This window comes from Amycolatopsis sp. WQ 127309, assembly GCF_023023025.1.
Taxonomy (GTDB): Bacteria; Actinomycetota; Actinomycetes; order Mycobacteriales; family Pseudonocardiaceae; genus Amycolatopsis.
In genome coordinates this window covers 3553668-3609332 of sequence record NZ_CP095481.1, presented here as the reverse complement: position 1 = coordinate 3609332, position 55665 = coordinate 3553668, and the positions used below count along the sequence as shown (strand labels likewise).

The 55665-nt window shown below is 70.6% G+C and carries 57 protein-coding genes (2 of these 57 running past the window's edge); 28 read left to right on the top strand and 29 right to left on the bottom strand.

Features of this window, described 5'->3' with window-relative positions; translation table 11 throughout:
- Window positions 1-638, top strand: partial view of a purine-nucleoside phosphorylase gene (locus MUY22_RS16965; protein ID WP_247060815.1) — the 3' portion only. The gene continues 142 nt to the left of window position 1, outside the view; the window shows 638 of its 780 coding nt (coding positions 143-780); its start codon lies beyond the left edge, outside the window; its stop codon occupies window positions 636-638.
- A gap of 129 nt (window positions 639-767) precedes the next feature.
- Here MUY22_RS16965 and MUY22_RS16960 read toward each other — a convergent pair whose 3' ends face one another.
- Window positions 768-1928, bottom strand: a complete 1161-nt coding sequence (locus MUY22_RS16960) for a glycosyltransferase (protein WP_247060814.1) — start codon at window positions 1926-1928, stop codon at window positions 768-770.
- Between the two features lie 30 nt (window positions 1929-1958).
- Between MUY22_RS16960 and MUY22_RS16955 the strand changes: the two genes are divergently transcribed.
- From MUY22_RS16955 to MUY22_RS16915, 9 genes are all read left to right on the top strand, one after another.
- Window positions 1959-3593 carry a phospho-sugar mutase gene (locus MUY22_RS16955; protein ID WP_247060813.1) on the top strand — a complete coding sequence of 545 codons (1635 nt, stop codon included), beginning with the start codon at window positions 1959-1961 and terminating at the stop codon, window positions 3591-3593.
- Entirely contained in the window at window positions 3593-4045 is a 453-nt protein-coding gene (locus MUY22_RS16950; RefSeq protein WP_247060812.1) for a flavodoxin family protein, read from the top strand. The genes MUY22_RS16955 and MUY22_RS16950 overlap by 1 nt, the downstream gene beginning before the upstream one ends.
- A 334-nt stretch (window positions 4046-4379) precedes the next feature.
- The gene (locus MUY22_RS16945) at window positions 4380-4787 is read left to right on the top strand and encodes a helix-turn-helix domain-containing protein (RefSeq protein WP_247060811.1); all 408 of its coding nucleotides are present in this window, start codon (window positions 4380-4382) and stop codon (window positions 4785-4787) included.
- On the top strand, window positions 4784-5305 hold the full coding sequence (locus tag MUY22_RS16940; RefSeq protein ID WP_247060810.1) for a hypothetical protein: 522 nt from the start codon (window positions 4784-4786) through the stop codon (window positions 5303-5305). Before MUY22_RS16945 ends, MUY22_RS16940 begins: the two co-directional genes overlap by 4 nt.
- The gene (locus MUY22_RS16935) at window positions 5302-6417 is read left to right on the top strand and encodes an MAB_1171c family putative transporter (RefSeq protein WP_247060808.1); all 1116 of its coding nucleotides are present in this window, start codon (window positions 5302-5304) and stop codon (window positions 6415-6417) included. The genes MUY22_RS16940 and MUY22_RS16935 overlap by 4 nt, the downstream gene beginning before the upstream one ends.
- A gap of 1 nt (window position 6418) precedes the next feature.
- Window positions 6419-7585 (top strand): amidohydrolase family protein, encoded by a 1167-nt coding sequence (locus tag MUY22_RS16930; RefSeq protein ID WP_247060807.1) that lies wholly within the window; start codon window positions 6419-6421, stop codon window positions 7583-7585.
- Window positions 7586-8503: 918 nt separating this feature from the next.
- Window positions 8504-8893 carry a hypothetical protein gene (locus MUY22_RS16925; protein ID WP_247060806.1) on the top strand — a complete coding sequence of 130 codons (390 nt, stop codon included), beginning with the start codon at window positions 8504-8506 and terminating at the stop codon, window positions 8891-8893.
- 25 nt (window positions 8894-8918) lie between these two features.
- Entirely contained in the window at window positions 8919-10208 is a 1290-nt protein-coding gene (gene hisS, locus MUY22_RS16920) for a histidine--tRNA ligase (protein ID WP_247060805.1), read from the top strand.
- A 59-nt stretch (window positions 10209-10267) separates the two neighbouring features.
- Window positions 10268-11557, top strand: coding sequence for a hypothetical protein (locus MUY22_RS16915; protein WP_247060804.1), 1290 nt, complete (start codon window positions 10268-10270; stop codon window positions 11555-11557).
- A 155-nt stretch (window positions 11558-11712) separates the two neighbouring features.
- Here MUY22_RS16915 and MUY22_RS16910 read toward each other — a convergent pair whose 3' ends face one another.
- The 6 genes from MUY22_RS16910 to MUY22_RS16885 all read right to left on the bottom strand — a co-directional run bounded on the left by MUY22_RS16910 (window position 11713) and on the right by MUY22_RS16885 (window position 18855).
- Entirely contained in the window at window positions 11713-12921 is a 1209-nt protein-coding gene (locus MUY22_RS16910; RefSeq protein ID WP_247060803.1) for a sensor histidine kinase KdpD, read from the bottom strand.
- A complete protein-coding gene (locus tag MUY22_RS16905; RefSeq protein WP_247063938.1) occupies window positions 12918-13565 on the bottom strand; it encodes a response regulator transcription factor in 648 nt (215 codons plus the stop codon). The genes MUY22_RS16910 and MUY22_RS16905 overlap by 4 nt, the downstream gene beginning before the upstream one ends.
- 64 nt (window positions 13566-13629) lie before the next feature.
- Window positions 13630-14910 (bottom strand): cation:proton antiporter, encoded by a 1281-nt coding sequence (locus MUY22_RS16900; protein ID WP_247060802.1) that lies wholly within the window; start codon window positions 14908-14910, stop codon window positions 13630-13632.
- Entirely contained in the window at window positions 14907-16232 is a 1326-nt protein-coding gene (locus MUY22_RS16895; protein ID WP_247060801.1) for a cytochrome P450, read from the bottom strand. The genes MUY22_RS16900 and MUY22_RS16895 overlap by 4 nt, the downstream gene beginning before the upstream one ends.
- Entirely contained in the window at window positions 16229-17299 is a 1071-nt protein-coding gene (locus MUY22_RS16890) for an alpha-hydroxy acid oxidase (protein WP_247060799.1), read from the bottom strand. Before MUY22_RS16890 ends, MUY22_RS16895 begins: the two co-directional genes overlap by 4 nt.
- Window positions 17299-18855 (bottom strand): NAD(P)-binding domain-containing protein, encoded by a 1557-nt coding sequence (locus tag MUY22_RS16885; protein ID WP_371827625.1) that lies wholly within the window; start codon window positions 18853-18855, stop codon window positions 17299-17301. Before MUY22_RS16885 ends, MUY22_RS16890 begins: the two co-directional genes overlap by 1 nt.
- A 181-nt stretch (window positions 18856-19036) precedes the next feature.
- Here MUY22_RS16885 and MUY22_RS16880 point away from each other — a divergent pair, with 181 nt between their 5' ends.
- Window positions 19037-19750, top strand: a complete 714-nt coding sequence (locus MUY22_RS16880) for a DddA-like double-stranded DNA deaminase toxin (RefSeq protein ID WP_247060797.1) — start codon at window positions 19037-19039, stop codon at window positions 19748-19750.
- Window positions 19689-20099 carry an Imm1 family immunity protein gene (locus MUY22_RS16875; RefSeq protein WP_247060796.1) on the top strand — a complete coding sequence of 137 codons (411 nt, stop codon included), beginning with the start codon at window positions 19689-19691 and terminating at the stop codon, window positions 20097-20099. Before MUY22_RS16880 ends, MUY22_RS16875 begins: the two co-directional genes overlap by 62 nt.
- Before the next feature lie 54 nt (window positions 20100-20153).
- Here MUY22_RS16875 and MUY22_RS16870 read toward each other — a convergent pair whose 3' ends face one another.
- Together MUY22_RS16870 and MUY22_RS16865 are read right to left on the bottom strand one after the other, a co-directional pair.
- Window positions 20154-21077 carry an aldo/keto reductase gene (locus tag MUY22_RS16870; RefSeq protein ID WP_247063934.1) on the bottom strand — a complete coding sequence of 308 codons (924 nt, stop codon included), beginning with the start codon at window positions 21075-21077 and terminating at the stop codon, window positions 20154-20156.
- A 50-nt stretch (window positions 21078-21127) separates the two neighbouring features.
- Window positions 21128-21529: a MerR family transcriptional regulator gene (locus MUY22_RS16865; protein WP_247060795.1), complete on the bottom strand. Its 402-nt coding sequence runs from the start codon at window positions 21527-21529 to the stop codon at window positions 21128-21130.
- A gap of 84 nt (window positions 21530-21613) precedes the next feature.
- On the opposite strand from MUY22_RS16865, the gene MUY22_RS16860 reads away from it, so the two are divergent.
- On the top strand, window positions 21614-22228 hold the full coding sequence (locus MUY22_RS16860; RefSeq protein ID WP_247060794.1) for a TetR/AcrR family transcriptional regulator: 615 nt from the start codon (window positions 21614-21616) through the stop codon (window positions 22226-22228).
- Here MUY22_RS16860 and MUY22_RS16855 read toward each other — a convergent pair.
- Genes MUY22_RS16855 through MUY22_RS16835 form a run of 5 tightly spaced genes read right to left on the bottom strand, consistent with a single transcriptional unit; the run spans window position 22201 to window position 26054 of the window.
- Window positions 22201-23442 carry a hypothetical protein gene (locus MUY22_RS16855; protein WP_247060793.1) on the bottom strand — a complete coding sequence of 414 codons (1242 nt, stop codon included), beginning with the start codon at window positions 23440-23442 and terminating at the stop codon, window positions 22201-22203. The genes MUY22_RS16860 and MUY22_RS16855 overlap by 28 nt on opposite strands.
- Window positions 23439-24014, bottom strand: coding sequence for an RNA polymerase sigma factor (locus MUY22_RS16850; RefSeq protein ID WP_247060792.1), 576 nt, complete (start codon window positions 24012-24014; stop codon window positions 23439-23441). The genes MUY22_RS16855 and MUY22_RS16850 overlap by 4 nt, the downstream gene beginning before the upstream one ends.
- On the bottom strand, window positions 24011-24985 hold the full coding sequence (locus MUY22_RS16845) for a pentapeptide repeat-containing protein (protein WP_247060791.1): 975 nt from the start codon (window positions 24983-24985) through the stop codon (window positions 24011-24013). Before MUY22_RS16845 ends, MUY22_RS16850 begins: the two co-directional genes overlap by 4 nt.
- A 2-nt stretch (window positions 24986-24987) precedes the next feature.
- Window positions 24988-25611, bottom strand: coding sequence for a uracil phosphoribosyltransferase (gene upp, locus MUY22_RS16840; protein WP_247060790.1), 624 nt, complete (start codon window positions 25609-25611; stop codon window positions 24988-24990).
- Between the two features lie 5 nt (window positions 25612-25616).
- Entirely contained in the window at window positions 25617-26054 is a 438-nt protein-coding gene (locus MUY22_RS16835) for a protein-tyrosine phosphatase family protein (RefSeq protein ID WP_247060789.1), read from the bottom strand.
- Between the two features lie 93 nt (window positions 26055-26147).
- Between MUY22_RS16835 and MUY22_RS16830 the strand changes: the two genes are divergently transcribed.
- From MUY22_RS16830 to MUY22_RS49745, 6 genes are all read left to right on the top strand, one after another.
- Window positions 26148-26762 carry a DUF1707 domain-containing protein gene (locus MUY22_RS16830; RefSeq protein WP_247063932.1) on the top strand — a complete coding sequence of 205 codons (615 nt, stop codon included), beginning with the start codon at window positions 26148-26150 and terminating at the stop codon, window positions 26760-26762.
- Window positions 26763-26846: 84 nt separating this feature from the next.
- Window positions 26847-27821, top strand: a complete 975-nt coding sequence (gene deoC, locus MUY22_RS16825; protein ID WP_247060788.1) for a deoxyribose-phosphate aldolase — start codon at window positions 26847-26849, stop codon at window positions 27819-27821.
- A gap of 92 nt (window positions 27822-27913) precedes the next feature.
- Window positions 27914-29347, top strand: coding sequence for an aldehyde dehydrogenase family protein (locus MUY22_RS16820; protein WP_247060787.1), 1434 nt, complete (start codon window positions 27914-27916; stop codon window positions 29345-29347).
- Entirely contained in the window at window positions 29340-30206 is an 867-nt protein-coding gene (locus MUY22_RS16815; RefSeq protein ID WP_247060785.1) for an aldehyde dehydrogenase family protein, read from the top strand. The genes MUY22_RS16820 and MUY22_RS16815 overlap by 8 nt, the downstream gene beginning before the upstream one ends.
- Before the next feature lie 132 nt (window positions 30207-30338).
- Window positions 30339-30758 carry a hypothetical protein gene (locus MUY22_RS16810; RefSeq protein ID WP_247060783.1) on the top strand — a complete coding sequence of 140 codons (420 nt, stop codon included), beginning with the start codon at window positions 30339-30341 and terminating at the stop codon, window positions 30756-30758.
- A complete protein-coding gene (locus tag MUY22_RS49745) occupies window positions 30731-31150 on the top strand; it encodes a hypothetical protein (RefSeq protein WP_371827624.1) in 420 nt (139 codons plus the stop codon). The genes MUY22_RS16810 and MUY22_RS49745 overlap by 28 nt, the downstream gene beginning before the upstream one ends.
- Here MUY22_RS49745 and MUY22_RS16805 read toward each other — a convergent pair.
- Window positions 31116-31856, bottom strand: a complete 741-nt coding sequence (locus tag MUY22_RS16805) for a hypothetical protein (RefSeq protein WP_256475995.1) — start codon at window positions 31854-31856, stop codon at window positions 31116-31118. The genes MUY22_RS49745 and MUY22_RS16805 overlap by 35 nt on opposite strands.
- Here MUY22_RS16805 and MUY22_RS16800 point away from each other — a divergent pair.
- The gene (locus tag MUY22_RS16800) at window positions 31840-32043 is read left to right on the top strand and encodes a hypothetical protein (RefSeq protein ID WP_247064525.1); all 204 of its coding nucleotides are present in this window, start codon (window positions 31840-31842) and stop codon (window positions 32041-32043) included. The two genes, MUY22_RS16805 and MUY22_RS16800, sit on opposite strands and share 17 nt — an antisense overlap.
- Window positions 32044-32059: 16 nt before the next feature.
- Here the strand turns inward: MUY22_RS16800 and MUY22_RS16795 are convergent, their stop codons facing one another.
- Window positions 32060-32704 (bottom strand): TetR/AcrR family transcriptional regulator, encoded by a 645-nt coding sequence (locus tag MUY22_RS16795; RefSeq protein WP_247060782.1) that lies wholly within the window; start codon window positions 32702-32704, stop codon window positions 32060-32062.
- Window positions 32705-32884: 180 nt separating this feature from the next.
- On the opposite strand from MUY22_RS16795, the gene MUY22_RS16790 reads away from it, so the two are divergent.
- Genes MUY22_RS16790 through MUY22_RS16780 form a run of 3 tightly spaced genes read left to right on the top strand, consistent with a single transcriptional unit; the run spans window position 32885 to window position 35570 of the window.
- The gene (locus MUY22_RS16790; RefSeq protein WP_247060781.1) at window positions 32885-34117 is read left to right on the top strand and encodes a cytochrome P450; all 1233 of its coding nucleotides are present in this window, start codon (window positions 32885-32887) and stop codon (window positions 34115-34117) included.
- Window positions 34118-34130: 13 nt separating this feature from the next.
- Complete coding sequence (locus tag MUY22_RS16785; protein ID WP_247060780.1) at window positions 34131-35336, top strand: cytochrome P450; 1206 nt, start codon at window positions 34131-34133, stop codon at window positions 35334-35336.
- Between the two features lie 39 nt (window positions 35337-35375).
- Window positions 35376-35570 (top strand): ferredoxin, encoded by a 195-nt coding sequence (locus MUY22_RS16780; RefSeq protein WP_247060779.1) that lies wholly within the window; start codon window positions 35376-35378, stop codon window positions 35568-35570.
- Between the two features lie 90 nt (window positions 35571-35660).
- On the opposite strand, the gene MUY22_RS16775 is transcribed toward MUY22_RS16780, so the two are convergent.
- The 4 genes from MUY22_RS16775 to MUY22_RS16760 all read right to left on the bottom strand — a co-directional run bounded on the left by MUY22_RS16775 (window position 35661) and on the right by MUY22_RS16760 (window position 39808).
- Window positions 35661-36431: a carbohydrate ABC transporter permease gene (locus tag MUY22_RS16775; protein ID WP_247063929.1), complete on the bottom strand. Its 771-nt coding sequence runs from the start codon at window positions 36429-36431 to the stop codon at window positions 35661-35663.
- A gap of 113 nt (window positions 36432-36544) precedes the next feature.
- Window positions 36545-37477, bottom strand: a complete 933-nt coding sequence (locus MUY22_RS16770; protein ID WP_247060778.1) for a carbohydrate ABC transporter permease — start codon at window positions 37475-37477, stop codon at window positions 36545-36547.
- Window positions 37477-38817 carry a sugar ABC transporter substrate-binding protein gene (locus tag MUY22_RS16765; protein WP_247060777.1) on the bottom strand — a complete coding sequence of 447 codons (1341 nt, stop codon included), beginning with the start codon at window positions 38815-38817 and terminating at the stop codon, window positions 37477-37479. The genes MUY22_RS16770 and MUY22_RS16765 overlap by 1 nt, the downstream gene beginning before the upstream one ends.
- Entirely contained in the window at window positions 38804-39808 is a 1005-nt protein-coding gene (locus MUY22_RS16760) for a zinc-dependent alcohol dehydrogenase family protein (protein ID WP_247060776.1), read from the bottom strand. The genes MUY22_RS16765 and MUY22_RS16760 overlap by 14 nt, the downstream gene beginning before the upstream one ends.
- Before the next feature lie 128 nt (window positions 39809-39936).
- On the opposite strand from MUY22_RS16760, the gene MUY22_RS16755 reads away from it, so the two are divergent.
- Window positions 39937-40929, top strand: a complete 993-nt coding sequence (locus MUY22_RS16755) for a sugar-binding transcriptional regulator (protein ID WP_247060774.1) — start codon at window positions 39937-39939, stop codon at window positions 40927-40929.
- A gap of 100 nt (window positions 40930-41029) precedes the next feature.
- On the top strand, window positions 41030-41716 hold the full coding sequence (locus tag MUY22_RS16750; RefSeq protein WP_247060773.1) for a hypothetical protein: 687 nt from the start codon (window positions 41030-41032) through the stop codon (window positions 41714-41716).
- On the opposite strand, the gene MUY22_RS16745 is transcribed toward MUY22_RS16750, so the two are convergent.
- Window positions 41607-41930, bottom strand: a complete 324-nt coding sequence (locus MUY22_RS16745) for a helix-turn-helix domain-containing protein (protein WP_247060771.1) — start codon at window positions 41928-41930, stop codon at window positions 41607-41609. The two genes, MUY22_RS16750 and MUY22_RS16745, sit on opposite strands and share 110 nt — an antisense overlap.
- 67 nt (window positions 41931-41997) lie before the next feature.
- Between MUY22_RS16745 and MUY22_RS16740 the strand changes: the two genes are divergently transcribed.
- Window positions 41998-42558, top strand: coding sequence for an NADPH-dependent F420 reductase (locus MUY22_RS16740; protein ID WP_247060769.1), 561 nt, complete (start codon window positions 41998-42000; stop codon window positions 42556-42558).
- Here MUY22_RS16740 and MUY22_RS16735 read toward each other — a convergent pair.
- Window positions 42544-43587 carry a C45 family peptidase gene (locus tag MUY22_RS16735; protein ID WP_247060767.1) on the bottom strand — a complete coding sequence of 348 codons (1044 nt, stop codon included), beginning with the start codon at window positions 43585-43587 and terminating at the stop codon, window positions 42544-42546. The genes MUY22_RS16740 and MUY22_RS16735 overlap by 15 nt on opposite strands.
- Window positions 43588-43625: 38 nt before the next feature.
- Window positions 43626-46130, bottom strand: coding sequence for an RNA helicase (locus tag MUY22_RS16730; RefSeq protein ID WP_247060766.1), 2505 nt, complete (start codon window positions 46128-46130; stop codon window positions 43626-43628).
- 151 nt (window positions 46131-46281) lie between these two features.
- Between MUY22_RS16730 and MUY22_RS16725 the strand changes: the two genes are divergently transcribed.
- Window positions 46282-47550 carry a primosomal protein gene (locus MUY22_RS16725; protein ID WP_247060765.1) on the top strand — a complete coding sequence of 423 codons (1269 nt, stop codon included), beginning with the start codon at window positions 46282-46284 and terminating at the stop codon, window positions 47548-47550.
- Between the two features lie 577 nt (window positions 47551-48127).
- On the opposite strand, the gene MUY22_RS16720 is transcribed toward MUY22_RS16725, so the two are convergent.
- Both MUY22_RS16720 and MUY22_RS16715 read right to left on the bottom strand, forming a co-directional pair.
- Window positions 48128-49333, bottom strand: a complete 1206-nt coding sequence (locus MUY22_RS16720) for an MFS transporter (RefSeq protein WP_247063926.1) — start codon at window positions 49331-49333, stop codon at window positions 48128-48130.
- 110 nt (window positions 49334-49443) lie between these two features.
- Window positions 49444-50538 (bottom strand): adenosine deaminase, encoded by a 1095-nt coding sequence (locus MUY22_RS16715; RefSeq protein ID WP_247060764.1) that lies wholly within the window; start codon window positions 50536-50538, stop codon window positions 49444-49446.
- A 211-nt stretch (window positions 50539-50749) separates the two neighbouring features.
- Between MUY22_RS16715 and MUY22_RS16710 the strand changes: the two genes are divergently transcribed.
- Window positions 50750-51874, top strand: a complete 1125-nt coding sequence (locus tag MUY22_RS16710; RefSeq protein WP_247060763.1) for a PA containing protein — start codon at window positions 50750-50752, stop codon at window positions 51872-51874.
- 225 nt (window positions 51875-52099) lie between these two features.
- Here the strand turns inward: MUY22_RS16710 and MUY22_RS16705 are convergent, their stop codons facing one another.
- The 4 genes in view from MUY22_RS16705 to MUY22_RS16690 are tightly spaced (at most 26 nt apart) and all read right to left on the bottom strand, a layout consistent with a single transcriptional unit that may run on beyond the window.
- Complete coding sequence (locus MUY22_RS16705; RefSeq protein WP_247063924.1) at window positions 52100-53383, bottom strand: thymidine phosphorylase; 1284 nt, start codon at window positions 53381-53383, stop codon at window positions 52100-52102.
- A gap of 26 nt (window positions 53384-53409) precedes the next feature.
- Complete coding sequence (locus tag MUY22_RS16700; RefSeq protein ID WP_247060762.1) at window positions 53410-53799, bottom strand: cytidine deaminase; 390 nt, start codon at window positions 53797-53799, stop codon at window positions 53410-53412.
- The gene (locus MUY22_RS16695) at window positions 53799-55076 is read right to left on the bottom strand and encodes an ABC transporter permease (protein WP_371827623.1); all 1278 of its coding nucleotides are present in this window, start codon (window positions 55074-55076) and stop codon (window positions 53799-53801) included. The genes MUY22_RS16700 and MUY22_RS16695 overlap by 1 nt, the downstream gene beginning before the upstream one ends.
- Window positions 55076-55665, bottom strand: partial view of an ABC transporter permease gene (locus tag MUY22_RS16690; RefSeq protein WP_247060761.1) — the 3' portion only. It continues 499 nt past the right edge of the window; the window shows 590 of its 1089 coding nt (coding positions 500-1089); its start codon lies off the right edge, out of view — the gene reads right to left on this strand; its stop codon occupies window positions 55076-55078. The genes MUY22_RS16695 and MUY22_RS16690 overlap by 1 nt, the downstream gene beginning before the upstream one ends.

Genomic DNA, 55665 nt, shown 5'->3' with positions numbered 1-55665 from the left:
TGCCCGGGTTCGAGCCGCCGAAGGTGCCCGGGCAGGGCGGGACGGTGCGCTCGGTGCGCGTCGGCGACCGCCGGGCGCTGGTCCTGCTGGGCCGCACGCACTTCTACGAGGGCAAGGGCATCGACCCGGTGGTGCACAACGTGCGCACCGCCGCGGCCGCCGGCGCCCGGACGGTGCTGCTGACCAACGCGGCGGGCGGGCTGCGCCAGGGGTTCCAGGTCGGCCAGCCGGTGCTGATCGCCGACCACCTCAACCTGACGGCCCGCTCCCCGATCGTCGGCGCGAACTTCGTCGACCTGACGGACCTCTACTCGGCGCGGCTGCGTTCCCTGGCCCGCGAGATCGACCCGTCGCTCGAGGAAGGCGTCTACGCGGGCCTCACCGGGCCGCACTTCGAGACGCCGGCGGAGATCCGCATGCTGCGCACGCTGGGCGCGGACCTGGTCGGCATGTCGACGGTCCTGGAGGCCATCGCGGCCCGCGCCGCCGGCGTCGAGGTCTTCGGCCTCTCGCTGGTGACGAACCTGGCCGCGGGCATGACGGGCGAGCCGCTCAACCACGAAGAGGTGCTGGAAGCCGGCCGCGCGGCCGCGACCCGCATGGGCTCCCTCCTGCGCGACCTGGTCGCCCGCGCCTGACCCGCAAGCCGTCACTTTCTCCAGGAAAGATGCGTCGGAGGGCCCTTCAGACGCATCTTTCCCAGAGAAAGCTCGGCTTTGAAACGTTCTAGGCGGCACTTTCCCGATGAAAGTAACCTTTGGTGGGGGTTAGGCGAACGTGGGGAGTTCGGCGGCCACTTCGGCCGGGGACGGCATCGCCGCGACCTCCGCGGCCAGCACGCGGGCCGCGTCGCGGACGGCCGAGTCCGTGAGCAGGTGGCGGGCCTGCTCCGCGACGGCGTCCGGGCTGACCTCGGCGGCGAGCAGGCGGGCGCCGACGCCCGCCGCGAGCACCGCGTCGGCGTTGCTGAACTGGTCGGCGCCCTGCGGGAGCAGCAGCTGCCCGACACCCGCGCCGAACGCGCCGAGCGTCGTGCCGCTGCCGCCGTGGTGCACCACCAGGTCGACGTGCGGCAGCAGCGCCGACTGCGGCACCCACGCCGCGAGCCGCACGTTGGACGGCACTTCGCCCAGCGCCGCCGGGTCGACGGTCGGGCCGGTGGCGACCAGCACGTCGACGTCCAGCCCGGACAGCCCGGCGATCGCCGCGCCGAGGACACCGGCGTGGCCCATCGCGGTGCCGAGCGTCAGGTAGACGAGCGGGCGCCGCTTGTCCAGCACGCCCGCGGGCAGCTCCCCGGGCTCGCTCCAGCCGACCGGCCGCAGCGGCACGCGCCGCGCCCGCGCCCGGAAACCCGGTTCCTGCACCGATTCCGGGCAGATGTCGATGTACGGTCCGCCGAACGAAAGGTCGTCGCCGACGGTGATGCCCAGGCCGGCGGCGTGCGCCCGGATCGCGTCGCGGATGTGCGTGACCATCGGGTCGTCGCTCGACACCCGGCCGAAACCGTGCGCCACCACGGGAATCCCGGCCTGCATCGCGGCGAACGCACCGCCGGAGTTGCCGGCCTCGCTCACGACCAGGTCGGGCCGCGCGTGCTCGAACAGCGGCAGCAGGTCGGCGACGAACCGCTTCGGCATGAGGTCGCCGAAGACCTTCGCGACGATCGGGCCGAGGACCTCCGGCGGGATCTCACCCGGCTGCCGCCGCGGGCCGGGCGGGCCGGACGTGGCGAACGCCTGGCCGAAGGCGTCCTTCATGGCGAGCCCGGCGGCGGCCGTCTCGAGCCCGGCTTTCCGCAGCTGGGGCAGGAAGTCTTCCGAGGTGGCGAACACGACGTCGTGGCCCGCGTCCCGCGCGGCCAGCGCCAGCGGGACGAGCGGGAACGTGTGACCGAAGGACCCCAGTGAGGTGAACAGCAAGCGCACCCGCCCGACCCTAGCCCGTAGGCTGACGCGGTGACTTTGACCTCCACGCTGCGGGACGCCGCGTTCCGCTGGATCGCCGACGATCCGGACGCCGCCTCCCGCGCCGAACTGCAGGAGGTCGTCGCCCGCGCGCTGGGCGGCGACGCCGCGGCCGCCGACGAGGTGGCCGACCGGCTGGCCGGGCCGCTGGAGTTCGGCACGGCCGGGCTGCGCGGGCCGGTGCGCGCCGGGCCCAACGGGATGAACGTGGCCGTCGTCACGCGCACCACCGCGGGAGTCGCGGCCTGGCTGACCGCGCAGGGGCACGCGGGCGCGCTGGTCGTCGTCGGCCGGGACGCCCGCCACGGCTCGGAGGACTTCGCCACGGCCGCCGCGGAGGTGCTGACCGCCGCCGGGTTCACCGTCCAGGCGCTGCCCCGCCCGCTGCCGACGCCGTTGCTCGCCTACGCCGTGAAGCACCTCGGCGCGGTGGCCGGGATCCAGATCACGGCGTCGCACAACCCCCCGGCGGACAACGGGTACAAGCTCTACGACGCCACCGGCGGGCAGATCGTGCCGCCGTCCGACGGCGAGATCGAGCGGGCCATCCAGGCCGCGCCGGGTGCGGTCGACGTGCCGCGCGAGCCGGGCGCCGGGGTCGTCGACCTGCTCGGCGGCTACCTCGACGAGATCGCCGCGCTCCCGCTCGGCGCCGAGCGCGTCGTGCGGGTGGCCGCGACGGCGTTGCACGGCGTCGGTGCCGAGACGCTGCGCGCGGCCTTCGAGCGGGCCGGGTTCACCGACCTGCACCTGGTCGAGGCGCAGTCCGCGCCCGACCCGGACTTCCCGACGGTGTCGTTCCCGAACCCGGAGGAGCCGGGCGCGACCGACCTGCTGCTGGCGCTGGCGGCCGAGGTGGACGCCGACCTGGCCATCGCGCTCGACCCGGACGCCGACCGCTGCGCGCTGGGCGTGCGCGAGCGGGACGGCTCGTGGCGGATGCTGCGCGGCGACGAGACGGGCGTGCTGCTCGGCTCGGCCATCCTGTCCACTGTGGACCGCACGATGATGCCGGATCCCTTGGTGGCCACGACGATCGTCTCGTCGTCGCTGCTGGGCGAGATCGCGAAGGCCGAGGGCGCCCGTTACGCGGAGACGCTCACCGGGTTCAAGTGGCTGGTCCGCGCGGGCGACGACCTCGTCTTCGCCTACGAAGAGGCGCTCGGCCTCTGCGTGAACCCGGGGTTCGTGCGGGACAAGGACGGCATCGCCGCCGCGACGCTGGCGGCCGGGCTGACCGCGCGGCTGCGCGCCGAGGGCCGCACGCCCCTGGACGTGCTGGACGAGCTGGCGCAGCGGCACGGCGTGTACGTCACCGACCAGGTCTCGCTGCGCGTCACGGACCTGTCGGTGCGCGGCCGCCTGATGGGCAAGCTGCGCGAGGCGCCCCCGGCCGAGGTCGGCGGCGTCGCGGTGACGCTGGAGGACCTGCTCCCCGACGCGGACGTCCTGCGCCTCACCGGCGACGGCGTCCGGATCGTGGTGCGCCCGTCCGGCACCGAACCGAAGCTGAAGGCGTACCTGCAGGTCGTCGAGCCGGTGCGCGACTCGCTGGCGGACGCGCGCGCGGCGGCGGGCACCCGGCTGACGGCGTTGCGGACCGACGTGGCGGCGCTGCTGTCCTGATGCCGAAGCTGCTGGTCGTGCACCACACGCCGTCGCCGTCGACCCAGGCGATGTTCGAGGCCGTGCTGGCGGGCGCGGCCCACCCGGACGTCGAGGGGGTCGAGGTGGTCCGCCGCGCGGCGCTGGCGGCCACGGTCTCCGACGTCCTCGACGCGGACGGCTACCTGCTGGGGACGCCGGCGAACCTGGGCAGCATGAGCGGCGCGCTGAAGCACTTCTTCGACACGGTCTACTACCCGTGCCTCGACGAGACGCGGGGCCGGCCGTTCGGGTACTGGATCCACGGGAACAGCGACACGTCGGGGACGGAACGCCAGCTGCTGGCCATCACGACGGGGCTGGCCTGGGCGAAGGCGGCGGACCCGGTGATCGCGACGGGCGAGCCGGACAAGACGGTGCTGGCGGCGTGCGCCGAGCTGGGCGGCACGCTGGCCGCGACGCTCATGCCCTGAGACGTCGCTGCTCTGACTGCCGCTGCTGATTGTCCCGGAGAAAGTAAGAGGCCTGTCACCGGAAGCCCTGGGGGTCGACCTCCGGCAACAGGCCGTGCCAAGGGTTCGCCGTGAGGCGATCGACCTTGGTGCTATGAAGCGTACTACAGACGGCCGATCATGACGAGTCGGAGGCGCGCTTGCCTCTCGCCTTGTGGTTCTGTACACCCCCAGGGTACGGAAGAGCAAGGCGAGAGGCGAAGCAACTGTAAACCACTGCATACGATAGCTGTCAACATGTGCGTACAGTGGTTTCCCGGCTAGAATTTTCACGGTGGAAACTTAGGGGGCGGGGATGGCACAGGAACGCACCTTCGCGGAACGCCTTGCTGCCCTGATCGAGGCGGCCCGCCTCGACGGCCAGGCGCCGCACAGCTACCGCGAGATCTCGGCGGCCGTCGAGCGCGCCGGCGGGCCGGCGATGTCGCCCGCTTACCTCCAGCAGCTCGCGACCGGCAAGCGCGTGAACCCGAAGATCCACTACGTCGAGGCACTGGCCAGACTGTTCGGCGTGCCCGTCACCTACTTCTTCGACGCCGAAGCCACCGGCCCGGCCCCGACCGGCGAGGCCCAGCTGATGGCGATGCGCGCGCAGGAGCTGTCGCCGCAGGGCCGCCGGCAGGTGATGGACCTGCTGGACCTGGTCGAACGCTACGAGCGGGCCGAACGCGACGGCCGAAATCCGGAGGACGCGCCGCGATGAAGGAACGCGAGCTGCGCCGCCGGTGCCGGAAGCTGCTGAAGGACCTCGACATCGGGCCGCCGCTGGACGTCGAGCAGCTGTGCGCGCGGCTGGGTGAGCAGCGGGGCAAGCCGATCCGGCTGATGCCCTACCCGCTGGAGGTCCCCGGGCCGTTCGGCTGCTGGATCGCGACGTCGGCGGCCGACTACATCTTCTACCAGGCCGAAACGACGAAGCCCCACCAAGATCACATCATCCTGCACGAGCTCGGCCACATGCTCGCCGACCACCACCCGCAGGGCGACGCCGAGCCGGCGGACTTCCTGCGCGGCCCGGCTCCGGATCTTGACCCGGATGCAGTACACCGCGCCCTGCGCCGGACGTCCTACGATGACGCCCACGAGTGGGAAGCCGAGACCGTCGCGACCATCATCCTCGAGTGGGCGTCGGTCCTGAACTACACGATCCCGCGGCGCGCTGCGGACCGGGATCTTCGCCGGATCCAGGGGGCGCTCGGCGATCACCAAGGGTGGTTGTGAGCACACTTTTCAGCCCCGTGAACGTTCTCGCGATGGTGCTGTTCGCCGCGGCTTTGGCGTGGCGGATCTACCAGCTGGTCCGGGCGCCGACCCTGCCCAACTGGTCCGTCACCGCGTGCATCGCCGGGTTCGCCGCCGCGTTCCTCCTCCAGCAACAGGTGATCTCGGACGACTTCGACGCCGTCTTCGGCCTCGGCGGCGCGCGGGTGGCGAACAACGCGCTGCTCGCCTGCGCCGTCTGCGCGCTGGTCCTGTTCTTCCTCGGCTCGGCGCTGGGGCCGGTCCGCCGCTACGGGCGCGTGGTCGTCGAGCTGGTGCCGCTGGCCGCGGCGATCGCGCTGATGATCGTCGCGATGGACCTGACGCCGCCGGAACTGCGCGGCGCCGCGCTCGGGCCGGCGACGATCCACGACAGCGGCGTCGCGCTGTTCTACCTGGGCGCCGGGCTGTACCTGATCTACGGCCTGATCGCCTGCACGGCGTGGATCGTGCGCTACCTGCGCGTCGCCGACCGGAACCTGCGGATCGGGCTGCGGATGAGCGCGGTCGGCCTCGCGAGCGCGGCCGTCGGCAGCATCTTTCGTGCGCTGTACATCGTGGTGGCGTGGGCGTTCGGGCCGGTCGTCCGGATCCTGCTGCTGCTCGGGGTGCCGTTCGTGATCATCGGCGGCGCGTTGTTCCTGGCCGGCGTCACCTACCCCGGCGTCCGGGCGCGGCTGTCCGCGATGCGGCGGCGCCGGCGGCACCGGCACGAACACCAGGCCCTCGATCCACTGTGGACGGTCCTGGTCGGCGCGTTCCCCAGCATCGTGCTGCGGACGCCGCCGCGCGAACGGTTCTCGCCGCGCACCGTGCACCGCGTCTACTACCGCCGGGTGATCGAGATCCGCGACGGCCTGGTGCAGCTCTCCCCGTACCTGGACGCGGACTTCGGCGAGGTCGTCGCCACCGACCCGGGCGCCGCGGCGGCCGCGTTGAAGACGGCGTTGCGGCGGCACGCGGCGGGCGAGGAGAGCGACGGCCGCGCCAAGCAGGTGCTGCCCGCGGGAGCCGACGACATCGAATCCGACGTCCGGCCGCTGCTCGCGCTCTCGGCCGCGATGGGCGCGTGACGTGGACACCCTGATCACGGCCGGCCGGGTGCTGCCACGGCCGTCGACGCCGGTTCCGGACGGCGCGATCCTGGTGCGCGACGGCGTCCTCGTGGCGGTGGGTCCGCGAGCGGAGGTCCTGCCGCAGGCCGCGCCCGGCGCTGTTCGGCACGACTTCCCGACCGGCACGGCGCTGGCGGGGTTGTTCAACGCCCACGTGCACCTGGCCTTCGACGCCTCACGCGAGATGCTGGCCCACTTCCTCGCGGGCTCCCCCCTGGAGGACGCTCGCGCGCGGCTGGCGTCGATGCTGCGCAGCGGCGTGACGACGGTCCGGGACCTGGGCGACCGCGGCCACCTGGGCGCGGCGGTGCGGACGTCGCTGGAGGGCGTGGCCGCCCCGCGGCTGCTGGTGTCCGGCCCGCCGATCACGGTGCCGGACGGCCACTGCCACTTCTTCGGCGGCGCCACGACGTCCGACGCGTCGATCCGGTCCCTGATCGACGAGAACGCCGCGGCGGGCGCGGACGTCATCAAGGTGATGGCCACCGGCGGCCAGATCACCGAGGGCGGCGCGGACATGTGGGAGCCGCAGTTCGACGCCCGGCAGCTGGCACTGATCGTCACGCACGCGGCTTCACACGGCTTGCCGGTGGCCGCGCACGCCCACGGCGCCGACACGATCGAGGCGGCGGTCGAGGCCGGCGTGTCGACGATCGAGCACTGCAGTTTCATGACGGGCCCCCGCACGTTCGACCGCCGGGACCCCGTGGCGGCGTCGATGGCCGCTCAGGGGATTTCGGCGTGCTCGACGAGCAGCCGCAACTGGCGGACGATCGTCGAGAAGCTGGGTCCCGAGGTGGCACAAGCGATGTACGGCCGGTTGCCGTGGCTGGAGGAGCACGGGGTCAGGTTGCTGGCCGGTACGGACGCGGGCTTGCCGGGCTCGGTGTTCGACGACCCGGTCGGCGCACTGGAGCTGTACGAGTGGCTCGGCTTCGGCCGCCGCCGGATCCTGGAGATAGCGACGGAGGACAGCGCGGCGGGGCTGGGATTGTCGTCCGTGACCGGACGGCTTGAGGCCGGATTGGCGGCGGACGTGCTGGTGGTCGAGGGCGACCCGCTGGCTTCACTCGCGGCGCTGCGGAACCCGTTGCTGGTACTGGCCCGGGGCCGCGCGGCCGCATAGGTAGGCCGGTCGGTCGGTCGGTCGGTCGGTCGCGAACGGGCCACTCGCGCCCTTATCGGCACGAACGGGCCACTCGCACCAGTTCACCGAGGGCGCGAACGGGCCATTCGCGCCTGTGTTCGCGGCGCGAACGGACTTTTCGCGCCGACGTGCCGGACGCGAACGGACCACTCGCACCCTTATCGGCATCAACGGCCCGCTCGCGCCGGTTCGCCAAACGCGCGAACGGACCCCTTGCGCCCTCCGCGGCACGAACGGGCCACTCGCGCTCCACACGACACGAACAGACCGCTCGCTGGGCACGAAAAGGGCCACTCGCGCCCGTTCCAGCACGAACGGGCCACTCGCGCCGCAGCGCTGAGCGCGCGAACGGACCACCCGCGCCCTCTACGTCACGAACTGGCCGCCCGTACCTCTGCAACACGAGTGGTCCACTCGTGCCGTTCACGGCACTACGGGGTCAACTCGCGCCCCTACGCCACGAACGGGCCACTCACACCGTCTCCGCCGCGAACGGGCCACTCGCGCTCCGCGCGACACGAACAGGCTGCTCCCGCCGCGCTGGGCGCGAACGGACCACTCGCGCGCCTTACGGCGCGAACGGGCCACTCGCGCCGCCCTCATCGCGAACGGGCCACTCGGCCCAGCCTCGACGCCAGCGGGCCACTCGCGCTGTCGCACTGGCGCGCGAACGGACCACTCACGCCCTTACGGCGCGAACGGGCCACTCGCGCAGCCCCCCAACATCACCCACCCGGCTGGAACCGCCCCCAGCCCACGCGCCACCACCGCCACCCACCTCTCCCCTACGGCAAGGTCACCCCCAGCCACTTCCCAATCAGGGACCCCAAGTTCCGTGACACCGTTTTAAAACAGTGTTACCGTAACCCTCACCACCCCACCCCGAATGGAGTCCCGATGCACGGCCCCACCCAGCTCTTCACCGTGATCGCCCTGGTTTCACTGCCCACCGTGATGTACGGCGGCTACGCGCTGATGGGCGTCATGCGCGACCGGAAGCTCACCGAGCACCAGCGGGCGATGTTCCGCGCCGGGCACGCGCACGCCGGCGTTCTGCTGATCCTCGCCCTGGTCGCGTTGCAGATCCTGAGCCGCACCACCTTCTCCGACACCACCCTGTGGATCGGCAGTTTCCTGCTGCTGTTCGGGATCCTGGCGCAGTCCGGCGGGTTCTTCCTGCACCTCCTCCCGAACCGGGGGAAGCTCGGCGGGCGGGTGACGTCCGTCGGTGCTCTGCTGCTCGGTGCGGCGACGCTGCTCACCGCGTACGGGGTCGCATTCCCCTGACAAAACCGGTCGTTAAGCTGGTCACGTGCCTGAATACCTGCCGACCGCGCCCTACAAGGGGACCCGGGACTTCCTGCCCGCCGAGATGTCCGTGCGCACGCAGGTGTTCGGACATCTCTACGACGTCCTCGAGCGCCGCGGCTTCCTCCGCTACGACGGCCCGATCCTCGAATCCGCCGAGATCTACGAACGCAAGTCCGGCCAGGAGCTCGCGGACAAGCAGCTGTACACCCTCACCGACAAGGGCGGCCGACGTCTCGCGCTGCGGCCGGAGATGACGCCGTCGGTGGCGCGGATGATCGCCGGGAGCGCGAAGTCGCTGTCGTTCCCCGTGCGCTGGTACAGCCACCCGAACTGCCACCGGTACGAGGCGCCGCAGCGGGGCCGGGTGCGGGAGCACTGGCAGATCAACGCGGACATCTTCGGCTCGGACAGCGCCAACTGCGAGATCGAGATCTTCGAGCTGGTGCACGACATGATGGCCGCGCTGGGCGCGACGCCGGACATGTTCGTGCTGCGCGTCAACGACCGGAACCTGCTGACGTCGGCGCTGACCGACGTCGCCGGTGTCTCCGAGGACCACCTCTCCCAGGTGTTCGCGCTGGTCGACCGCTGGGAGAAGTACCCCCGCGAGAAGCTGGCGGAGGGCGCCGGCGAGATCGGCCTGTCGGACAAGCAGTTCGACAAGCTGGCCGAGACGCTCGACAAGGGCGAGGCGCTCCTGGAGGAGCTGCCGGCGGCGGTGCGGGAGCAGTCGAACCTGGTGAAGGTGCTCAACAGCAGCGCCGGTTCGCTGGTCAAGTACGAGCCGATCATCGTGCGCGGGCTGGCGTACTACACGTCGACCGTGTTCGAGGTCTTCGACACCGCGCCGGAGAACCGCCGCGCCCTGTTCGGCGGCGGCCGCTACAGCGACCTCGCGTCGATGTTCACCGCGCAGCAGATCCCGGGCATCGGCTTCGGCATGGGTGACGTCACGCTGATCGACTTCCTCGAGACGCACGGCCTCACCCCGGCCCCGCGCAGCGAGGTCGACGTCATGGTCATCCCGGTCACCGAAGACCTCTCGGACGCCGCCCGCACGGTCGCGCAGTCGCTGCGCCAGGCCGGGCTGCGCACGTCGACGCCGATCGAGCACCGCAAGCTGGGCAAGGAACTCACCCGCGCGGACAAGGCGGGTGCGGTCGCGGTGGTGATCGTCGGCCAGGAGGACTGGGCGGCCGGCAACGTGACGGTCCGCAGCCTCGCCACGCGCGAGCAGAACCCGGTCGCCATCGCGGACGCGCCGGCGGCCGTCACCGCGCTGCTGGCCTGAAATCGGTTCCACTCCCCCTCGGCGCCCGGGCATCCTGGGCGCCGAGGAGGGAATGCCGGATGCTGGAAACAGAACTGACCGTCGAGGATCTCGACGAGTTGGCGGCCGGTGACGTCCGGCGCTGGGCGGAGTTCGACCTGGCGTTCCGGGGGTCGTGGTGGACCGGTCACGACGCCCAGCTGAGCCGCCGTCCTTCGCGGGCCGAACTGGCCGAGGCCGCGTGCCACGGGAATGGGCGCCTGCGCGAAGCCGCCGTCGAACGGCTCGCGGTCCGCACCGATCCCGAGGTACTGCCCCTGCTGCTGATCCGCTGCGTCGACTGGGTGCGGCCGATCCGGGATCTCGCGCGGCCGCTGACACTGTCCAAACTGGACGAACCGGCGTTCCGCGCGATGCTGCCGCTGATCGGCGTGCTGCGACGGCGGCAGGTCGACGACTGGATGACCACACTGTTCCGCCAGGCGCTGACCCCTCGGCTGCTCGACGACGCGCTGGCGTTGCAGGACACCGAAAGCCGCCGCTTCGCCCACCACGAGGCGATCGGGCTGCTCCCGGCCGGGCGGCTGCTCGACATCGCCGCCGGGGACCGGGACGTCCGGATCCGGACGTTGTGCGGTTCCGCGTTGCTCGACCGCGGTGACGCCGTCGAGGAGCTGCTCGCCGCCGGGACGCCGAAGATCCGGATGCGGGCACTGACCCTTCTCGGCGAAGACACCGCGGTGGCTCACCTCGCCGACCGGGCGTCGGCCGTGCGCTCCATGGCCCAGGCGCTGGTGCTGAAGGCGGGCGGCGACCCGGCCGCGCACTACCGCACCCTGCCGGTCACGCCCGGGGTGCTCGCGGGACTCGGCGAGACCGGCACCGCGGCCGACGCCGAACGGCTGGAGCGGCACCTCGTCGACGAGCGGCCGCGGCTGCGGGCCCTGGCCGTCCGCGGCCTGCGCCGCGTGGCGCCGGAGTCGGCGGCGGTGTCACCGCTGCTGACCGACCCGTCCCCCGCGGTGACCCGGCAGGTGGTCGAGTTCCTGCGCGGCAAGCCCGCGCTGGTCGACGTGCCCGCGCTCCGGGTCCTGCTGAGCCCGGAGCACCCGGTCCACACGCGACGGGCGGCCGCGGCCCTGCTCCGCGACCGGGACACCTGGCTGCGGCTGCACACCGACCTCGGCCTGCTGCACGACCCGGACCTGGGCGCCGACGCGCACCAGGACCTGCGGGCCTGCCGGCAGCACCTGACGAGCGTCTTCACGAAACCGTCGGCGCAAGTGCGCGCGGACCTCGAGGCCGCCTGTGCCGACCTCGACCCCGCGCTGGCCCGCGAGATCCGCCTCGTACTGGGATTCAGCACGTAACTCGCGTGATCAGACCCGGATCCCACGTGATTGGGACCGGATCCCGCGTGATTGGAGCCGTAACTCGCGAGTTCCGGCCTCAATCACGCGAGTTCCGGCTTTGATCACGCGAGTTCCGGCCTTGATCACGCGGGATCCGGCCTTGATCGCGTGGGTTACGCGAGGTCGGCGCGTAGCAGGCGGAGGGTGAACGTCGCTCCGGCGCCGGGGCGGGCGACGGCGGCGATCGTGCCGCCGTGGCCCGTCACCACCTCACGGACCAGCGCCAGGCCCAGGCCGAAGCGGCGGCCGTCGCCCTCGGTGCCGCGGGCGAAGCGCTCGAAGATGCGGTCCGACTCCGCCGCCGGGAAGCCGACGCCCGTGTCGCGGACCCGCAGCTCGACGTACCGGTCGTCCGGCTGCCCGAGCCACACCTCGATCGAGCCGCCCGGCGGGGTGTGGCCCAGTGCGTTGTCCAGCAACGCCGAAAGCACGCGCCGCAACGCCGTCGGGACGCCCTGGACGACGTACGGCCCGCGCTCGCGCGTCACCGCGATCCGGACCTGGCCCGCCCCCGCGCGCACCGCCTCGGCCGCGACCGCTTCCTCGGCCAGCACGCCCAGCTCCACCGGCACCAGCTCCGGCCGGCCGCCGCACGCCTGCGCGGACAGCAGCAGGTCTTCGACGACTTCGCCGAGCTCCCGCGTCCCGCGCACCAGCTGCTCCAGCCCGTCGCGGTCCCGCTCCGACGACCGCCGGGCCAGCAGCTGCGCCCGGGTGTGCAGCCGGGTCAGCGGGGCGCGCAGCTCGTGCGAGGCGTCCGAGACGAACGTGCGCTGCCGCCGCAGCGCGTCGGCCAGCGGCCGGATCGCGCGGCACGCCAGCACCCGGCCGCACACCACCGCCGCCAGCAGCGCCAGCAGCTCGGCGATCCCGAGCCCGAACAGCAGCGACGAGCGGTCCTGGATCTGGTACCGCTCCTCGAAGTACGCCTGCGAGACGACGCCGCCGTGGTTCTCCACGCGGATCGTGTACGTCATGCCGCCGAGCGAGCGGCGTTCCGTGTGGACGTCGCCCGGCGACGGCGTGAGCGCGGCCAGCCCGGCGACCGGCACCCCGGCCGGCGAGGGCCCGGCGGGCGCGTGCAACGCGGGCGTGAACAGCCAGACGCAGCCGGGCGGGGTCGCGGTGGGGCCGAGCTCGATCGTGCGGGCCAGCGTCCGGTCGGCGTCGGCGTGCTGACCGGACAGCAGCATCCCGTAGGCGATTCCGCCCGCGACGGCCACCAGCAGCGACACCACCACGGCGATCTGCGTGGTGATCACCCACCGCGCCCGGTGCAGGGCGCGGGCTTCGGGGTCGCCGAGGTCGCCGCGGGGTCTCACACCGCGCCGATCTGGTAGCCGAGCCCGTGCACGGTGCGCACGACGTCCCGGCCGAGCTTGCGCCGCAGGTAGTAGACGTAGGTGTCCACAATGGACTCTCCGGTCGAGTCGGCGAACACGCGGGTGCGCAGCGCCGCCCGCGGGTGGATCGCCTTCGGCCGCTGGGCCAGCGCCCGCAGCAGCTCGAACTCACGCCCGGACAGCGTGATCCGCTCGCCGCGCGGCAGCACGACCTCGTGGCGCTGCAGGTCGAGGGCGGCGGTGCCGAGCGGGATGCACTCGGCGCCGTCGAGGTCACGGCGGCCCAGCGCGCGCAGCCGGGCCAGCAGCTCCTCGGTCTCGAACGGCTTGACGAGGTAGTCGTCGGCGCCGGCGTCGAGCCCGCCGACGCGGTCGGCGAGCGTGCTCAGCGCCGACAGCACCAGGACGCGCGTGGTCACCGCCCGGGCCCGGAGCCGGGCGAGCAGCTCCAGGCCGTCGAGCACCGGCAACCGGCGGTCGATGATCATCACGTCGTACCGCCCGGTGAGGCCGAGGTGCAGGCCCCGCTGACCGTCGTACGCCGCGTCCGTCTCGTAGCCTTCGTCCGCGAGCAGCTCGGCGAGCAGGCCCGCGAGTTCGCGGTCGTCCTCGACGAGGAGCACTCTCGGTTTCTCCGCCGCATCGTGCACGACCTCATACTGGCAGTTATTTTCTGGTATTGAACCCTCAACTTTTCCCGGTTAGCGGTACCGGTTCCGCCATCAGGACCACTTCGGTGGTCCCTCTGCGGGCATCGCGGCGGTCGAGCCAGCTGAGCACCGGCGCGGTCATGACGGTCGTCACCAGAGCGACCAGCACCAGCACGGTGAACAAAGCGGGCGAAACGATCCCCGCCGCGAGCCCGACGTTGAGCGCGATCAGCTGCATGAGCCCGCGGGCGTTGATCAACGCGCCGACGCGCAGCGCGACCGGCTGCGACTCCCCCACCAGCCGGGCCGCGCCCCAGCAGGCGCCGAACTTGCCGATGATCGCCACCACGACGCAGAGCACCGCGAACAGCAGCAGCTTCGGGTCGGCGAGCAGGGCGAACCGGGTGTTCAGGCCGGAATAGGTGAAGAACAGCGGGAGGAACACGATCCGCCCGATCGGCATGATCTTCGCGAGCACGGCGTCCGCGGCGGGCACCCGGGGGAACACGATCCCGACGCAGAACGCGCCGAACACCGCGTACAGCCCGACGATGTCGGTGAACCAGGCGGCCGCGAACAACGTCAACGCCGTGATCAGCATCTTCTGGTCGGCGGAGATCCGGTCGCTGCCCATCGCCTTCGCGAGCACCCGGCGCCCGACGAGCACCAGCAGCAGCGCGAACAGCAGCCCGCCGCCGACGGCGATGGCCACCGGCCCGGCCGAGTCGGCGTGCATGCCGAGCACGACGGCCAGCAGGACCCACGCCAGGACGTCGTCGAGGGCGCCGCAGGCCAGTGCGAGCGAGCCGAACCGCGTACCGCCGAGCCCGCGTTCGGTGATGATCCGCGCGAGCATCGGGAACGCCGTGATGGCCAGCGCGACGCCGACGAAGGCCGCCGACGTCACCAGCGAAACGCCGTCCTTGCCGATGCCGGCCCAGCTCGACCCGAACACCGCGACCCCGACGCCGAGCGCCAGCGGGACGACCGTGCCGGCCGCCGAAATCGCGCCGACCGACTTCACCGAGCCGCGGATGCTGCGCAGGCTGAACTCGTAACCCGCGCCGAACATGTAGATGACCAGGCCGATCTGGCCGCCGACGTAGAGCAGCGGGCGGACGCCGTCCGGGAACAACCCCGTCTGCACGGCCGGCAGGACCAGCCCGAGCAGCGACGGGCCGAGCAGCACACCGGCGATCATCTCGCCGACGACCGGCGGCTGGCCCAGCCGCACCGCGGCCATGCAGACGACCCGGCAGACCACGAGGATGACCGCGACGGCGAGGAAGAACGCCGGCGCCGCTTCGGTGGGAGTCATGAGTTTCCTCCGGCGAAGTAGGTGCTGCAGAGGGCCTGGCGACGGGCGTCGATGACCATGTACGTGCCGAACACGAGCTGGGCGAGGCTGCGCCAGACGTCTTCCCAGCGGTCGCGCACCGCGAGCCACACCAGCGGCGCGCGCCGGCGGCGGGCGCCGACGGGCGTGAGCAGTGCGGGGCCGCGGTTGGGGATCGAGCGCGTGTGCCCGGCGGTCGAGGCGAGGCTGAACCGGCGCAGCACCTCCCGCGCCACGACGCGCATGGTCAGCGGCGCCAGCCCGCGCGCCGGGCAGGCGCGGTTCTGGGCGATGCCGAACGGGACGAAGTTGACGTCCTTCTTGGCCTGGACGGCGTGCGAGCACCAGCGTTCCGGGTCGAACTCCTCCGGGTGCTCGAAGCCGGCGTGGTGGAAGTCGGGGTAGCTGAAGCAGAGCACGGTGCCGGCCGGGATGGTCAGGTTCGCCAGCTCGATGTCGGCCGTCGAGATCCGGTGCGCGATGCCGAAGAGCGGGTAGGTCCGCAGGCCTTCGTCGATGACACGGTCGAAGTAGGCGTCGTCGTCCGGGTTTTCGGCGAGGCGCCGCTGCACGTCCGGGTGCTGCGCGACGATCATCAGCAGGTGCGCCATCGCCTCGGACATCTGCACGACGGCGGTGTTGAAGAACGTGCCCTGCAGGTAGTAGACCTGCTCCTGCGGCGTCAGCGACTCCGGCAGCGGGTGCGGGACGTCGTCGAGGCGCCGCCGCAGGTACTTCGTCAGCCGGGCCCGGCGGCGCATGTTCCGCGGCCGCACGCACTTCAGGGCCGAGACGACGTCGTCGGCGTTCGCCACGATGAGGTCACGCGCCTCCGGTGGGCAGGGTTCTTCGAAGACCAGCTCGTAGTACAGCTCGGCCCAGATCGGCATCATCTCGTCGCGCAGCCGGATCAGGCCGCCGTCCAGCCGGTCCAGCACGTGCGTCGCGACGCGGCGGGTCAGCTCCTCGGAGTCCTTTTTGGACTTCACCAGGATGTGCCGGGTGCACTTGGCGACCTCGTCGTAGCGCGGCCCCGGTTCGAGGTGCTCCTGGTGCACCTCCGGGCCCGGCGCGAGCCAGTACCAGAACAGGTCCGACAGCGCCGCGCCGCGGCTGCGGCCGTTCGCCGCCGGGTCGGCGTAGACGCGCCGGAAGTCCTCGGCGCCGACCTGCTCACCCGGGATCGTCACCGTGTCCTCGCCGTTGACCAGCGAGAAGATCTTCACCCGCAGCGCGACGACGCGGCCGGGCAGCCACGCGGGCGCGGTGGCCAAGGCCGCCGCGGCAAGCGCTTTCCCGATCACCGGCGCACCTGGTCCGGAGTGAGATCCGCCGGCCGCGCCCCGCCGCACTGGGCGAGCGCCTGGTCGAAGTCGTCGCGGAGCAGTTCGAGCACCTTCGAGACGCCCTCGCGGCCGCCCGCGGCCAGGCCCCACACCACGGGACGGCCGACGCCGACCGCGTCCGCGCCCAGGGCGAGCGCCTTGACGACGTCGGTGCCGCGGCGGATCCCGCCGTCGAGCAGCACCGGCATCGCCCCGCCGACGGCCGCCGCGATCTCCGGGAGGACGTCGATGGTGGCCGGGACGGTGTCGAGCTGGCGGCCGCCGTGGTTGGACACGACGATCCCGGCGGCGCCGTGGTGCACCGCGAGGCGCGCGTCCTCGGGGTGCAGGACGCCCTTGATCAGCACCGGGAGCTTCGTCTTCGAGCGCAGCCAGGCGATGTGCTCCCAGTTCAGCCCGGCCGACATGACGATGTCGCGGACGTGGCTGGCGTTGCCGCCGCTGCGGTTCTCGCCGATGTCGCGCAGGTTCTCGACGGCGAATCCCGACGGCAGGTCGTGGAAGCCGTTGCGGTCGTCGCGCTCGCGACGGCCCAGCACCGGCGAGTCCACGGTGACGACGAACGCCTTGACACCGGCGGCTTCGGCGCGGCGCACGATCGCCTCGGTGAACTCGAGGTCCGGTTGCAGGTAGAGCTGGAACCACAGGGCCGGGTCGGGCGCGACCTCCCGCGCCGCCGCGGCGATGTCCTCGATGGCCGTGGTCGAGGCCATGCTGACGATCATGATCGTGCCCGCGAGCGCCGCGGCCCGGGCCGTCGCCAGCTCGCCGTCGGCGTGGGCGAGCCGGTGGAACGCCGTCGGCGCGATCAGGATCGGCATGGACGCCTGGGAGCCGAGCAGCTCGATGCTCAGGTCCCGCTTGTCGCTGCCACGCAGGACGCGGGGCAGGAGCCGCAGCTTCCGGAACGCGGTTTCGTTCTCGGCGAGGGTGATCTCGTCCTGCGCGCCGCCCGCGTAGTAGTCGTAGTGCGCCGGTTCGAGCCGTTGCCGCGCCACCGCCTCGAACTCCGCGATCGTGCGCATCACAACTCCTTGGTGAAGAACGCGGTCAGCGGTCCGATGTGGACTTCCCGGTCCCACTCGTTCTCGAGGTTCTCGGTCACGTGGTGGGTGGCGACCAGCTCGCCGCGGCGGTAGTGCCGGACGATCGGGTGCAGGTAGTGGCCTTCGCCGTGGTCGTTGGCCTGGTCCTGGCCGGCGCGCGCGACGAAGTCGAACGGGTCGATCTTGTCGTGGTCCGGCCCGTAGTCGAGGGTGACGACGAAAGCGTTGTCCGGCGGGTCGTCCAGCACCCGCGCCACCGGCACCTCTTCGAGGTAGCGCGCGGTGTCGCCGTCGATCGTGAGGACGTCACCGAGGAAGCCGAACTGCTGGTACAGCGCGGAAGTCCGGTTGATCCGGGTGATCACGGCCTCGGTCAGCGCGTCCGGTTTCGCGGGCAGCTCGGTGCTCGGCCACGGCGTCTCGTGGTAGCGCTCGCCGAGGACCTTGGACAGGGCACGGACGCCGTAGCGGAAGCCGTGGATGAACGCGCTGGTGGCCTTCTTGAAGTCGCGGACCTGCGTGATCGTGCCGGCGAAGTAGAGGCCGGGCACGTTGACCGACTCCCAGCTGGACGTCTGCGCCGGGAAGCGGTCGTTGATGGTGAGCTGCGGGCGGGTGTCGTCGTCGAAGACGTCGGCGTCGAAGCGGAAGCCGGTGCAGATGATCACCCGGTCGTAGCGGATCTCCTTGACGACCTCGTCGACGCGGGCGAAGGCGTACTTGACGTGGTAGCCGTCGGCGTCCTTGCGGATCTCGCGGACGTCGCCGTCGAGGATCGCGTGCTGCAGCTTGAGCTGGTACATGTCGAGGATGCCCGCGTTGTACGCGCGCAGGTGGCCGACGAAGTGCGTGCGCCAGGCCAGTTTCACCGGCCGCGGGCCGCCGACGTGCACGACCGCGGCCGTCTCGATCAGGTTGTCCGCCGTCTCGAAGGCGGAGTTCCCCTTGCCCAGCACCAGGACCCGCTGGTTCTTGAACTCCTGCGGGTCGACGGAGACGTCGGAGTACTGGTCGGCCAGCTCGATGCCGGGGATGTCCGGGGTGTACGACTTGCTGACGCCGGTGGCCATGACCAGCCGTCGCGCGCGGAACTCGGCGTCACCGGCAGTGATCACGAAGATCTCGCCGTCCCGCCCGATGCGCGTCACGCGCGTGTCGTACCGGACGTTGATCTTGTGCTTCGCCGTGTAGTCGGCGAGGTAGCGGAGCAGATCCTCGGCGACCGGGAAGAGCTTCTCGCTGTAGTCGGTGAAGAGCACCGGCTCGTCGTCGCCGTCGGCGAGGATCGAGTTCCAGTCCATCCGGAGGTTCAGCTCCGGGTCGGTCCAGCCGGTGTACTTCTTGTTGATCGAGATGAGCGTCCGGTGCCGCGGGTAGGTGCCGAAGAACGTGCCGGGCGCGGACCCCGCCTCCAGCACGAGGTACCGGCGGCCGGCGTGGCCGAGGAACTGCCCCAGCTGCAACCCGGCCGGCCCCGCGCCGACGACCAGATAGTCGAGAACTTCCTCGGACACGAAGACCTCCAGGCTCGGCACCGACCGCATGATCGGGACCGAGCCTTCCCCGGAGATCTCAGAAAACCTTCAGAGGCAACTCGCAGCGTGCTACTTGCCGGCTTCACCGGTCGCGGTCGCGCTGGGTGAGAATGCCGGTCAACGGAGTGGTCGAGTGGCCTGATCGTTCCCACTCCTTGCAACCATCCTCGATGATCGATCCGTGAGTGATCTCGACGACCTCGCCGACGCGGTCTCCCAGGGGATTTCCGCGATCGAAGCCGCACAGCGAGCGGCCGCTGATGCTGCAAAAAGCCGCAACGCAGCGTCCACCACATTGGCTGCTCTGACGACCGGAAGCGCCATCGCGGACCTTCCGGCGATGTTCGATCAAGCTCGGCAAGCCCTGGAGACGCAAACTGAACAGATCGGCCGGATAGCCGACGGGCTCCGCACCTACCTGGTCGGTCTCGGGCGCGTCTTGAGCGCCCCACACCCGGGACCGAGCAGCCCCGATCGTGGCCGTCCTCGAGTAGGCGCCACAAGACTCCAGGACGGTCCGCCGAAAGATGAGCGAGCAGAGGCCCTGCGGGACGAGCTACCGCCGCCGATACAGAAGAACGGCTCGGGACAGAAAACACACGGCCGCTGGCTGACACCCACACCCGACGCCGAGGCAAAGACGATCGTGAGTGGCAAGGACGAGATGTCCGAGGCGGTGGAGCGGTACCTCCGTGAACACGACTTGGTGAAACGCGGGATGCCGTCGGCTGTGTACGACGTCGAAATGAAGCTGGCCGTCCACATGGCTACGAACGGGATCACGCACGCGGCCGTTACGATCAACAACACCCCGTGCAAAGGAACGGCGAAACGTGATCGAAGCCTGGTACGACGAAGAAGCCGAGGAGCCGGTTGTGATCGAGACAGCCGCTGAGCTTGATCCCATCTTGGACGACATCGCCGCCGTGGGCGGCCCCACGCTGGTGAACCTCCATGTCGACGGCGAGTACCCATGGCTGGAGGTCGGCCTGAACGACAACCGAGGCACTCTTCGCTACGTCGGCGACGACGCTCCGGAGGGCGCGTTCAGCCGGAACATCGAAGCTCCGTTTCCGCTCCCCGAGACAGGCGAAGTCACCTATTACTACATGCGCAACGAACGGCCCTACCCTGACGACGCGGAGATCCCCGCGGAGGTCGTGAGGAGGGCCGCGCACGAATTCGTGGCCAGTGGCGGATCTCGACCTTCCGGCGTGTCCTGGACGGAACAGCCGGCCTCGTGAGTGGTCAGGGCGGTTAGAACCGCCCTGACCACTCACGACGGGCCGGGGCGTGCGCTACTTGCCGGCCGCGCGGGCCAGGCGTTCCGGGTAACGCTCCCCGGCGACCGCGTCGGCCGGGGCCGCCGCTTCGATGGCTTCGAGGTCCGCCGCCGTCAGCTCCAGTGATGCCGCCGCGACGTTCTCCTCCAGGTACTTGCGCCGCTTCGTGCCCGGGATCGGGACGACGTCCTCGCCGTGGGACTGGACCCACGCCAGCGCGAGCTGGCCGGCCGTGACGCCCTTCTCCTCGGCGAGCTTGCGCAGCGCGTCGACGATCGCCATGTTGCGCTCGAAGTTGCCCTCGGCGAAGCGCGGCAGGCCGCGGCGCATGTCGCCCTCCGGCAGGTCCTTCACCGACGTCACCGCGCCGGTCAGGAACCCCCGGCCCAGCGGCGAGAACGGCACGACGCCGATGCCCAGCTCGCGGCACGTGCCGAGGATTTCGCCCTCGATGCCGCGCGTCCACAGGGACCACTCGCTCTGCAGCGCGGTCACCGGGTGCACGGCGTGCGCGGCGCGGATCGTCGCGGCGCTCGCCTCGGAGATGCCCGCGTAGCGGATCTTGCCCGCCTCCACCAGCGAAGCCAGCGCGCCCCAGGTCTCCTCGATCGGCGTGTCCGGGTCGACGCGGTGCTGGTAGTAGAGGTCGATGTGGTCGACTCCGAGGCGCCGCAGCGACTCGTCGCACGACTGCTTGACGTACTCGGCGTCGCCGCGGGCGCTCATCGCGCCGTCGGTCCAGACGATGCCGAACTTCGTGGCGAGCACGACCTCGTCGCGGCGGCCGGCGATCGCGCGGCCAACGAGCTCTTCGTTGACGCCGCCGCCGTAGACGTTCGCCGTGTCCAGCAGCGTGACGCCGAGGTCGAGGGCCCGGTGGACCGTCGCGATCGACTCGTCTTCGTTGTCGAAGACGCCGTACGCCTGGCTCATGCCCATGCAGCCCAGCCCCTGGGCACCGACTTCCAGTCCGCCGAGCTTCCTGGTCTTCACGCGGAAATTCCCTCCATGTCGGGTTCGACGCCGAACGCCTTGCGCTCGATCTGCGCGTAGTTGTCGATCTTGTAGTCGAGGACGTCGAGGCAGCCCTGCAGCTCGGCGATCCGCTCGGCGACCGACCGGCGCTGTTCCACCAGGAGCGCCTTGCGGCGGCCCGCGCTGGCGACGCCGTGGCGGCGCAGCGACGCGTACTCGCGCATGCTCTTGATGGGCATCCCGGTCGTGCGGAGCTTGGTCAGGAACCCCAGCCAGCTGAGGTCGTCGTCGGAGTACGCCCGGCGGCCCGCGGTGTCGCGGGCGGGCGGGTCGAGCAGTTTGATGCGCTCGTAGTACCGGAGGGTGTCGATGGACAGCCCGCTACGTCGAGCGGCTTCCGCTATCGAGTAGCTCATGACCTCGACACTACGACCTGGAGTGCACTCCAGGTCAACTCCGAGCTCTGGCCATTCATAACAGCGTTCCGATACGCTGCGTGCATGGCTCGACCACGTACGCACGACGAAGCGCTCCGGCTGAAGCTCCTCGACCGCGCCGGTGAGCTGATCGCCGCCGACGGGCCGAAGGCGCTTTCCCTGCGGAAGCTGGCCGCCGACGCCGGGACGTCGACCACCGCCGTGTACTCCCTGTTCGGCAGCAAACCCGATCTGGTGAACGCGCTCTACACGGAGGGGTTCCGCCGGTTCGGCGCGCGGATGGCCGGGACCCCGCTGTCCGGTGACGCCATCGAGGACCTCGTGACGCTGGGAAGCGCTTACCGCGCGAGCGCGCTGGCCGACCCGAACCTCTACGGGATCATGTTCACCAGGTCCGTCCCCGGGTTCGAGCCCAACGAGGACGCCGAAGAACTCGCCCGCGAGACGCTCAAGCCGCTGGAGCTCATCATCCGCCAGGCCATCGCCGACGGCGTCTTCGTCGACGTCCCGCCGGAGACGGTCGCGGTCGCCTGCTGGGCGTTCGTGCACGGGCTCGTCTCGCTGGAGCTGACCGGCAACCTGCCGGAGGAGTTCGACGTCACGAGCACGTACGAGACGGCCCTGCGCGCGAACGCCTCCGGCTGGCTGGCTCACACCAGCGGCAGCGTCCCGTCGTAGACGACCTCGCCGTGCGCGTCGAACGCCCGGACGCGCACCTTCGCGTCGGCCTTCCCGGCGTAGCCGCGCGGCACCCAGCCGAGAGCCATCCCGTCGGTGACCACCAGGTCGCCGCCGCTGCCGGTGCCGAACTCGAAGCCCGCCGCGGTCGCCGAGGCGGGCAGCACCAGGGCGAGCGGCATGCGAGCCTGATCCGGCGCCGCTCCCGCTTCGGGGCTGCCGAGCGTGTCCACCGCCAGGACCCGGGCCGGGACCTGGCGGTTGCCGGCCAGATCCGGGTAAGCGCGGGCGTGCGTCCCGGGCCGCCAGTAGTCCGGCTCCCGGGTGCAGACGATCACCCGGTCGCCCCGGCGCCCCAGGACGACCTGGTCGCCGCCTTCCGCCAGCAGTGGTCCCGGCCGGTAGGCCGCAGCGTCCGGGATCACCTCGCCGGCGTCGGCGAGGCAGTCGCCCAGGGCCCGGCCCGCGGCCGAGGTGCGGTCGGCCGGTTCCGGGCGGTCGGTCACCGCGAGCAGGGGTGACGGCGCGTCCGGCAGCGCGCTCGCCCGCCGGTCCCCGACGGCCAGTTCCGACTTCGCCGGCAGCGCGCCGGTGAACGCCACGAACTGGCGGCTGACCGGCGAGAAGCCGAGCCGCCACGAACTCACGGAGCCCCCGCCCGTCTTCACGAAGAAGTCCGCCCGCGGCACGGCCGGATCGAGCACCCCGGCCGCCAGCCCGGTCGCGCTGCGCAGCAGCAGCCCGGTCCGCGTGCCGGGCGCGTACGCGGGCGTGGCTCCCGGGTCCGACAGCGTCACGGTCGTGCCGGTCGTCTCGCAGAACATCGGCTTGCCCGCGGCGGTGACCGCGACCACCGCGTCCCCGTCCTGCTCGTCGGTGAACAGCGGGACCCACTCCGCGCGCGAAGGCACCCGATCGGTCTTGCCCGCCGCTCGGACCGCGGCCCAGCAGCGGTCCAGCGACGCGGTCGCCAGCGCGGCGTCGAGCGTCAGGCCACCACCGCCGGTGACCGCCGGCGCGGTGTCGGCGGGCGGCCGCACCTCGCGCGTCACGATCACGGCGCCGGCGGCCAGGACGAGCACCGCGGCCGCCGCGGCGTACCAGACGTGGGGCTTCCGGCGTGGTGTCGCGATGCCTTCGCGGACTTCGGTGCGCAGCCGGTCGCGGACGTCGTCCGGCAGCGCACGCCGTGCCGGGAGGTTTTCGATGCTCATTTCTCCTCCAGCAGGGCGCGCAACCGAGCGCGGGCCCGGGACAGGTGGGAGCGGACGGTGCCCTCGGCGACGGCCAGCAACGCGGCCGCGTCCCCGGTGCTCAGGTCCCCGAGCAGGCACAGTTCGACGACTTCGCGCTGCGCCTTCGGCAGCGTCCGGACGGCCTCGACGACCCGCAGCAGCCGCTGTTCGCCGTCGAGTTGCTCGGCCACGGCGTCGGCGTGGTCGGACACCACCGGCGGGTCCGGGATCCGCCGCAGCAATCGCAACCGCCGTTTCGCGCCGCGGTACTCGTCGCGGGCGGCGTTGCCCGCGACGGTGTAGAGCCACGGCAACGCGCTGTCGCGCACCAGGGTGACGTCGGCGCGGCGGCGCCACGCGGTCAGGAACGTCGTGGACGTCAGGTCTTCGGCGCCGGACCACGACCCGGTCAGCCGGTACGCGTGGTTCCAGACGGCCTCGGCGTGCCGCTCGAACAGCTCGCCGAACGCGCCTTCGTCACCGCCGGCCGCCCGGTCCCACAGTTCGCGGTCACCGGCCTGGTCCACCGGCACCCCCAGATGGCTGCTCACACCTCGTCTGTGGCCGGCACCGCCGCGGGTGTTGCGCCGAACCGCGCGTCGCCGAGGTCGATGTCCGCGTGCTCGCCGCCGTCGAAGAGGACTTCGGCGTCGAAAGCCGTGTGGGAGAACTGGAACCGGCCACCTGAGCGCGTCCGGGTGAAGCGGACCTCCTTGGCGAAGTGCGCCCAGGAGAAGAACGCGCCCTCCGCGAAGGCCGTCCGGTCGAAGTTCGCCGTCGAGGTGAACTCCGTGCCGTAAAACCCGGCCTGGCGCGTGAAGGTCGTGCCGCGGATGTGGACCGCGCCGAGGAACGTCGCGCGGCTGAAGTCCGCGGCCGCGACCGTGCAGCCGCTCAGCCGGAAGTCGACGAGGACGGCCCGCTGCAGGTCGATCGCCAGCCCCGGCCAGTAACCCGGTTCGTCGTGACCCAGGTGCGTCTTGAGCAGTTCCTGGGCGGCCAGCCGGACCTGCAGCTCGGCGTCGTCGTATTCGGGCGTCTTGCTGAGTTCCGCCGCGGACCGGCCACGCAGTCCGTCGGGCGGGCCGGCGAACGGCATCCGCAGGTAGGCGCACAGCACGTTGACGATCGTCTGACGCTGCTTCGGGTTGTCCTGGCCGAGCCGCTCCAGCGCGTACAGCCCGCCGAGCCGGACCGGCGCCTTGTCGTTGCCGAGCTGCTCCACGGCCTTCGTGTACAGCTCGGTGACGCGCCGCTCTTCGAGGTCCCGCTCGGTCACGCCCGCGACGCGGGTCGTCTCGGCCAGCTGCAGCTCCATCGTGCGCTGGCGGCGCGTCGCCAGCCACAGCGCGAACACCCCGCCGGCCCCCGCGCCGACGCCGAACGCCGTCTTGACCGCGTCGATCCGCACCGGCGCGTCGGGCCGTCCGGACCAGGTCAGGAACAGCCAGAGCAACGCGCCGGTGACGACCGCGACGGCGGCCGCGACCACCGCGATCCACCGCCACCGCAGGACCGGCAAGGCTAGACGGCGCCGTACTGGCGGTCGCCGGCGTCGCCGAGGCCCGGGACGATGAAGCCCGAGTCGTTGAGGCGCTCGTCGATGCTGGCCGTGACCACCCGGACCGGCAGGCCGGTCCGCTCCAGGTGGGCGAGGCCCTCGGGCGCGGCCAGCGCGCAGATCGCCGTGACGTCGTCGGCGCCGCGGTCGGTCAGCAGCCGGATCGTGTACTCCATCGAGCCGCCGGTGGCGAGCATCGGGTCGAGCACCAGCACCGGCCGGTTCGCGAGCGACTCGGGCAGCGACTCGAGGTACGGCGTCGGCTTCAGCGTCTCCTCGTCGCGCGCGAGGCCGACGAAGCCCATCTGCGCGTCCGGGATCAGCTTGTGCGCCTGGTCGGCCATGCCCAGCCCGGCGCGCAGCACCGGGACGAGCAACGGCGGGCTGGCCAGCTTGTAGCCCTCGGTGCGCGCGACCGGCGTGTGGATCCGCTCGGTCTTGACCGGCACGTCGCGCGTGGCTTCGTAGACCAGCATGACGGTCAGCTCGTGCAGCGCGGCCCGGAACGCGGCGCTGTCGGTGCGCGCGTCGCGCATCGTGGAGAGCCGGGCCTTCGCGAGGGGGTGGTCGACGACGTGCACATCCATGCGGGTCAACTTAGCCGGTCGGCGAACCGTTTCACCCAGCCGCGCTGCCAGGGGGTTTCGACGGCGCGTTCGTCGTAGTTCGCGCGCACCCACGCCACGGCGTCTCCGGCCGGGACGCCGGAGAGCGTCGCGAGGCACGCCATGACCGTCCCGGTCCGGCCCGCACCGCCGTAACACGCGACTTCGACGTTTTCGCCCGCCTTCGCCCGCTCGTGCAGCGCGATGATCGACGCCTGCGCGGCCTTCGGGTGCAGTGGCAGCAGGAAGTCCGGCCAGGTGACCCACTCCTGCGGCCAGGTGACGCCGCCGCCGTGCTTGCGCCGCAACCGGCGCGTCCCCAGGTACAGCCCGAAATCCGGGTCCGGGCCGCCCGGCGCGGGGCGGGCGAGACCGCGCCCGCGGACCTTGGTGCCGTCCGGGAATTCGACCGTCGGTGCTCCCATCGGCCCATCGTGCCCGTGTCCGCCGGAAGATGGACACGCAGTGTCGCGTTCGCCGCTAGGCTCCCCCGGGTGAGCGAACTGACGCCCGACCAGATGCGGGCCTCCGACGCCGACCGTGAGCGCGTCGCCCAGGTGCTGCACAACGCCCTCTCGGAAGGGCGAATCACGGTGAACGAACTCGAAGAGCGGCTCACCACGGTCTACGCGGCGAAGACGCTGGGGGAACTGAAACCGGTGACGGCGGACCTGCCGTCGACCGGCGCGGCGGTGGAGCAGGCGACAACGCGCGCGCTGGGCTTCCCGGACCAGCGGATCGGCGGCCACCCGGGCTCCCCGGTGTCGATCGGCGTCATGTCCGGCGCGATCCGCAAGGGCAGCTGGGTCCTGCCCACGCAGCACAACAGCTTCGCCTTCTGGGGCGGCGCGGAGATCGACCTCCGCCAAGCGCGGTTCGCCGAGAAGCACTGCACGATCACGGCGGTCGCCATCATGGGCGGCATCCAGATCACGGTCCCGGACGACATCAACGTGGACGTCACGGGCATCGGCTTCATGGGCGGCTTCATCCTGGAGGACAAGTCGGGAGCACCACCCGCGCCGCCGACGGCCCCGACGGTGAAGATCAACGGCCTGGGCTTCTGGGGCGGCGTGGTCGTCTACCGGAAACCGGCTCAGCGCAGCGAACCGCCACGCATTGAAGGCGCCTGACCTCGACGATGTGACGCGGTATGCACCCAGCGTCACACCCAACGGGGGCTCGCGCTGTCGGACCCGCCGCCTAGACTCAGGCCCATGACAGCCACGACCAGCACGTCAGCGGCGCCGGCCACCCCGGCACCGCCGGCGGACGCGACTCGCGACGAAGCGAGCCTGCGCCGGTTCCTGCTCGGGCTGCCCGGTGTCGACCAGGTCGGCGTCGAGCAGCGCGCGGCGGGCCTCGGCACGCGCAGCATCAAGAAAGACGCCAAGCGGTGGGCCATCGACACCGCCATCTCCATGGTCGACCTGACCACGCTGGAGGGCGCCGACACCCGCGGCAAGGTCCGGGCGCTCGCCGCGAAGGCGGTCCGCCCCGACCCCGAACGCCAGGACACCCCGCGCGTCGCCGCCGTCTGCGTGTACCCGGACATGGTCGAGACGGCCGTCGAGGCGCTGAAGGGTAGCGGTGTGCACGTCGCGAGCGTCGCGACCGGCTTCCCCGCGGGCCGCACCAGCCGCGAGATCAAGCTGGCCGACACGAAGATCGCCGTCGACGCGGGCGCGCACGAGGTCGACATGGTGATCGACCGCGGCGCCTTCCTCGAAGGCCGCTACATGGACGTCTTCGAGGAGATCCAGGCCATCAAGGCCGCCTGCGGCGACGCCCACCTGAAGGTCATCCTCGAAACCGGCGAGCTGGCGACCTACGACAACGTGCGGCGCGCGTCGTGGCTGGCGCTGCTGGCCGGCGGCGACTTCATCAAGACGTCCACCGGCAAGGTCTCCCCCGCCGCGACGCTACCGGTCACGCACCTCATGCTGCAGGCGGTGCACGACTGGCACGTGACCACCGGCGAGCTGCGCGGCGTCAAGCCCGCGGGCGGCATCCGGACCACGAAGGACGCCATCAAGTACCTGGTCGCGGTGCACGAGGTCGCCGGCGAGCAGTGGCTGACCCCGGACCTGTTCCGCTTCGGCGCGTCCAGCCTGCTCAACGACCTGCTGCTGCAGCGCCGCACCCAGGTGGACGGCCACTACAGCGGCCCCGATTACGTGACAGTCGACTGAGCCGGGATGCCTGAAATGACCACCACGCTTGCTGCCCCGGCGAGGGAGATCCCGCTGAGCCTGCGAAGCGGAAACGTATTGGACACCGACTGATGCCTGTTTTCGAGTACGCACCGGCGCCGGAGTCGCGCGCCATCGCGAACCTGAAGGACCACTACAAGCCGTTCATCAACGGCGAGTTCGTCGACGGCTCGGGTGAGCCGCTCAAGACGATCAACCCGGCCACCGAAGAGGTCCTGGCCGAGGTCGGCACCGCGTCGAAGTCCGATGTGGACACCGCGGTCAAGGCCGCGCGCAAGGCGTACAACGGCGTCTGGTCGAAGATGCCGGGCACCGAGCGCGCGAAGTACCTGTTCCGCATCGCGCGGCTGATCCAGGAGCGCTCGCGCGAGCTGGCGGTGCTGGAGAGCCTGGACAACGGCAAGCCGATCAAGGAGTCGCGCGACTCCGACGTCCCGACGGCGGCGGCGCACTTCTTCTACCACGCGGGCTGGGCCGACAAGCTGGAGTACGCCGGCTACGGCCCGAACCCGCAGCCGCTGGGCGTCGCCGGGCAGATCATCCCGTGGAACTTCCCGCTGCTGATGCTGGCCTGGAAGATCGCGCCCGCGCTGGCCACCGGCAACACCGTGGTGCTGAAGCCGGCGGAGACGACGCCGCTGACCGCGCTGGTGTTCGCCGAGATCTGCCAGCAGGCCGAGCTGCCGCCGGGCGTGGTGAACATCCTGCCGGGCGCGGGCGACATCGGCGCGTCCATTGTGGAGCACGCGGACATCGACAAGATCGCGTTCACCGGCTCGACCGAGGTCGGCAAGGCGATCCAGCGCGAAGTCGCGGGCACGGCGAAGAAGCTGACGCTGGAGCTGGGCGGCAAAGCGGCGAACATCGTGTTCGACGACGCGCCGCTGGACCAGGCGATCGAGGGCATCGTCAACGGCATCTTCTTCAACCAGGGCCACGTCTGCTGCGCGGGTTCGCGGCTGCTGGTGCAGGAGTCCATCGCCGAAGAGGTGCTGGACAAGCTCCGCTACCGCGTCTCGACCCTGCGCCTGGGCGACCCGCTGGACAAGAACACCGACATCGGCGCGATCAACTCGGCCGAGCAGCTGGCGAAGATCCGCGGGCTCGTCGAAGCGGGTGACGCCGAGGGCGCGCAGCGCTGGACCAGCCCGTGCCCGGTGCCGGACCGCGGGTTCTTCTTCGCGCCCACGGTGTTCGCGAACGTCCACCAGTCGATGCGCATCGCGCGCGAGGAGATCTTCGGCCCGGTGCTGTCGGTGCTGACGTTCCGCACGCCGGACGAGGCCGTCGCGAAGGCGAACAACACGCCGTACGGGCTTTCGGCCGGGATCTGGACCGAGAAGGGCTCGCGCATCCTGTGGATGGCGAACCAGCTGCGGGCCGGCGTCGTCTGGGCCAACACCTTCAACCGCTTCGACCCCGCCGCGCCGTTCGGCGGCTACCAGGAATCCGGTTTCGGGCGCGAAGGCGGCCGCACCGGGCTGGAGGCGTACCTGAATGTCTGACCGAATCTCCGTAGCGAAGACGTACAAGCTGTACGTGGGCGGCAAGTTCCCGCGTTCGGAGTCCGGCCGGGTCTACCCGGTCACGGACGCGAAGGGCAAGTTCCTGGCGAACGCGGCCCACGCGTCCCGCAAGGACGTCCGCGACGCGGTGGTGGCGGCCCGCAAGGCCTTCCCGGGCTGGTCCGCGGCGACGGCGTACAACCGCGGCCAGGTCCTGTACCGGGTGGCCGAGGTCCTGGAGGGCCGCCGCGACCAGTTCATCACCGAAGTGTCCACTTCGGAGGGTCTGGCTCCGAAGAAGGCGGAGTCCACAGTGGACGCCGCGATCGACCGCTGGGTCTGGTACGCGGGCTGGACGGACAAGATAGCCACGGTCCTCGGCGCGGCCAACCCGGTGGCGGGCCCGTACTTTTCGTTCACCGTCCCGGAACCCACGGGCGTGGTGGGCATCCTGGCGCCGCAGCAGTCGTCGTTGCTGGGCTTGGTCAGCGTCCTGGCCCCGGTCCTGGCCACGGGTTCGACGGCGGTGGTGGTCTCGAGCGCGGAGCGTCCCCTGCCGGCGATCACGTTGTCGGAGGTCCTGGCGACATCGGACGTCCCGGGCGGAGTGGCGAACATCCTGACGGGCCAGGCGGCCGAGCTGGGCTCCTGGCTGGCCTCCCACGGCGACGTCAACGCCCTGGACCCCACGGGAGCAGCGGCCGCGGACCGCCCAGGCTTGGCGCGCGAAGCGGCGAACACGGTGAAGCGGGTGCTGACGGTCCCGGAATCGGAACCGGACTGGACGGTGGCCCCGGACCTGTCCCGGCTGCGCCGGTACCTGGAGGCCAAGACGGTCTGGCACCCGCTGGGCGTCTGAGTTTTCGCTGGTGAAAGCCACCACCCGGTCGCCGGGTGGTGGCTTTCCGACTCGTGGTGGATTCTCGAACGGGACATCTCGATCTACCCTCGATGAGCAACCGGGCTCTCACTTAACGTGATCGAGGGGGTCGTGGACGCTCATGACGGATTCGCGACCCTGGTCGCGTTGCGCGCAAAAGGTGGCGAGCTGACCGCGTTGCGCGCACTTTCGCACCCCGAACAGGTCCGGCGGGTTCAGCCGTTGCTCCAGTTCGATCCCCTGGGCAGCGCTCCGGCGAGCCGGCTGGACGCGGTCGAAGTGGTCATCCGCGACCTGCGACGCCTCGGCCGGCACGTCATGCTGGACGCGTCCGAGGTCGCGGACCTGCCGGCGTTCGGGACCGGGCCGACCAGCGCACTCGGCCAGATGACCGACCGCCTGGCCGACCCGGTGGACCTCCTCGACGGGCGGGATCCGATCGCGTTCATCCCCGTGGTCCGCAGCGACGCCGCGGACCAGCCGGCCGTGGCGCTGGGCCGCCTGTGCCACGAACCGATCGGATCGACCTGATCCTCGATCTCCAGTACATCGGCAAGGCGACAACGTCACAGCTCGACGAAGCCGCGGCCATCCTGGACGTGGTCGCGGAGCTCGGCGGGTTCCGGTCCGTGGTCTTGCTGAGCGGTTCGATCCCGCGGACTCTCGCACAGACCTCGACGTGGGAGCAGCCCCGAACCGAGGAAACCCACTGGGCGAACCTGGTCCGAGCGGCCGTCGCGGACCTTCAGATGGGTGACTACGGCACGGTGCACCCGATTCCCGGCGGCGGCTTCCGCAGCAACCACGTCGCCATGAAAGCCCGTCGCGCTGGCGACCTCGCACCACCTGGCCTACCTGGCCGGCCGCAGTGCGGCGTGACCATGCCCGCTAACTCATCGTCACCGAGAAGTCCGTCAGCGTGAACCGGGCCTTGCCGCCGCTGGTGGAGCAGAACTCGATGCCGTAGCCGATCTGGTTGACCGTCGGGTTCGGGGGGATGAAGCCCTTGCCGATGCCCCAAGCGATCATCGCCTTCAGGTCCACCGCGCCCGAGTACTGCGTCGCCTGGGACACGAACGCGATGTAGCCGTCGTCGTCCGCCCAGACGTCGTACGCGTGGCCGCCCGCTGTGTACGTCCCGACCTTGTCGCCCGACGGTTGCTGCTTGAGGTTCTCCGTCCAGACCATCACCTCGGTCACGCCCTTGCCGTCGCCGACGCCGTTGAGCCAGAGGTCGTACGCCACGTCGTAGATGCCCGTTCCCGGGCCGCGGCCGGCGAACGTCGAGCGGATCACCGAATAGTCGTTGAACGGCTTTCCGTTCTGGTCGTTGATGTCCTTGTGGACGTTCGGATAGGTTTTCACCGACGTCGTCGACGGCTGGGTGGAATCCACGTACCAATTGTCGTACGCGCACGCGCGCAGTGTTTCCGGGCCCGCTTCGTCGGAGTTCCACATGTTGTTGTGGACGTAGTAGCCGCCGTCGGACCAGCCGCCGTCGGGGTCGCTCGTGGTGAACTCCGGGCTGCCGCAGTTGCGGACCGGGGTCGCCGACGGCGGACTAGGCGCAGGTCGGGACGCACTTTGCGGGACCGACGCCGGCGGCGCGAGAGTGCCGCTCGACGTCACCGGCGAAGACGCCGGAGGTGACGACGACGCGGCGGCCGACACCGCGGCCGGAGCGGCCGGCGCCGCCGAACCGGCGTCCTGCCCGCACCCGGCGAGCGCGAAAAAGGGAATTACCGACAACACGGCCAGAGTTCTTCGTCGCATTTTCCCGCCTCGTCAACAATGGCAGAACGAGGCGGAACCCTAACACGGGAAAATGACGATCAGCCGTTTTCGGGATCGAGGTCGTGGGACGTGATCGGGCGGCCCGGCAACGGCGTTCCCGGCCGCGCGCTCAGCCCGTCGATCATGATGCCCACACAGCGGCTCGCCGCCATCGCCGCGACCTCGTCCGTCTTCGCGCGCATCTGACGCAGCATCGTCGCGAACAGGATCGCGACGTCACCCGCGCCGACGTCGTCGCGGAGCTTGCCCTCGGCCTGGGCGCCGCGGACGAACTCGTCCAGGACCACCAGGATCTCGTCACGCAGGCGGCGGACCTCCGGGTCGCCCTTCAGGATCACCAGCGCCCGGTGCGACACCATCGCCAGCTGGACGACCAGCTGCAGCTCGACCGACTGCCGCAGCAGCCGCTCGAGCGCGCGCCACGACGACGTCTCCTCCGCGGCGATCCGCTTCGCGTCGATCAGGACCCGCTCGAAGTTGTCCATCGCCACCGCGCGGACCAGGGCGTCACGATCCGGGAAGCGCCGGTACAGCGTGCCGACGCCGACGCCGGCCGCCCGGGCGATCTCCTCCATCGGCACTTCGGCACCGGACGCGGCGAAGATGCTCTTCGCGGCGGCCAGGATCTGGTCGCGGTTGCGCCGCGCGTCAGCCCGCAGGCTGGTATCGGGGTCTGCCGTCATGCCGTTCGCCTCTCGCTGAATCTGGCGCGGGGTGATTCTCGCATGGTCAGGCGCCCACACAGTGCATCCGCAAGATGTCACCCGTTAGCTAGTGGACGATGTCCTTCCACTTGGGTACGTTGGGTTATAGAACCGGAATGTAATCCTCCACATACTTTCCGTCCGATTTGGGGATCCGAAATGACCGAAGTCGCCGAACCCGCCACGACCTCGACCGGGGAAGAGGTCTTCCCGCTGGTGCGCAGCTGCCCGTTCGCGCCGCCACCGGCGTACGAGAAGCTGCGCGAAGCGGGCCCCGTCCAGCGCGTCGAGCTGCAGTCCGGCCAGGAGGCCTGGGCGATCACCCGGCTCGAGGACGTCCGGCAGATGCTGACCGACCCGCGGTTCAGCTCCGACCGGTTCAACCCGGGCTTCCCGTTCCTGACCAAGCAGGGCCGCCCGGTGCGGCGGAGCAACTTCACCGCGTCGCTGATCAACATGGACCCACCGCAGCACGGCTCGGCCCGGCGTGAGGTCGTGGGCGAGTTCACGGTCAAGCGGATGAAGGCCCTCCAGCCCCGCATCCAGCAGATCGTCGACGAGCACATCGACGCGATCCTGGCCGGCCCGAAGCCCGCCGACCTGGTCACCGCGCTGTCGCTGCCGGTGCCGTCGCTGGTCATCTGCGAGCTGCTCGGCGTCCCGTACGCCGACCACGACTTCTTCCAGGTCCGCAGCTCGACGCTGCTCAACCGCGACGTCGAGCAGGACGACCGGATCAAGGCCGTCGACGAGCTGCAGACCTACCTCGACCAGCTGGTCTCCACCAAGGAGGCCGAGCCGGCCGACGACCTGCTCAGCCGCCAGATCGCCAAGCAGCGCGAGGAGCACGGCGAGGCCGACCACGACTCGCTCGTCTCGCTGGCGTTCCTGCTGCTCATCGCCGGGCACGAGACTACGGCGAACATGATCTCGCTCGGCACCGTCGCGCTGCTGGAGAACCCGGACCAGCTCGAGCTCATCAAGAACGACCCGGGCAAGACGCTCGACGCCGTCGAGGAGCTGCTCCGGTACTTCACGATCGCCGAGTTCGCGACCTCGCGCGTCGCCACCGAGGACCTCGAGATCGGCGGCCAGCTGATCCGCGAGGGCGAGGGCGTGCTCGGCCTCAGCTACTCCGGCAACCGCGACCCGGAGGCGTTCGACAACCCGGACGAGCTGGACCTGGAGCGCGGCGCGCGCCACCACGTCGCGTTCGGCTTCGGGCCGCACCAGTGCCTCGGCCAGAACCTGGCCCGGATGGAGCTGCAGATCGTGTTCGACACGCTCTTCCGCCGCCTCCCGGAGCTGAAGCTGGCCGTGCCGGTCGAGCAGCTGCCGTTCAAGCACGACTCGTCGATCTTCGGTCTGTACTGCCTGCCCGTGACCTGGTGAAAGAGGGGAAATCATGACGACAGTCGAGGAGCCGGTCCACCAGTTCCCGATGACCCGCACGTGCCCGTTCTCGCCGCCGCCCGCGTACCAGGAGATCCGCGAAGAGGAGCCGATCACCCGCGTCGGGCTCCCCGACGGCGGACGCGCCTGGGTGGTCAGCCGGCACGAGGACGTCCGGACCGTGCTGAACGACCGGCGGTTCAGCGCCGACCGGCAGCACCCGGACTTCCCGCAGCTGGTGGCGGGCGGGTTCCGGCGCCAGGGCGACGAGCGCACCATGATCACCATGGACGCGCCCGAGCACGGGCCGGCCCGCAAGGCCGTGCTCGGCGAGTTCACCGTGCGCCGGATGGAGGCGCTGCGGCCGCGGATCCAGGAGATCGTGGACGGCCAGATCGACGCGCTGCTGGCCGGGCCGAACCCCGGCGACCTCGTCGAGGCGCTGGCGCTGCCGGTGCCGTCGCTGGTGATCTGCGAGATGCTCGGTGTGCCCTACGACCAGCACGACTTCTTCCAGACCCACACGGCGAAGCTGATCAAGCGCTCGACGTCGCCGGAAGAGCGGCGCGCGGCGTTCGACACCATCCGCGGCTACATGGAAGAGCTCATCGCGGAGAAGGAGGAGAACCCGCCGGACGACCTGCTCGGCCGGCAGATCGTCAAGCTCCGCGAAGACGGTACTTACCGGCGTGCTTCGCTGGCCGCGACCGGTTTCCTGCTGCTGGTGGCCGGGCACGAGACGACGGCGAACATGATCTCGCTGTCGACGGTGGCCCTGCTCCGGAACCCGGAGCAGCTGGCGCTGCTGAAGGCCGACCCGGGCAAGACCCTCGACGCCGTCGAGGAGATGCTGCGCTACTGGACGATCGTCGACGCGGCGACCGCGCGGCTGTGCGTCGAGGACGTCGAGCTGAGCGGACAGCTGATCCGGGCCGGCGAGGGCGTGCTCGCGCTGGGCTACGCGGCCAACCGCGACCCCGGGGCGTTCGACAACCCGGACGACCTGGACATCGACCGCGGCGCGCGGCACCACGTCGCGTTCGGCTTCGGCCCGCACCAGTGCCTCGGCCAGAACCTGGCCCGGATGGAACTGCAGATCGTGTTCGACACGCTGTTCCGCCGGATTCCGTCCCTGAAACTGGCAGTTCCCGTGGAAGAACTGCCCTTCAAGGACGACGCGAACATCTACGGGCTGTACCGGCTGCCGGTCACCTGGTAGAGATCGAGCGGACGGCCCTCCCACCACAGGAGAAGAACCATGAAGATCATCGCGGACACCGGCAAGTGCGTCGGCGCGGGTCAGTGCGTCCTCACCGAGCCCGCGCTGTTCGACCAGAGCGAGGACGACGGCACCGTCATCGTCCTCGACGACCAGCCGCGGGGCGAGCTGATCGAAAAGGCCCGCGAAGCGGTGCACGTCTGCCCCAGCCAGGCCCTCTCCCTCGAGGAGTAGCCGAAGTCCGTGCGTGGCCCATCGAGGGACTCGAGGTCCCTCGATGGGCCGTGTACGGCTTTCAGGACAGGCGCGGGGCCACGCCGACGGCTACTTCACCGCTCCCATCGACAGCCCCCGGACGAGGTGGTTCTGCGCGAACCAGCCGACGATCATCACCGGCAGCGACGCCAGCAGCGCGGCCGCGGACAGCTGGGCCCAGTACAGCCCCTCGCTCGTGATGAACCCGACGAGGAACACCGGCACGGTGCCGGCCCGCGCCGCCGTCAGGTTGACCGCGTAGAAGAACTCGGTCCAGGAGAAGATCACGCAGATCAGCGCGGTCGCCGCGATACCGGGCGCGACCACCGGCATGATGATCCGGCGCAGCAGCGTCGGCAGGTTCGCGCCGTCGATCCGGCCGGCCTCGATCATCTCGTGCGGCACTTCGAGGAAGAACGACCGCATCATCCAGATGGCCAGCGGCAGGTTCATCGACGTGTAGAGGATGATCAACGCCCACACCGTGTCCAGCAGCTCGGTGTTCTGGGAGATGATGTACAGCGGGATGATCGCCGCGACGATCGGCAGCATCTTCGTCGACAGGAAGAAACCCAGCGCGTTCGACGTCTTCTTCACCGGCGCCAGCGAAAGCGCGTACGCCGCCGGGATGCCCAGCAGCAGCACCAGCAGCGTCGAGATCACCGTGACGAACGCGGAGTTCGCCACGTAGGGCAGGAACCCGCCCTTCAGGACGTTCGCGATCTGGTCGAACGTCGGGCTGAAGAACAGCTTCGGCGGGTCGGTGTAGGCGTCGGACTCCTGCTTGAACGCCGTGAGGATCATCCACAGCAGCGGGAAGACGAACAGGATCGCGATCACCCAGGTGACGACGGTGAGCGCACCGGGGCCGAGCTTGCGCTTCGGCTTGCGGGCCGGCGGGGCGGCGGTGGCCGCCTCCGGTCGAGTGTCCACTGTGGTCGCGCTTTGAGTAGTCACCGCATGCCTCCGTCTACGGAAAATGTGCGGAACATCAAGCGCAGGGCGAAGGTCGCGACGATCATCGTCAGGATCACGACGATCACGCCCATCGCCGACGACTGGCCGACGTCGAAGCCTTCGAACGCGCGCTGGTAGATGTAGTACGGCAGGTTGGTGCTGGACACGCCCGGCCCACCCTGCGTCATCAGGAAGATCGCGTCGAAGCTGTTCACGATGTAGATCGCGCCCAGCAGCGTCGCCAGCTGCAGGAACCGCGACAGGTGCGGCAGCGTGATGGAGACGAACGTCCGCCACCGGCTCGCACCGTCCACGGAGGCCGCTTCCAGGACCTCTTTGGACTGGCTCTGCAGCCCGGCCAGGATCAGCAGCATCATGAACGGCGTCCACTGCCACACGATCTGCGCCATCACCGAAGCCAGCGGGAACTGCGAAAGCCAGTCGGTGTCGGTGCCGAAGACGAAGTGCAGCAACCCGTAGGTCGGGTCGAACACCGTCGTCTTCCACAGCAGCGCGCCGGCCGCCGGCAGGATGAGGAACGGCGTGATCAGCAGCGTGCGGACGAAGCCGCGGCCCATGAACTTCCGGTCCAGCAGGATCGCCAGGCCGAGGCCGAGCAGCAGCGCGACGAGCACGCACACCACGGCCAGCAGCACCGTGTTCAGCAACGCGACCAGGAACGTCGTGTCACCGAAGACGTCGATGTAGTTGTCCAGGCCGACGAAGTGCCGCGAGCCCGGCCGGACCAGGTTCCAGGACTGGAACGAGTAGAACACGGTCAGCAGGAACGGCAGCTGCGTCACGGCGACGACGAAGAGCAACGCCGGCAGCAGCGGCAGGCGCCGCTTGGCCGCGGTGCTCAGGCCGCGTTTCTCCGTGACCTTCGCGTGCGACTGGGACTTGGGGGTGGATACGGAGAGCGTGGACATCACTGCACCGCCTTGTAGGAGTCGCCCACCGTCTGGGCGTAGTCCTGGGACTGCGTCAGGGCGTCGTCGACCGACTCGCGGCCGGCGATCGCCGCCGACAGCTGCTGGCTCACCCGGGTGCCCAGGTCCTGGAACTCGGGGATGCCGACGAACTGGATGCCCGGGTAGGGCACCGGGTTCGCCATGGCCTTCTGCTGGTTCGCGTCCGCGATGCCGTCGAGCGTCGGTTTCGCGTAGGCCTGCGCGGCCTTGGCGTAGTCGGGAATGTCGTAAGTGGACTGACGCACACCCGGCGGGACGCGGTTCCAGCCGTAGGTCGCCCCGACCTTCCGCACGTACGCCTTGTCGGTCATCCACGCCATGAACTTCCAGGCCGCGTCCTTGTCCTTGGCCACCTTGGGGATGCCGAGGGCCCAGGTGTAGAGCCAGCCACTGGCCTGAGTCTTGACGACCGGTGCCGGCGCGTAACCCGACTTGCCGACGATCTTGCTGCTCGACGGGTCCTCGTTGGTGCCGGCCATGACCGTGGCGTCGTACCACATCGCCGCGTTGCCCTGCGTGTAACGCGTGCCGCACTCGGAGAACCCGGCGCTGGAGGCGCCGACCTCACCGTGGTCGCGGATCAGGTTGACGTAGAAGTTCGCGGCGTCCTTGAACTCCGGCGACGTCAGCTTGGCGTTCCAGTCCTTGTCGAAGTACTGGGCGCCGAAGGTGTTGGCCACCGTGGAGAACGGCGCGAGGCTCTCACCCCAGCCCGGCTTGCCGCGCAGGCAGATGCCGGCGACGCCGTTCGCCTTGTCGTCCAGCTTCGCGGCGAAGTTCGCGACCTGCTGCCACGTCGGCTTGGCCGGCATGGTCAGCCCGGCCTTGGCGAAGAGGTCCTTGCGGTAGGCCAGGAACGACGACTCGCCGTAGAACGGCACCGCGTACATCCGGTTCTGATACGACAGCGACTGCTTGATGCTGGGGATGAAGTCGCCTTCGTCGTAACCCGGGGTGGCCGCCATGTGCGGTTCGAGGTTCTCGAGCCAGCCGTTGGCCGCCCACTGCGGGGCTTCGTAGTTGCTGATCATCACGACGTCGAACTCGCCGCCCTCGGTGGCGGTCGACGCGGTGATCTTGGCGCGGGCCTGGTTTTCCGGCAGCGAGACGAACTTGAGGCTGATCCCGGTGGCCTTCTCGAACTCGGGGGCGAGCGAGATCGCGTCCTTCATCTGCGGGTTGGACACGATCGCGATGACGAGCGTCGAGTTGCCGGTGCCGACCGAGCCGGCGCCCGCGCAGCCGGTGACCAGCAACGACGTCGCGGCGAGGAGGGTGAGCAGCTTACGCACGGCCACCTCCCGGGAGGACCTGCACCTTGAGGCCGGAGCCGCTGCGCATCTTGGCGAGCGCGTCCGGGTACTGCTCCAGCGGCAGCCGGTCCGTGAGCAGCTCGTCCGTGTTGACGGCGCCGCCGGCCACGAGGTCGAGCGCGGTGCCGTAGCTGTTCAGCACGGCCATCGAGCCGACGACGGTGATCTCGTCGTTGTAGATGCGGAACGGCGAAAGCGCGACGCGGGCTTCGGCCGGGGCGACGCCGAAGACGAGCAGCCGGCCGCCGCGGCGGATCGAGTCGAAAGCGGCTTCGATGGCCGGGGCGGCGCCGGTGCAGTCGACGGCGACGTCGAACTTCTCGCCGTTCAGCTCGCCGACGTCGGCCGCGGTGGCGACGGCGCCCAGCCGGCCCGCGCGCGGCAGCCGGTCCTTGTTGCGGTCGACCACGGTGACGTGGGCGCCGGCGCGTTGCAGCAGCTGCTGCATGATCAGGCCCATGGTGCCGGCGCCGACGACGAGAAAGCGCTCTCCGGCTTCGACGCCGACCCGGCGAACGCCGTGCACCGCGCAGGAGACGGGCTCGACCAGCGCGCCCTGCTCCCAGGTCATCGTGTCGGGCATCCGGTAGCAGTTGGCCGACGGGACGGCGACGAACTCCGCGAAGGCGCCGTCGACGGTGTCACCGGTGGCGTTCCAGTTCGCGCAGAGGTTGCCGTGGCCGGAGCGGCACGGGCCGCAGTAGCCGCAGAACAGCGAGGGGTCGACGGCGACGCGGTCGCCGATCTCCCAGCCGCCCGGCACGTCGTCGCCGAGCTCAACGATCTCCCCGGCGAACTCGTGACCGGGGACGATCGGGTACGGCGTCGGCGGGAAGTGCCCGTCGGCGATGTGCAGGTCCGTGCCGCAGATGCCGCACGCGCCCACCTTGATGACGACCTGTCGTTCCCCTGGTTTCGGATCGGGCACTTCGCCGACCCTGATCTCGCCGGGCCGGTCGATGATGGCGGCACGCATGCCTAGCCCCTTCCTCGCGCTCATATGAGCATCGTTGACCTGATGCGTCGAGAAGTTGTGAAGGCATTACAGGTCTGACGTCGGTGTTACGTCAACCTTTCGGGCAGATTTCGCGCTATAGTGCTCATATGAGCATGTCCAAGAAGCAGTCGTCGCTGACCGAAGCCATGCTGCTAGCGACCGTCGCCCGGCGCTTCTACGTGCAGGGACGCTCCAAGCTGGAGATCGCCGACGAATTCGACGTCAGCCGCTTCAAGGTCGCGCGGATGCTCGACACCGCCATGGAATCCGGCCTGGTCAGAGTGGAGTTCGCCCTGCCGGCGCCGGTGGACCTGACCCTGTCGGACGAGGTCCGGTCGGCCTACGGCCTGGACCGGGCCCTCGTGCTGGAACGCTCAACCGAGCGTGAGCCGAAGGAGGTCGTCCGGGCCAGGATCGGCGCGCTCGCGGCCCGGCTGCTCGAAGAGATCGTGACGACCGACGACATCCTCGGGCTCTCCTGGGCCCGCTCGGTGAACGCGCTGACCGAGGCGATCCGGACGCTGGCGCGCTGCCCGGTCGTCCAGCTCTGCGGAGTGCAGGCGGGGATGGACATGCGCGGCCGCTCGGTCGAGACGGTCAGCCGGGTGACGGCGGTGTCCGGCGGCGACGCCTACCCGATCTTCGGGCCGCTGGTGCTGCCGGACCGCCGCACGACCGAGACCCTGCGGCGGCAGCCCGGCATCGTGGAGACGTTCGGCCAGTTCCGGAACCTGACGAAGGCCGTGGTCAGCATCGGCGCGTGGCAACCAGGCGAGTCGACGGTCTACGACGCGCTGGACGAGGCGGAGCGAGCGGCGATAGCGGCCCGCGGCGCGACGGCGGAGGTCGCGGCCCGGCTGTTCGACGCGTCCGGCAACGCGTTGTCCACCGGCCTGGCCCATCACGTGCTGGCGATCAGCCACGAGGAGCTGATGGCGGTGCCGGAGGTGATCGCTTTGGGTTACAGCAAGCCGAAAGCGTCGGCGGTGGACGCGGTACTGCGGTCGGGCATGGTCTCGACGCTGATCACCGACGCGGCGGCCGCGGTGCCGCTCCTGGCCCTGGCGGCGAAGAACCCGCCTGTACTCCCGGGGAGGTAGCCGGCGCCCGGCGCGTTACCCCACCTGGTGTAGATCGCGCGGCGACGGCTCCGGGGTTACGCCCGATGTGCCCGGGCCCCGCGGCGGCGAGCCTTGGAGCGTGACCCGAACCAAGGCTTCTCCCCGCTGGCGCCACGCCGTCGTCTGGCTGCACGTCCTGTCGTCGGTCGCCTGGATGAGCCAGGCCCTCGCGCTCGTCGTGCTCATGTCGCTGGCGCTCACCCGCCGCGCCCAAGCCGGCGCCGCGACCGCGATGGCCGACCGGCTCGACTCCGTGCTGCTCGCTCCGATGGCGAACGTCTCCGCCTTCACCGGCCTCGTGCTCGCCGGCGCGACCGCGTGGGGCTACACCAGGCACTGGTGGGTCCTCACGAAGTTCGCCCTGACGCTCATCCAGCTCTACGCCGGCATCTTCCTGCTCTCCTCCGCGCTGCGCGACGCCGCGGACACCGCCACCGTCGCGTGGCCGCAGATCGCCGGCGCCTCGCTGATGGCGAGCGCGCTTTCCTTCCAGGCGTGGCTTTCGATCGCCAAGCCGTGGAAGAAAACGCCGTGGTCGCCCGCCGCGAAGCCGCCGGCCGCGCCGACCTGGGTGTTCGTCACCGGGGTGGCCGCGCCCGCGTTCGACGTCGGCGCCGGGCTCCTCGCCGGCTACCCGCTGCCCGCGTTGTCGCTGGTCACGCTGGTCGTGCTCGGGTTTGAGCGGCGACGACGTCGTCGCCGTGCTCAGCCGCCCACCGCCCGAAGCCTTCGATCGGCTCCAGGAAACTCGAGCCCAGCGGCGTGAGGGCGTAGCCGCCGTCGCGGCGCTCGAGGAGACCGTCGGACTCCAGGCGCCGCACGGTTTCCGTGAGCACCTTGGCGCTGATCCCGCCGATCGAGCGGCGCAGTTCGCCGTGCCGGCGCGGGCCGTGGCGCAGCGCCCACAGCACCACCGGGTTCCAGGTGTTGGCGACGAGGTCGAACGCGAGCCGCGTCGGGCAGTCGGCGAGAAAGTCCATGGTTACCTTTCGGTTCCTGCCGGGGTCCCTAACGTCGTGCCGGTACAGCAAAGCACGAGGAGGACGCATGCGGATCGGGATCTTCGGCACGGGCGCGATGGCGACGGCACTGGGCCCGCACTGGACGAACGCCGGCCACGAACTGCGGGTGGCCGGCCGCGGCACCGGGACGTGGGCCGAGGTGGCGGCCTTCGCGGACGCCGTGCTCCTGGCGATCCCCGCGGACGCCGTCTTCGACGTCCTGCCGAAAGCGGGCCCGCTGCACGGCAAAGTGCTGGTGGACTGCACCAACCAGCCCGGCCCGACCGGTACCGAGCCCCCGCCCGGCACCCCGGTGGCGACCCGGATCGCGGCCGCCGCGCCGGGCGCGCACGTCGTCAAGGCGTTCAACCTGGCCCACGTCGACGTCTGGCGCGAGCCACCCGCGACGCTCACGGTGCCGCTGTGCGGCGACGACCCGGCGGCCCTCGACGTCGTCCGCACGCTGGTCCGCGACGTCGGCTGCACCCCGGTCCTCGGCGGCGGCCTGGACCGCGCGCACCTGCTGGAGGCGACGGCGGCGTTCGCCATCGGCCTGTGGTTCGCGGGCGAGGACGCCCGGGCGATCCTGGTTTCAGCCGACGGCTGAGACGTTGCCGGCCGCGAGGTCGGCGGCCCGGGCCCGCAGGGGTGCGCCGCCGCGCGGGATGAGCGTCACCGTGCCGTCGGCCAGGTCCGTGACCAGCGTGCTCAGCGTCAGCTGCGGGTCGCCGCCGGCCGCGTCGCGGTGCACGTCGTTCGTCAGCGTGTCCGCCAGCCACGTCACGTCCGGGGCGGCCGGTGACAGGTGCGCGCAGACCTCGGCGCGGTCCAGGCTCTCCTCGCCCGCCGCGTCGAGGTCCGGCGGCAGCTGGCGGAAGTGGTTGGTGTGCCAGGAAAGCCCACTGGCCACAGTGGTCACGGCCGTCTCGTGACCGGCCTTCTCGACCACCGTCACACCGGCCGACCCGACCTGCCCCATGGTGTACGCGAACCCGCCCGCCGAAGCGTGCGAGCGCAGCGACGACACGGCTTCCGCGACGTCGACGGCGCGCTGCAGCGACCGCGCGACGAAGTGCCGCCCGGCGCACGGCGAAGGCGTCACCACGTTCACGCTGTCGATCCCCCACACCAGCCCGTGCGTCGTGAGCGTGAAGGTGTTGGCCGGCACGAAACCCGGGTACCACCAGACGCAGACGCCGGGCTCGCCGTCGATCAGCAGGGTCAGCAGCCGCCCGATGCCGTCGAACACCGGGGCGCCGTCCTCGTTGTGGCCGAGCAGGCTCCGCGCGCCGACCCACGCGAGGTCGGTGCAGCCGGTGCCGTCGCCGGTGCCCAGGTCACCACGCAGGTTGGCCAGCAGCAGGTCGTCGAACGGCACCCCCGCGCCCGACGCCAGCGCGGCGAGTTCGGCGTAGGCGTCCGGGTGTTCGACCTGCGACGCCGATTCGATCGCCCGGAACAGCACCGGCGACCGCCGTGCCCGCTCGGTGACCGGCCACTCGGGCAGTCCGGCGAGGACGGTCCGGATGTCCTCCGCCGCATACGCCCCCAGCTCGGAGAACGCGGATTCGCGGGGGCCGCGGACGACCGTCCAGCGCACGTCACCGATCCGGTGCTCCACGACCGTCGCCGCCATGCGCTCACGATGCCTGAGCAGTCAGGAAAAGGCAACGACTAGTGCGCACCCACCGCGACCACGCGGACCACCGCCGAGCCGGCTTCGTCGGACGCGGCCAGGTCGATCTCCGCGCTGATGCCCCAGTCGTGGTCGCCCGCCGGGTCGTCGAAGATCTGGCGGACCTTCCAGACGTCCGGCAGCTGCTCGATGATGATCAGTGCCGGGCCGCGCGCGTCCGGGCCGGTGCCCAGCGCGTCGTACTCCTCGAAGTAGTCCTCGATCGCGTCTTCCCACGCGTCGGCGTCCCAGCCGGACGCCGCGTCCAGCTCGCCCAGCACGTTCCACGCCCGGCGCCCGAACAGCTCGACCCGGCGGAACAGCTCGTTGCGCACCAGGACGCGGAACGCGCGCTCGTTGCGCGTGACGGCGGGCGGTTCGGCCGGCGGCCGGTGGGAGACCGGCCCTTCCTCGTCCGGGTGGCGCAGGGCTTCCCACTCGTCGAGCAGGCTGGAGTCGACCTGCCGGACGAGCTCGCCGAGCCACTCGATGAGGTCCTGCAGCGGTTCGGTCTTCGCCTCGTCCGGCACCGTGTGGCGCAGCGCGTCGTAGGTGTCCGCGAGGTAGCGCAGCACCAGGCCTTCGGACCGCGCCAGCTGGTAGAAACCGATGTACTCGACGAAGTTCATCGCGCGCTCGTACATGTCGCGCACGACCGACTTGGGCGACAGCTCGTAGTCGTCGACCCACGGGTGGCCCTGCCGGTAGCTGTGGAACGCGCCCTGCAGCAGCTCTTCCAGCGGCTTCGGGTAGCTGACGTTCTCGAGCAGCTCCATCCGCTCGTCGTACTCGATGCCTTCGGCCTTCATGGCGTTCACGGCCTCGCCGCGCGCCTTGAACTGCTGCTGCGACAGCACGGGCCGCGGGTTGTCCACAGTGGATTCCACAGTGGACACGACGTCGAGCGGGTAGCTCGGCGACTCCAGGTCGAACAGCTCGATCGCGGCCAGCGCGAACGGCGAAAGCGGCTGGTTGAGCGCGAAGTCGAACTGCAGGTCGACGGTGAGCCGGACGATCCGGCCCTGCTCGTCCGGCTCGGGCAGCCGCTCGACGATGTCGGCGGACAGCAGCGCGCGGTAGATCGCGATGGCGCGCAGGATGAGCTTGCGCTGCGACGCGCGGTCCTCGTGGTTGTCCTCCAGCAGGTGACGCATGGAGTCGAACGCGTTGCCCGGGCGCGAGATCACGTTCAGCAGCATCGAGTGCGTGACCTTGAAGCTGGACGTCAGCGGCTCGGGCTCGGCCGCGATCAGCCGGTCGAACGTGCTCTCGGTCCAGTTGACGAAGCCCTCCGGTGCCTTCTTCCGGACGATCTTCTTTTTCTTCTTCGGGTCGTCGCCCGCCTTCTCCAGCGCCTTCGCGTTTTCGACGACGTGGTCGGGCGCCTGGACGACGACGTAACCGTCGGTGTCGTAGCCCGCCCGGCCGGCGCGGCCGGCGATCTGGTGGAACTCACGCGCCTTGAGGTGGCGCTGGCGGACGCCGTCGTACTTCGTGAGGGCGGAGAAGACCACGGTCCTGATTGGTACGTTGATGCCGACGCCGAGCGTGTCCGTCCCGCAGATCACCTTCAGCAGCCCGGACTGGGCCAAGGTTTCGACCAATCGGCGGTACTTCGGCAGCATGCCGGCGTGGTGGACGCCGATGCCGTGGCGGACCAGCCGCGAGAGCGTCTTGCCGAAGCCGGCGGAGAACCGGAAGTCGCCGAGCAGGTCGGCGATGGCCTCCTTCTCCGCCTTGGTCGTGACGTTGATGCTCATCAGCGTCTGCGCCCGCTCGATGGCCGCGGCCTGCGAGAAGTGGACGACGTAGACCGGCGCCTGACCGCCGTGGAGCAGCTCGGACATGGACTCGTGCAGCGGGGTCAGCGCGTACCGGAAGGTCAGCGGCACCGGGCGCTGCACCGACGTGACCACCGCCGTCGGCTTGCCGGTGCGGCGGGTGAGGTCCTTCTCGAAGAAGGACACGTCGCCCAGGGTCGCCGACATCAGGACGAACTGGGCCTTCGGCAGCTCGAGGATCGGCACCTGCCACGCCCAGCCGCGGTCGGGCTCGGAGTAGAAGTGGAACTCGTCGGCCACGACCTGCCCGACGGGGGCGTCGGCCCCGAACCGCAACGCGATGTTCGCCAGGATTTCGGCCGTGCAGCAGATGATCGGCGCGTCCGGGTTGACGGCGGAGTCGCCGGTCATCATCCCGACGTTGTCCGCCCCGAAGATCTCGATGAGCTGGAAGAACTTCTCCGACACCAGCGCTTTGATGGGCGCGGTGTAGTAGCTGCGGCGGCCCTGGGCGAGCGCGGTGAAGTGCGCGCCGACCGCGACGAGGCTCTTCCCGGAGCCGGTCGGCGTCGAGAGGATGACGTTCGATCCGGAGACGACCTCCATCACCGCCTCCTCCTGCGCCGGGTACAGCGCGATGCCCCGATCGGCCGTCCAGGTCGTGAACGCTTCGAAGAGGGCGTCGGGGTCGGGATCCGCAGGCAGGAGGTCTGTGAGAGTCATGAGACGTCCATCGTGCCATCCGCTCGTCGCAAAGTCGGCAGGGGCGATCGCATCGCGAGTGGTAAACCCGTAGGCTTCGCGGTACCGCGCACCGACCGGGGCATACTTTCGGTCTCGCGCGCACACGGGCGGTAATCCGGAGGGCTTAGGAATGGCACAGGACATCATCCCGATCGAACTCGGCCTGCCGCAGGGGGACGTCGTCACCCTGTGGGCGCCGCGCTGGCGGGAGGACGGCGAGGAGTGGGAAGCGTTCCTCGGCGACGAGGACGACCTGTACGCGTTCCCGGACGCAGCCCACTTGGCCGCGTTCGTACGCACCTCCGAGCGGCACGACCTGCTGGATCACCCGGCGTGGGACGCGGTTCCGTCGCTGAACGTCCCGGAGCTGATCCCGGACGAGGACCACACGTACGACCTCGTCGGCGTGCCCGAGCTCGTCGCCGAAGAGCCGGACATCTGGCACATCGCGGAGCTCGCCGAGATCATCGGCATCGTGCGGTCGCTCGCCGACGTCTGCGACCTCGAAGAGGTCCACGAGATCCTCGACTCGACCGAGGGCTTCTCGCTGCTCGACCAGGGCACCCTCCCGTTCACCGGGAGCGTCGGCGTCCAGGTGTGGAACGACCTGTCCGAGACGGTGTCGCAGAAGTGGGACACCGTGCTGGACGCGATCGACGGCCTGGTGACCGCACCCGACGTCGACGAGAAGATCCTGGAGCAGACCGCCGAGGAGCTGGCGGCGTTCCACGAGGAGTCCGCGGCGGCCGAAGCCGGCGCCGAGGGTGAAGAAGACCTCGAGGCGATCGACTCCGCCGACTCGGACGACGACGCCGAAGACGAGGAAGAGGACGAGGGCCCGGTCGGCTTCTGGGCCGAGGTCGGCATCGACCCGATCAAGATCATCACGTCCGGCGCGGAGTACTACACGCTGCGCTGCTACCTCGACGACTCGCCGGTGTTCCTCGGCAGCGAGGGCGAGATCGACGTCTACACCTCGGAGAAGGCGCTGGCGCGGGCCCTGGCTGACGGCAAGGACCTCGCCGACACCGACCTCGCCGACGTGTCCACCTGGGAAGAGGTACTGGCGAAGGCCACTGCGGGCGAGCTCGAGATCGAGGTCGACCCGGAGAACACCTACGTCCTGTCCGGCATCGACGCGGACATCGCGGAGGGCCCGGAGGCGATCGACCCGACCCAGCTCGAGCTGGCCGTCGAGCTGATCACCGACGCCGCCGACTGGGCGGGCGACGACACGGCCGACACGGCACTGGCGAGCAACGAAAGCCTGGGCTGGCTGGTCTCGTTCGTCCTGCGCCCGGACCCCACACGCCTCGAGCCGAGCGCCCCGTTCGACGCGGAGCAGGGCTCGTGGCGCAAGCTGGTGGAGACGTTCGAAAACCGCCTCACGGTCGCCTGACTTTCCGACCCCACGAAGGCCGCCTCCCGAGTCCGGGAGGCGGCCTTCGTCGTGTCAGCCTGCCCTCGTCCTGCCTGCCCTCGTCGTGCCTGCCCTCGTCGTGCCTGCCGGATGTCCGTCCACAGCCCGGCCCGGATGTGGACAACTCGGCCCGCACCGCCGTCACCGCCCGGATTCCGTCGCAGGCCGCCGATACGCTGGAAACCGGGGGGCGGCGCCCCACGTTCCGCGAGCTTCGGCCACCGCCCGACGGCTGCTACGCCCGGCGCGGACCGGTCGGCTCGCGCACCCAGACGGTCGGTTCGCGTACGCAGGCAGTCGGCTCACTACCCGGAGGGTCAGTTCGCGCACGCGGGCGGTCGGCTCGCGTACTCGGAGGGTCGGCTCCCGTACCGGGAACGCCAACTCGCGTCCCCAACGGGTCGGCTCACGTGATCCGGCGCGGATCTCGCGTGCTCGGGCGCGTGTCTCGTGTGATCCGGCACGAGTCTCACGTGATCCGGCGCGGGACTCACGTGATTGGAGGCGCATCTCGCGTGATTGGGGGACGACACGCGGGCGCCGGGGGACGACACGGTCAGTCGCGGGGTTCGGCGCGGGTCGGGACTACCAGCACCGCCAGGGCCGGGAAGATCGCCGCGACGCAGAAGGCCAGCGCGTAGCGGCTGTCGCCGATCACCAGGCCCAGCAGGGGCGGCGTGAGGGACGCCGCGATGTTCTGGCCCGTGTTCTGCGTGCCCATCGCGCGGCCCGACCACGCCAGGCCGGCCAGCTCGGCCGACGCCGTGAAGCCGAGGCCGTTGTCGGCGACCGTGATGATGCCGGCCAGCGCCAGCGCGAGCAGCACCAGCCAGAGCCACGTCGTGTCGCCCAAGGCGACCAGCAGCATCACGAAGCAGCTCAGCACCGCGAGCTGGCGCATCGGCCGCAACCGGCTGCCGACCCGGTCGGACCACCAGCCCGACCCCAGCCGCCCCGCGGCGCCCAGGACCTGGACCACCGCCAGGTACCAGCCCGCCGACAGCGCGCTCCAGTGCTGCACCGTGACCAGGTACACCGGCGCGAACGCCGACACCGCGAACTGCGGGACCACCAGCAACGCGCTCGCGCCGTGCACCCGCCACAGCGTCGCGTGCCGGTACGGCGACGGCGGCTTCTCACCCGAAGCCGGCCGAGGCGGCCGGGGCGGGTCCGCGACGAGCCAGGACACCAGCAGCGCGACGACGATCGCCAGCCCGGCCGGCAGCAGCACCGCCGCGCGGAACCCGAAGTGCGCGGCCAGCGGCGGCAGCCCGAGCGCGGCGACGCCGACACCCAGCGGCTGGGCCGTCTGGCGGATCCCCATCGCGACCCCGCGCTCGGACTTCGCGAACCAGCCCATGACGACGCGGCCGCTCGCCGCGTTCACCGAAGCCGAACACGCTCCGGCAGCAAGGAACACCCCGAAGAGCAGCCCGATCGAGTGGACGCCGAGCCCGGCGTACACCAGGAGTAACCCTGAGACCCCCAGTCCGAGGGCCATGATCAGACGCTCTCCGTAACGGTCCGCAGCCGCGCCCCACACGATCAGGGTGCACAACAACCCGATGCTCGGGGCCGCGACGACCGTGCCGGCCTGGGCCAGGGTCAGCCCCTCGGCCGCCCGCATCGCCGGGACCAGGAACGGGATGCCGTAGAGGAACGAACAGCTCGCGGTCTGCGCGGCGAGACCGAGCGCGAGGATGAGCCACCGTCGTGAACTCGCCTGAACCTGCTCGATCGAATCGCCCTTGACCTGCGCCATCGTCTTCACCGTCTCAAATTCTGAGAACAACTTCCTATATGGCGAAAGATAGTTGTCGTGCCTAAGGACCGCAACCGCCTATCGGCGGTCACGGTCCGAGGGCCTCGAGGTCAGCGCAGGGCGGCGTACCCGGGCTTGATCACGTCGTCGATCAGCGCGAGCCGGGAGTCGAAATCTATGAAGGCGGATTTCATCGCATTGATCGTGAACCAGCGCAGCTCGTCCAGGTCATAGCCGAAGGTCTCGTGCAGCGCGGCGAATTCGCTGGTCATCGTGCACCCGCTCATCAGCCGGTTGTCCGTGTTGACGGTGACCCGGAAGCGCAGCTTGGCCAGCAGGCCGATGGGGTGCTCGGCGATCGAGCGCACAGCGCCTGTTTGGACGTTCGACGTCGGGCAGATCTCCAGCGGGATGCGGCGGTCGCGGACGTAGGCGGCCAACCGTCCAAGGTGGACCGTGCCGTCGGCGTCGCTCTTGATGTCCTCGATGATCCGCACACCGTGCCCGAGCCGTTCGGCGCCGCAGTGCTGAATCGCCTCCCAAATGGACGGAAGACCGAACGCTTCGCCGGCGTGAATGGTGAAATGCGCATTGTTCTGCCGCAAATACTCGAAAGCGTCGAGATTGCGGGTCGGCGGGAATCCGTCCTCCGGTCCGGCGATGTCGAACCCGACGACGCCGGCGTCGCGGTAGCGGACCGCCAGGTTCGCGATCTCGAGGGCCCGGGCGTGCTGGCGCATCGCGCAGAGCAACGTCCCGACGCGGATCGAACCGCCGGCGGCGACCACGCGGCGTGTGCCCTCCGTGAACCCCGCCTGGACGGCCTCGACCACCGTATCGAGTGACAGACCGCGTTCGACGAACAACTCCGGTGCGTAGCGCACCTCGGCGTAGACGACGCCGTCGGCGGCCAGGTCTTCGACAGCTTCCGCGGCGACTCTGACCAGGGCTTCCTCCGTTTGCATCACCCCGCAGGTGTGCGCAAAGGTCTCGAGGTAGGAGACGAGCGAGCCGGAATCGGCCGCCTGGCGGAACCAGCTGCCCAGCTCGGCGGGGTCGCTGGTGGGCAGGCCGGTATAGCCGGTGGCGTCGGCGAGCTCGGCCACGGTCGCGGGCCGCAGCCCACCGTCCAGGTGGTCGTGCAGCAGCACCTTGGGCGCGCGGCGGAGCGTCTCGATGGGCAGAACAGGGGTTTCGTCGGACATCCCTCAACGGTAACCTCGGTGTCATTCCCCTACATGGCCGTAACTCTCAGTCTCCGGCTAACCCTGAGCGTCGAGATCAGGTAACGAATCGGCCATCCGGGGGCGGCCTCCGCAATACCCGCTTCACGGGGGCCATACGCACAGCAATTTCGCAATCGTTAAGCTTCGTGGCACGTCCCTCCATTTCCCCGCCGACGAAGGACACACAGCAGTGACCACTGACAACCACATTGCCGCCCCGTCCTTCGACCGGATGCGCAACATGCTGGTGCGCGCGGCCGAAGTGCGTGAGAGCGAGCAGCAGCAGATCTTCGACGCGCTCGACGACATCTACGCCCGCCTCGCGCCGGTCGACTCGCTGGGCGCGGTCCGCAAGCGGCTGTCCGAGATGCCCGACCGCACCGAGGTCAGCGTCCTGGCCGAGCGCCTCGACGAGACGATGTCCCGGCTGGAGGCCCAGGACAACGCCATCGCCGCGCTGACCCGCGCCGTCGAGAGCATCGTCGACAAGCTGGCCAAGCCGTTCGCGCAGCTCGACGGCCGCCTCGACGGCATGGCCTCGCGCTTCGAGGGCGTCGCAGGCCGGATGGACGGACTCGAGGACAAGCTCCAGAACATCCACCGCCGGATCGACGAGGTCGGCGGCCACCTCGACAAGCAGGACGCGAAGCTCGACTCGATCCCGCAGTCGGTGCTCGGCCCGGTCCGCGAGCGGATCGAGCAGAGCGAGGCGTCGCTGCGCGACCGCGTCGACCACGCCGACCACGAGCTGCGGAACAAGGTCGACGAGCTGAGCCGCGTCACGCAGGAGCGGATCGGCGAGCTGGACCGCGTCACCGGCGAGCGGATCGGCGCGAACACCGAGGCGCTCAAGGTCGCGCTGACCGAGACCGGCGAGATGATCGACGCCTCGGACCGCCTGGAGAAGCTCGGCAACCGCCTCGAGACGGTCACCACCCGCCTCGACGACCTGGCCGGCCGCCTCGACAAGGTGGAAGACGGCTTCCTGTCCGGCATCGGCGACCTCGACGGCGCGCTCAAGGCCGGGCTGTCCAAGGTCGAGGGCACGCTGTCCAAGCAGCCGGACACCGACTCGGTCGACTCGCTGGTGCGCAGGAGCAACGACGAGAGCGTCCGCCGCATCGGCGGCCAGCTCGACGAGGCGATGGCGACGTTCGCGGAGCTCATGCTCGGCGGCGGCCCCGCCGTGCAGCAGATCTCGCCCCCGCCGCCGGCCCCGCGCCAGCCGCGTCGCAGCTCCCGCAACGGCCGCGCCCCCAAGCCGGCCGACGCCAAGGCCAAGCCGGGCGAAGGCCCGGAAGAGCCCACGGAGTAAGCAAGCCAGTCGAAGAGGCCCCCACCGGTACGCCGGTGGGGGCCTTCTCGTATCTCACGTGTCTGGGGCCGGGACTCGCGTGATCGGAGCCGGAACTCGCGTGTCTGGGGCCGTACCGGCTCTGATCACGCGAGTTCCGGGCTCAATCACGCGAGTTCCGGGCTCAATCACGCGGGATACGACTTCGGACGTCACTCGGCCGGGTGATCATCTTCGCGATGATCATCACACCGTGCCGCGGATCGTCTCCCGGACGATCGGGGCCGCGACGGGAGCCGCGGCGGCCACCGTGAAGCCGCCTTCGAGGGCCGCCAGCGCTGCCGGGACGGCGGACGGCGTGTCCGTGTGCAGTTCCAGCAGCGGCTCGCCCTCGGTGACCGCGTCGCCCGGCTTGGCCAGGCACAGCACGCCCGCCGCGGCCTGGACCGGGTCCTCCTTGCGGGCCCGGCCCGCGCCCAGCCGCCACGAGGCGACGCCCACCGCGTAGGCGTCCAGCGAAGCCAGCACCCCGGAAGCCGGGGCGACCACCGTGTGGATGTGCGACGGCGTGGGCAGCGGTGCCGACGGGTCGCCGCCCTGGGCCGAGATCATCCGGCACCACGTCTCGTACGCCTCGCCCGACGCGAGCACCTCGGCCGGGTCCGTGGAGATCCCGGCCAGCGCCAGCATCTCGCGGGCCAGCGCCAGCGTCAGCGAAACGACGTCCGACGGGCCGCCACCCTGCAAGACGGCAACCGACTCCGCCACCTCGACCGCGTTGCCGACCGCGCGCCCCAGCGGGACGTTCATGTCGGTCAGCAGCGCCGTCGTCGGGACGCCGTGCGCGACGCCGATCGACGTCAGCGTCGACGCGAGCGTGCGCGCCTGGTCGAGCGTCTTCATGAACGCGCCGGACCCGAACTTGACGTCCAGGACCAGCCCGGACGCACCTTCCGCGATCTTCTTGCTCATGATCGAGCTGGCGATCAGCGGGATCGACTCGACCGTCGACGTCACGTCCCGCAGCGCGTACAGCTTCTTGTCCGCCGGGGCCAGCCCGGACGTCGCCGCGCAGACCACCGCGCCGACGTCCTCCAGCTGACGCGCGATCTCCGCCGTGGACAGGGAAGCCCGCCAGCCGGGGATCGACTCCAGCTTGTCGAGCGTGCCGCCGGTGTGCCCGAGGCCGCGGCCGGACAGCTGCGGCACCGCCGCGCCGCACGCGGCCACCAGCGGCGCCAGCGGCAGCGTGATCTTGTCGCCGACGCCGCCGGTCGAGTGCTTGTCGACGGTCGGGCGCGAGACGTCGAGCGAGAGCCGCTCCCCCGACGCGATCATCGCGCCCGTCCAGCGGGATATCTCCTCAGAGTCCATGCCCCGCAGGAAGATCGCCATCGCCAGCGCCGACATCTGCTCCTCGGCGACGACGCCGTGGGTGTAGGCGTCGACGACCCAGTCGATCTGCTCGTCGGACAACCGGCCGCCGTCCCGCTTCGCACGAATCACGTCCACTGCCGAGAACGCGCGCAGTGCTGATGGTTCGTTCGCAAGCCCGCTCACGGCAGGTCGTCCGGGCCGAAGGCGTCCGGCAGCACGTCCGACATCGGCAGGATGCCGCTCGGCGTGTCCACCAGGCAAGCGGAGCCGCCCAGCTCGAACAGGATCTGCCGGCAGCGCCCGCACGGCATCAGCAGGTCACCGGCGCCGCTGCGGCACGCGACGGCGACGAGCTTGCCGCCGCCGGACAGCCGCAGCTGCCCGGCCATCGTGCACTCCGCGCAGAGCCCGAGCCCGTAAGAGGCGTTCTCGACGTTGCAGCCGATGACCACGCGGCCGTCGTCGACGATCCCGGCGACCCCGACGTGCAGGCCCGAATAAGGCGCGTACGCATGGGAAGCCGCTTCAATCGCGCGAGAACGCAGCGCGTCCCAGTCCACTGTGGACATTAGTCCTCACCCCGCCGGTACGGCTGGCCGTCGGCCTTCGGCGGCCGCAGCCGCTGCGAGGCGACGGCGAGCACGATCAGCGTCACGAAGTGCGCGGTGTACGGGATCAGGTCCGACGGCAGCGTGTCGTTGGCCCAGTAGATCAGGTACAGGATCCCGGCGCCGACGACGCCGAGCCCGGCCGCGATCCACTGCTTGCGGAACAGCTGGACGACGACGATCACGGCGACCAGGATCACCGCGCCGTACAGCAGCGCGAGCACCGCTTCACCGCCACCCGAGAGCTGCAGGCCGTCGGCGTAACCGAACAGCGCCGCGCCGCCGAGCAGGCCGCCCGGGCGCCAGTTGCCGAAGATCATCGCCGCGAGACCGATGTAACCGCGGCCGTTGGTCTGGTTCTCCAGGTAGTCCGCGCCGCCGCGCAGCAGCACCAGCGACGCGCCGCCCATCCCGGCGAACGCGCCCGAGATCAGCATCGCGACGTACTTGTGCCGGTAGACGTTGACGCCGAGGGACTCCGCGGCCACCGGGTTCTCGCCGCACGAGCGCAGCCGCAGGCCGAAGCGCGTGCGCCACAGCACCCAGAAGCTGATCGGCACCAGCAGGATCGCGATCATCGTCAGCGGCGCCACCTCGGTGACCAGGCCGCGCAGGATGCCCGCGACGTCGGAGATCCCGACGCGCTGCTCCTTCTTGAGGTCACCGAGCCAGTCGGACAGGCCCGAAGCCGAGTAGGTGTCGAACTTCGGCACCACCGGCGACTGCCGCGGGTTGCCGGAGATCGGCTCGAAGATCAGGTTCGCGAGGTACTTCGTGACGCCGAGGCCCAGCAGGTTGATCGCGACGCCGGAGACGATGTGGTTGACGTTGAACGTCACCGTCGCCACCGCGTGCAGCAGGCCGCCCAGCGCGCCGAACACGAGCGCGGCCAGCAGGCCGACCCACACCCCGCCGTTGTACGAACCCCAGGCGGCGCCCCAGGTCCCGAGGATCATCATGCCCTCGAGCCCGATGTTGACGACGCCGGCGCGTTCGGCCCAGAGGCCGCCGAGCGCGCACAGCAGGATCGGCAGCGCCAGGCGCAGCGCCGTCGACGCGGTGTTGGACGACGTCAGCGTCGAGACGCCGGTGGAGTACGACGCCGTCGAGACGACGGCGATGGCGATCACGGCCCAGATGACGCCGCGGAGCCAGCCGGGGACGCGGGGCCGCTTGCGGTGCACCGGCATCGCGCCGGGGCTGCCGGCGTCGGGCCGGGAAACGTCGGTGACGGCCATCAGACGGCACCTCCCCCGGCGACCGAAGTGCTCTTGCCGCTGAGTGCGCGGCCGACTCTGCGTTGTTCGGCCGCCAGGTCGGCGCGCCGCACGATCTCGTACGCCACGACGACCGACAGCACGATGATGCCCTGCATGATCGTCGCGATCTCCTTGGACACGTTGATCTGCTCCAGCGACACCGCGGAGGTGTCCAGGAACGCCCACAGCAGCGCGCCGAGCGCGATGCCGCCGGGGTGGTTGCGGCCCAGCAGCGCGACCGCGATGCCGGTGAAGCCGTACATCTGGGTCGAGGTGATGCCGTAGGTGTAGTCGCGGCCGAGCAGCTCCGGCATCGCGACCAGACCGGCGACGCCGCCCGAGAGCACCATCGCGATCAGCGTCATCTTCTTGGCGTTGACGCCACCCGCGGCGGCCGCGGTGGTCGACTCGCCGGACGCCTTGAGCTCGAAGCCGAACCGCGTGCGGTTGAGCATGAACCAGTAGGCGGCGCCGATGATCGCGGCGATGATCACGAAGCCGAAGAGCGTGCCGGAGCCGAGCGGGATGCCCGGGATCCGGCCGGACGGCGCGATCTCCTTCGTCCCGA

Coding starts and splice junctions, on each gene's coding strand:
- MUY22_RS16855 (WP_247060793.1), bottom strand. CDS start 23,442: ATGAGCATCGAAAACCTCCCGGCACGGCGTGCGCTGCCGGACGACGTC.
- MUY22_RS16725 (WP_247060765.1), top strand. CDS start 46,282: ATGGCACAGGACATCATCCCGATCGAACTCGGCCTGCCGCAGGGGGAC.
- MUY22_RS16780 (WP_247060779.1), top strand. CDS start 35,376: ATGAAGATCATCGCGGACACCGGCAAGTGCGTCGGCGCGGGTCAGTGC.
- MUY22_RS16755 (WP_247060774.1), top strand. CDS start 39,937: ATGAGCATGTCCAAGAAGCAGTCGTCGCTGACCGAAGCCATGCTGCTA.
- MUY22_RS16950 (WP_247060812.1), top strand. CDS start 3,593: ATGCCGAAGCTGCTGGTCGTGCACCACACGCCGTCGCCGTCGACCCAG.
- MUY22_RS16900 (WP_247060802.1), bottom strand. CDS start 14,910: ATGACTCCCACCGAAGCGGCGCCGGCGTTCTTCCTCGCCGTCGCGGTC.
- upp (WP_247060790.1), bottom strand. CDS start 25,611: ATGGATGTGCACGTCGTCGACCACCCCCTCGCGAAGGCCCGGCTCTCC.
- MUY22_RS16865 (WP_247060795.1), bottom strand. CDS start 21,529: ATGAGCTACTCGATAGCGGAAGCCGCTCGACGTAGCGGGCTGTCCATC.
- MUY22_RS16830 (WP_247063932.1), top strand. CDS start 26,148: ATGCGGGCCTCCGACGCCGACCGTGAGCGCGTCGCCCAGGTGCTGCAC.
- MUY22_RS16940 (WP_247060810.1), top strand. CDS start 4,784: ATGAAGGAACGCGAGCTGCGCCGCCGGTGCCGGAAGCTGCTGAAGGAC.
- MUY22_RS16720 (WP_247063926.1), bottom strand. CDS start 49,333: ATGGCGCAGGTCAAGGGCGATTCGATCGAGCAGGTTCAGGCGAGTTCA.
- MUY22_RS16715 (WP_247060764.1), bottom strand. CDS start 50,538: ATGTCCGACGAAACCCCTGTTCTGCCCATCGAGACGCTCCGCCGCGCG.
- MUY22_RS16760 (WP_247060776.1), bottom strand. CDS start 39,808: ATGCGTGCCGCCATCATCGACCGGCCCGGCGAGATCAGGGTCGGCGAA.
- MUY22_RS16795 (WP_247060782.1), bottom strand. CDS start 32,704: ATGACGGCAGACCCCGATACCAGCCTGCGGGCTGACGCGCGGCGCAAC.
- MUY22_RS16700 (WP_247060762.1), bottom strand. CDS start 53,799: ATGTCCACAGTGGACTGGGACGCGCTGCGTTCTCGCGCGATTGAAGCG.
- MUY22_RS16695 (WP_371827623.1), bottom strand. CDS start 55,076: ATGGCCGTCACCGACGTTTCCCGGCCCGACGCCGGCAGCCCCGGCGCG.
- MUY22_RS16815 (WP_247060785.1), top strand. CDS start 29,340: ATGTCTGACCGAATCTCCGTAGCGAAGACGTACAAGCTGTACGTGGGC.
- MUY22_RS16790 (WP_247060781.1), top strand. CDS start 32,885: ATGACCGAAGTCGCCGAACCCGCCACGACCTCGACCGGGGAAGAGGTC.
- MUY22_RS16870 (WP_247063934.1), bottom strand. CDS start 21,077: ATGGGCATGAGCCAGGCGTACGGCGTCTTCGACAACGAAGACGAGTCG.
- MUY22_RS16785 (WP_247060780.1), top strand. CDS start 34,131: ATGACGACAGTCGAGGAGCCGGTCCACCAGTTCCCGATGACCCGCACG.
- deoC (WP_247060788.1), top strand. CDS start 26,847: ATGACAGCCACGACCAGCACGTCAGCGGCGCCGGCCACCCCGGCACCG.
- MUY22_RS16745 (WP_247060771.1), bottom strand. CDS start 41,930: ATGGACTTTCTCGCCGACTGCCCGACGCGGCTCGCGTTCGACCTCGTC.
- MUY22_RS16735 (WP_247060767.1), bottom strand. CDS start 43,587: ATGGCGGCGACGGTCGTGGAGCACCGGATCGGTGACGTGCGCTGGACG.
- MUY22_RS16740 (WP_247060769.1), top strand. CDS start 41,998: ATGCGGATCGGGATCTTCGGCACGGGCGCGATGGCGACGGCACTGGGC.
- MUY22_RS16860 (WP_247060794.1), top strand. CDS start 21,614: ATGGCTCGACCACGTACGCACGACGAAGCGCTCCGGCTGAAGCTCCTC.
- MUY22_RS16770 (WP_247060778.1), bottom strand. CDS start 37,477: ATGTCCACGCTCTCCGTATCCACCCCCAAGTCCCAGTCGCACGCGAAG.
- MUY22_RS16835 (WP_247060789.1), bottom strand. CDS start 26,054: ATGGGAGCACCGACGGTCGAATTCCCGGACGGCACCAAGGTCCGCGGG.
- MUY22_RS16945 (WP_247060811.1), top strand. CDS start 4,380: ATGGCACAGGAACGCACCTTCGCGGAACGCCTTGCTGCCCTGATCGAG.
- MUY22_RS16890 (WP_247060799.1), bottom strand. CDS start 17,299: ATGCGCACGATCGCGGAGTTCGAGGCGGTGGCGCGGCAACGGCTCGAA.
- MUY22_RS16730 (WP_247060766.1), bottom strand. CDS start 46,130: ATGACTCTCACAGACCTCCTGCCTGCGGATCCCGACCCCGACGCCCTC.
- MUY22_RS16915 (WP_247060804.1), top strand. CDS start 10,268: ATGCTGGAAACAGAACTGACCGTCGAGGATCTCGACGAGTTGGCGGCC.
- MUY22_RS16925 (WP_247060806.1), top strand. CDS start 8,504: ATGCACGGCCCCACCCAGCTCTTCACCGTGATCGCCCTGGTTTCACTG.
- MUY22_RS16820 (WP_247060787.1), top strand. CDS start 27,914: ATGCCTGTTTTCGAGTACGCACCGGCGCCGGAGTCGCGCGCCATCGCG.